Consider the following 56,353-nt stretch of genomic DNA (forward strand, 5'->3'; position numbering starts at 1 on the left):
GTCTCCCAGGTCGGCGTAGACGTAACCCAGATCGATGGTGATGCCGCGCTCGCGTTCAGCGGGCCGGCGGTCGCCTTCCACGCCGGTCAGGGCGCGCAGCAGCGAGGTCTTGCCGTGATCGATGTGCCCGGCAGTTCCGACTATCACGCGTCGCCCTCGGCCAGCAGCGGCAGTTGGGCGACGAAGCCGGGCTCGTCATCGAGCTGGCGCAGGTCAAGCCAGAGCGCGTCATCGTCGATGCGGCCGAGCACCGGGATCGGCAGGCAGCGCAGGCGTTCCTCCAGGTCCAGCAGGGCACGGCCGCGTTGGCGCTTGGGCTGGTTCGGGCGCAGGCACAGCGCGGCGCTGGGCAGGCGTGCGACCGGCTGGGCGCCGCTGCCGATCATGCCCAGGGCATCCTCGGCGCTGACGCTCCAGCCTTCGCCGAGCAGCGTGGCGAACGCTGGCGCAAGACGTTGCGCCTGAGTTCGGATATCGGCCTGCGGGCGACTGAGCAGGCGCAGGCTGGTCAGGCGCTCGGCCAGGCGGTCCGGGTCGCGGTAGAGATTGAGCACGGCCTCCAGCGCAGCAAGGGTCAGCTTGTCCACGCGCAGGGCGCGCTTGAGCGGGTTCTTCTTGATTCGCCCGATCAGCTCCTTGCTGCCGAGGATCAATCCGGCCTGGGGGCCGCCGAGCAGCTTGTCGCCGCTGAAGGTGACGATGTCGGCGCCGTCGCGCAGGGCTTCCTGCACAGTGGGCTCCTTGGGCAGGCCCCAGCGGGTGAGGTCGACCAGGGTACCGCTGCCCAGGTCCTCCAGCAGCGGCAGGCCGTGGGCATGGGCGATCTGCGCCAGTTGCGGCGTCGGCACGCTGGCAGTGAAACCCTGCACGCTGTAGTTGCTGGTGTGCACGCGCATCAGCAGGCCGGAACGTGGGCCGATCACGGCTTCGTAGTCCTTGGCGTGGGTGCGGTTGGTGGTGCCGACCTCGACCAGCTTCACGCCGGCGCGGGACATGATGTCGGGGATGCGGAAGGCGCCGCCAATCTCGATCAGCTCGCCGCGGGAGATGATTCCCTCCTTGCGCGCACCCAGGCTGTTGAGCGCCAGAAGGACGGCGGCGGCGTTGTTGTTGACCACGGTGACCGCTTCGGCGCCGGTCAGCTCACGGATCAGCCCGGTAATGAGGTCGTCGCGGTCGCCACGCTTGCCGGTGGCCAGATCGAATTCAAGGTTGAGCGGGTAGCGCGCAGCCAGCGTGATCGCTTCGATGGCTTCCTCGGGCAGCAAGGCGCGGCCAAGGTTGGTATGCAGCACGGTGCCGGTGAGGTTGAACACCCGGCGTACGCGGCTGGCGTGGTGCGCGGCGAGACGCTCGCCAGCGCGGCCGGCGAGCACGCTCTCTTCCAGTTCGACGGCGGCCAGCTGGCCGTGGCGCACGGGTTCGCGCAGCTCGTCGAGCAGGTCGCGCAGGGTCTTGAGCAGGGCTTCGCGGCCGTAACGCTGCTGCAGCGGCTGACAGGCCGGGCTGCGCAGCAGGCGGTCGATGGAGGGCAGGCGTACCGAGGTCATGGACGAACCTTGTGGGAGAGTCGATGGCTGGAGTCAGTGTAGGGCGTATAACCGTTCGCGGTTATACGCCGACGCACCTCGGCCCCTATCCGCGCCGAGGTTGAACCCGGAGCGCATGGATGCCGAGGCGAAGCGGCGAACAAGGCGGAGCCTTGTACGCTCTACGAAGAACCTCCGGGCGCCAGCAGCAGGTTCGGTGCGCTGCGCAGGTAGCCGTCCTCGGCTAGGCGGATGTCCAGCGCGAGGCTGGCCAGGTCGTCCGCCTGGGCCTCGGCGTGCTTGTCGTGCTGCAGGTAGAACTGCTTGAGGTAGGACTGGCAGCCGGGGCAGGTCTCGGCCTTGAGCGGCGCCTGGTCGCTGGCCACGCCTTCGCGCTGCAGCGAGTAGTAGGCCAGGCCCTTGCTCTCGGCGCAGTGGCTGCACTTCACACGCACGTAGTGCCATTCGCACGAACACAGCGAGCAGGACAGGTAGCGCAGCCCGGCGTGCTTGCCCTGGCTGCGGATCAGCCCCGCCACCGGCGGAGCGCCACAGGCTGGGCAGAGGGTCTGGCTGTCGGTCTCCACCAGGGTGTCGTCGGGCAGTTGCAGCAGCCATTGGCTGAAGGCGACCTGCAGTACGGCGCCAAGGAAAGGTACCAGCGCTGGCGGTAGCAGGTCGAACTGGCCGTTGAGCAGGCCCAGCGCCCACGCCTTGCGCTGGCCGGAATCGGCGTTGCGCAGAGTCTTCAGCGCTTCGACCACCGCCGGGTTGGCGGTCTGCTCGTAAGCGTCGAGGAAGGCGTCCAGCAGCGGCAGCCACGCGCCTTCACGTACCAGCACTTCGTAGGCCAGCGGCGGCATCCGGTGCTCGCGGCTGCGCGCCAGGGCGGCGGCGTCCGGCGAGGGCAGGAACAGTTTGCAGTCCAGCAGCGCCTGCTGGGCATCGCAGACGCCAGCGATCAGTTCGAGGTAGCCCTGCAGGGGATTGCCCGGTGCCAGTTCGCGCAGACGCGCAGCGCGGTGTGAGAACAGGTCATGGGGCGGCAGGTTGAACAGCGGCGGGATGTTTGCGGCAGCTTCGATCTGCCCGGGTTCGAGAATTCGGCCTGACACGCAGGACTCCTTGTTGGGTTCGGAGCGGTGCTGTGAAAGCCCCTCTCCCTGACCCTCTCCCTGAAGAGAGAGGGGATGATTCGTGCCGGCTGGTGCACTGGCGTCAGCCGGCGATTACGTTGAGCGTCAGTGGCCCTTGCCCTTGTCTACATCCTTGAGCCAACCCGCATGGTGCTTGCGCGCCCAGCCTCGGCTGACCCAGCCGTAGAGCATCGCGCCCATCGAACCCTTCACCCAGATGCCGGCGTAGATGTGCACCAGGATGCTGCAGATGAGCACGAAGGCGGCGAAGGCATGCAGCAGCGAGGCGATGCGGATGATGTCGATGCCGAACCAGTGGCTGAAGTAGGCCCGCCACATCACGATGCCCGTCAACAGCAGCACCAGCATGCACAGCAGCAGGGTCCAGAACAGCAGCTTCTGCCCGGCGTTGTAGCGGCCGACTTCCGGGAGGTTTTCCTCGCGGTTGGTGACCACGTCACGCCATTGCCTGAGCCACTGCACGTCACGCTTTTCCACCAGGTTGTGATGGGCGAAGCGGATCACAAGGCCAAGGAAGAACAGGAACATCGCCACCCCGAGGAAGGGGTGAAGAATGCGTGTCCACGGGCCGCCGCCGAACAGGTTGGTCAGCCAGAACATGGCTGGGTGGAACAGCGCCAGCCCCGAGAGGCCGGCGAGGAAGAACAGAATGGCCACCATCCAGTGGTTGCTCCGTTCGTTGGCGTTATAACGCTGGATATCTTTTTTCATGCTCGGCTCCTGGGAGAGCTTGCAAGCACCCTCTCCCCAGCCCTCTCCCTGAAGGGAGAGGAAGCAGTATGGCGAGGGCGATCAGCGTGGATCGCGCGGATCATAGTCATGCACCGAAGGGTCGACCTTGTGCACCGGCGCCTGCGGGTCGGGTCCGTCTTCCTCGTCCTCCTCGACCCGGTTGGGGCCGATGCGGGTGTAGTGGAAGAACCCGGCCAGCACCACGCCCGCCATGGCCAGCAGGCCCAGCGGTTTGGTGAGGCCTTTCCACAGGCTGACCATCGGGCTGATCGCCGGCTTGTCGGGCAGGCCGGCGTACAGCGAGGGCTGGTCGTTGTGGTGCAGCACGTACATGACATGCGTGCCGCCCACACCTTCGGGGTCATACAGCCCGGCGTGCTCGAATCCGCGGGATTTCAGGTCCTCGATGCGTTCGGCGGCGTGCTCCTTCATGTCCTCCTTGGTACCGAAGACGATGGCGCCGGTCGGGCAGGTCTTCACGCAGGCTGGCTCCATGCCCACCGCCACGCGGTCGGAACACAGGGTGCACTTGTACGCCTTGTGGTCCTTCTGCGAGATGCGCGGGATGTTGAACGGGCAACCGGTGATGCAGTAGCCGCAGCCGATGCAGTGGTCCTGGTTGAAGTCGACGATGCCGTTGGCGTACTTCACGATCGCCCCGGGGCTCGGGCAGGCCTTCAGGCAGCCGGGCTCCTCGCAGTGCATGCAACCGTCCTTGCGGATCAACCATTCGAGGTTGCCGTTGGGGTTCTCATGCTCGGTGAAGCGCATGACCGTCCAGGACTGGTCCGTGAGGTCGATCGGGTTGTCGTAGGTGCCGTGGTTGTGGCCCACCTCGTCGCGCAGCTCGTTCCATTCCGAACAGGCGACCTGGCAGGCCTTGCAACCGATGCACTTGGACACGTCGATCAGCTTGGCCACTTCCTGTTCGTGCCGCACAGAGGGTGACGGCAAGGTCGTGGCGGAGCGGGCGTAGATGTCTTGACTACTCATGGGTCACCTCACGCCTTTTCCACGTTGACGAGGAAGGACTTGAACTCCGGCGTCTGCGTGTTCCCATCGCCCACGAAGGGCGTCAGGGTGTTGGTCAGGTAGCCGTTGCGCGCAACCCCGGAGAAGCCCCAGTGCAGGGGGATGCCCACGTGGTGCACGGTCTGGCCGTTGACCTGCAGAGGACGGATGCGCTTGGTCACCACCGCCACCGCCTTGATGAAGCCGCGGTTGGAGGACACCTTCACCCGGTCGCCGGCCTTGATGCCGATTTCCTTGGCCAGCGCCTCGCCGATCTCGACGAACTGTTCGGGCTGGACGATGGCATTCAGACGGCAATGCTTGGTCCAGAAGTGGAAGTGCTCGGTGAGCCGGTAGGTCGTAGCGGCGTAGGGGAACTCCTTGGCGGTGCCGAACAGCTCCATGTCGTTCTTGAACACCCGCGCCGCCGGGCTGCTGATCGCCTGCGGGTTCTTGTGCAGCGGGTTGACGCCGATCGGCGTCTCGAACGGCTCGTAGTGCTCGGGGAACGGACCTTCGGCCATCTTGTCGACGGCGAAGAATCGCGCCACGCCCTCGGGGTTCATGATGAACGGGTTCATTCCCGCTTCCGGCGCCGAATCGGCCTTGAAGTCCGGGATGTCAGTGCCGCCCCAGGCCTTGCCATTCCACCACACCAGACGTTTCTTCACCGGGTCCCACGGCTTGCCGCTGACATCCGCCGAGGCGCGGTTGTAGAGGATCCGCCGGTTGGCCGGCCACGCCCAGGCCCACCCCAGGGTCTGGCCCATGGCGTAGGGGTCGCTGTTGTCGCGTCGGCCCATCTGGTTGCCTTGCTGCGTCCAGGAGCCGGCGAAGATCCAGCAACCGCTGGCGGTGCTGCCGTCGTCACGCAGCAACGCAAAGCCGGGCAACTGCTCGCCGGCCTTCGCCAGGACCATGCCGTTGGCAGGGTCGACCACATCGGCCAGCGCCTTGCCGTTGTACTCCTTGGCGATCTCTTCCGGGGTCGGTTCGTCCGGCGTCAGGTACGGCCAGTCCAGGCCCAGGATCGGGTCGGGGAAGGCGCCGCCATCCTTGCGATAGGCTGCCTGCAGGCGATGCAGCAGGCCACTCATGATGGCGATGTCGGTGCGCGCCTCGCCCGGCGGCTCGGCACCCTTCCAGTGCCATTGCAGCCAGCGGCCGGAGTTGACGATGGAGCCGTCTTCCTCGGCGAAGCAGCTGGTGGGCAGGCGGAACACCGTGGTCTGGATGGCCTTGGTGTCGACGTCGTTGTGCTCGCCGGCATTGCGCCAGAACTCGCTGGTCTCGGTGGCCAGCGGGTCCATCACCACCATCCACTTCAGCTTGGCCAGCGCAGCGCTGACCTTGGCCTTGTTGGGGAAGGAGGCAATGGGGTTGAAGCCCTGGCAGAAGTAACCGTTGACCTTGCCCTGGTACATCATGTCGAAGTAGCGCAGCACGTCGTAACCGGCGCCGGGCATGTCCAGCTTGGGCAACCAGTCGTAGCACCAGTTGTTTTCCTTGGTAGCGGACTTGCCGAACCAGGACTTCATCAGGCTGACGTGGAACTTGGGATAGTTCTGCCAGTACGACAACTGCCCCGGACGCAGCGGCTTGGACGTGCGCTTGGCGAGGTAGGCGGTGAAGTCCTGCTCGGCATCGCCGGCCAGGGTCATGTAGCCAGGCAGTGAGTTGGACAGCAACCCGAGGTCGGTCAGCCCCTGGATGTTGGAGTGGCCGCGCAGGGCGTTCATGCCGCCACCGGGCATGCCGATGTTGCCCAGCAACAGCTGGACCATCGCGCCGGTACGGATCATCTGCGCGCCCACCGAGTGCTGGGTCCAGCCCAGGGCGTACATGATGGTCATGACCTTGGTCGGCGCCGCGGTGGTGGAAATTTCTTCCCACACCTTGAGCATCATGTCCTTGGGCGTGCCGCAGATGTTGCTCACCACGTCCGGCGTATAGCGGCTGTAGTGCTGCTTCATCAGGTTGAACACGCAGCGCGGGTGCGTCAGGGTCGGGTCGACCTTGGCGAAACCGTCCTCGCCGATTTCGTACTGCCAGGACGACTTGTCCGGATAGGTGCGCTTCTCCGCGTCGTAGCCGTTGAACAGGCCGTCGTCGAAGCCGAAGCCTTCCTTCACGATGAAGGAGACGTCGGTGTAGTTGTGCACGTATTCCTTCTGGTACTTGTCGTTTTCCAGCAGGTAATTGATCAGACCGCCCAGGAAGGCGATGTCCGTGCCGGTGCGGATGGGCGCGTAGTAATCGGCCACCGATGCGGAACGGGTGAACCTGGGATCGACCACCAGCAGGCGCGCCTTGTTGTGCGCCTTGGCTTCGGTCACCCACTTGAAGCCGCACGGGTGCGCTTCAGCGGCGTTTCCGCCCATGATCAGAATCAGATCGGCATTCTTGATGTCGGTCCAATGGTTGGTCATGGCTCCACGGCCAAACGTCGGGGCAAGACTTGCCACCGTCGGGCCGTGTCAGACACGCGCTTGGTTGTCGAACGCCAGTACGCCGAGAGAACGAACCACCTTGTGGGTGATGTAGCCCGCTTCGTTGGAAGACGCCGACGCGGCCAGGAAGCCGGTGGTCAGCCAGCGGTTCACCGTCTGGCCCTGGGCATTCTTCTCGATGAAGTTGGCGTCGCGGTCTTCCTTCACCAGCTTGGCGATACGGTCCAGCGCCTCGTCCCAGCCGATGCGTTTCCACTCCGACGAACCCGCTTCGCGAATCTGCGGGTACTTCAGGCGGTTGGGGCTGTGGACGAAGTCGAGCAGGCCGGCGCCTTTGGGGCAGAGCGTGCCGCGGTTGACCGGGTGATCGGAATCACCCTCGATGTGGATGATGTTCTGCGCAACGTTCTTCGCCGCATCACCCTGGCTGTACATGAGGATGCCGCAGCCCACCGAGCAGTACGGACAGGTGTTGCGGGTCTCGACGGTGCGCGCAAGCTTGAAATGGCGGATCTGGTCGGCGAATGCATCCGGGGGTGCCATCCCGAGTGCCGCCAGGCTCGATCCTCCAAGGCCCACGGCGCAGACCTTGAAAAATTGCCGACGGTTCATATCCATCGTGCGTCTCCTGATCAGGCAGCGTACGTCCGGTGCATGGCCGGACCCTTGCTGCTTAAAAGATAGCCAAGCTGAGGCAATAAGCCAGTCTTCAGCCGGGCGCTGACCTTGCACGTGGAGACTTTGCGGCGCATTGACGCGCGTCAGTGCGTCACTCAGAACGCACTGCCGAGTACCCCCAAATGGGCAACAGGCGGGTAGGCGCAGGAGATATTGGCACCGTCAGATCGGCAGGCGGATTGCTGCCGATCCGGCTGGAGGGTTTCGTGCAGCCCGAGCAGGGCCACGCCGATGAGGGCAGCGAGCAGATAATGGCGCGCGTGTCTTGTTTTTATCGCTTTCATGACGACCTCCGTCACTTCAGCCAGCGATCGGGGCTTTGCAGCCCTGCCATAGGTTCAAGTCTGGAACCTGCCGCGAATCTGTCAACCGAAGCGCTTGACCGAAATGCCCGAACGGCACGGCAGCCGGGCCGTTAACCGACCCACCGTCGGCCCATTAGGGTGGCAGGACCTGATTGCCCAAGAGCGCCACCATGCCGTCCGCCGCCTCGCCCTACCCTCACCTGCTCGCCCCGCTCGACCTGGGCCCCCTCCAGCTACGCAACCGCGTGGTGATGGGCTCGATGCATACCGGTCTCGAAGACCGCCTGTGGGACTTCGGCAAGCTCGCCGCCTACTACCGCGAGCGCGCACGCGGCGGCGTCGGGCTGATCATCACCGGCGGCTTTGCGCCCAACCGCGAGGGCTGGCTGCTACCGCTGGGCAGCAGCCTGACCAGTGGCCTGCAGGTGCCTGCGCACCGGCGATTGACCCAGGCGGTGCATCGCGAGGGCGGGCGCATCCTGCTGCAGATTCTCCATGCCGGGCGCTACGGCTATCACCCGCTGGTGGTCTCGGCCTCACCGGTGAAATCGCCGATCAGTTGGTTCGCCCCGCGCGAGCTGTCCGAGCGCGGCATCCTGCGCACCATCGCGGCCTTCGTGCGCTGCGCGAAACTGGCCCATGCCGCCGGCTACGACGGTGTGGAGATCATGGGCAGCGAAGGCTACCTGCTGAACCAGTTCCTCTGCCCGCGCACCAACCAACGTGAAGACCGCTGGGGCGGCGACCTGGGCAATCGCATGCGCCTGCCGCTGGAGATCGTCCGGCGCACCCGCCGCGCGCTGGGCGAACGCTTCGTCATCAGCTACCGCCTATCGCTGCTCGATCTGGTGGAAGGCGGCAACACCTGGGACGAGGTGCGCACCGTGGCCCACGCCCTGGAAACCGCCGGCATCGACCTGCTCAACACCGGCGTCGGCTGGCACGAATCGCGGGTGCCGACCATCGTCACCTCAGTACCGCGCGCGGCCTTCGCCGACGTCACCGCCCGCCTGCGCCGCGAATTGCGCGTGCCGGTGATCGCCAGCAACCGCATCAACACTCCGGAAGTCGCCGAACGCCTGCTCGCCGAGGGCCACGCCGATCTGGTCTCCATGGCCCGACCACTGCTGGCCGATCCGCAGTTCGTGGAGAAGGCGGCCGCCGGCCGCGCCGAGTCCATCAACACCTGCATCGCCTGCAACCAGGCCTGCCTGGACCACGCCTTCGCCAACCGCCGCGCCAGTTGCCTGGTCAATCCACGCGCGGGGTTCGAGACCGAGCTGCGCTACCGCAAGGCACGCGTTCACAAGCGCATCGCTGTAATCGGCGCCGGGCCGGCCGGTCTGTCCGCCGCCTGCGTCGCCGCCGAGCGCGGCCACCGGGTGACGCTGTTCGAGGCCGCTGCGCAGATCGGCGGGCAGTTCAATCTGGCGAAGCGCGTGCCGGGCAAGGAGGAATTCCACGAAACCCTGCGCTACTTCGCCGTGCGCCTGCGCGAACTGGGCGTCGAGGTGCAGTTGGGCCGGCGCATCCGGCGCGGCGAACTGAGCGGCGAGTACGACGAGGTGATAGTCGCCACTGGCATCCAGCCGCGCACGCCGTCGATTCCGGGCATCGGCCACGCCAAGGTGCTCAGCTACCTCGATGTGCTGCGCGGCGCAACGGTGGGCGAGAGGGTCGCGCTGATCGGCGCCGGCGGCATCGGCTTCGACGTCGCCAGCTTCCTGCTGAGCGAGCGCGACGGCCCGCAACCGCTGGGCGAGTGGCTCGGCCAGTGGGGCATCGACCTGGACAACGCCACGGGGGGCGGGCTGATCCCGCCCGTCGCAACGGCTGCCCGCCGAAAACTCTGGCTGCTGCAACGCAAGGCCGGCCAACCTGGCGCCGGGCTGGGCAAGACCAGCGGCTGGGTGCACCGCGCGCACCTCAAGCATCACGGCGTGCGGATGCTCGGCGGCGTGGAGTACCTGCGCATCGACGATGACGGCCTGCACCTGCGCATCGACGGCCAGGAGCAATGCCTGACGGTGGATAACGTAGTGATCTGCGCCGGCCAGGAGCCACTGTTGGAACTGCAGCCGACGCTGGCAGCGCAGAACCTGCGCTACCACGTCATCGGCGGCGCCAGCGTGGCGCGGGAGCTGGATGCCAAGCGGGCGATCCGCGAGGGCGCCGAACTCGCCGCCCGGTTGTAAGGTTTTTTGTAGGAGCGAGCTTGCTCGCGAACGAGTCAGCCAGCGGCTTCGGTGTCCGTCGGTTCGCGAGCAAGCTCGCTCCTACAGGGTCGATTCTTCTATAAACCTGCAGGAGCGGGCATGGCCCGTTGTTCGTACAGGCAAGGCGCGATATCAAGACTCCAGCAACACCTTGATCGCCTGCAGGTCGCGCTCGACCCACTGCGCGTCACGCTCGAAGGTGGCGTCGTCCATCTGCGGCTGGCGCAGCAGGGTCAGCTGCAACTCGCAGCCATCGCCATTGGCAATCAGCCGCAGCGGGATGTGCACGGCCGGTGCCTGCTCGGGCAGCACGTCATGGTCGAGCACACCGAACGCATTGCGCGGCGAGAAACGCACGCGCATGGGGCCCTGTGGCGTCTGCGCCAGCCAGAGTTCGCCCTCCAGCGGTTCGATGGAGCTGCACAGCCCGGAGGCCCAGTAGGGAAAATTCTTCGGGTCGGCAAGGAAGTCGTAGGCAGCCTCCCGAGGCCGCTCGATACGAACGCTCAGGACGCGGGAAGCGCGGGTGGCCATGTTCAGGACCTCCATCGGGCGGGAGCGATGCTCCGGTCTGGTGCATACTACGCGGCTGACTATTCTCGATCGACCACGGGCCGGCACTTCGCTGCCCTGTCTCAAAAACCCTTTCCGGAGTTTTCCATGCCTACGCCGCCCTGGTGGATGTTCGTCCTGCCGCTGATCGCCGGCGCCTGCCTGCCGCTGCAAGCTGGCATCAACGGCCAACTCGCCAAGCAGGTGTCCAGCGTACTGGCCGCCGCGCTGATTTCCTTCTTCGTCGGCATGCTCGGCCTGCTCGCGCTGACCCTGGCCAACCGCGAATTCCCCAGCCTCGCGGCGATGCGCGGGATGCCCTGGTGGCAGTGGTGCGGCGGCTTCCTGGGGATGTTCTTCATCTTCATCGCCGCCTTCGCCGCGCCGCGCGTTGGTGCGCTGATGTTCATGGTGCTGGTGCTCGCCGGCCAGCTGGGCATGGCTCTGGCGCTGGATCACTTCGGCTGGGCCGGCTTCAAGGAAGCCCCGGTGAGCACGCTGAAGATCGCCGGCATGGCCGCCATCGCCGTCGGTATCTGGATGATCCGCAAGGGCTGATGTCCATCCGTCTACGCTGAGCATGGAAGGCACTCTCGCGGGAGCACTTGATGACCGAGATCCAGGTAATCCTGGTCGACGAACACGACACTCCGACCGGCACCATGGAGAAGCTCGAAGCCCATCGACGCGGGCTACGCCACCGCGCCATCTCGGTCTATGTCTTCAACCGCGCCGGCGAGCTGCTGCTGCAGCGCCGCGCGGCGGGCAAGTACCACTGCGGCGGCCTGTGGAGCAACACCTGCTGCGGCCATCCCTATCCTGACGAATCGGCGAAGCACGCCGCCGAGCGCAGGCTGCGCGAAGAGATGGGCGTAGAGGTCGAGCTGCACAAGCTTTTCGAGTTCAGCTACCGCCTGGAGTTGGCCAACGGCATGACCGAACACGAGTACGGCCACCTGTTCGGCGCCGTCGACGAACAACTGCCGCGCCCCGATCCGGCAGAAGCCGACGCCTTCCGCTACGTCGCCCTGCCCGAGCTGGAAGCCGAGATGGCTGCCCGCCCGGAGCATTTCACGCCCTGGTTCCTCATCTGCTACCCGACCTTCAAGGACTACCTGCGCGAGAACGGCGGAATCGCCGCTCTGTAGAGCGCCGTGCTGTTCTTCGCCGTTCTGTTCGTCGAAAGCCCGAGCAAATCTGCGCGCCGGCCACTATGATGCGCGCCTTCGCGCCACCGCACCGACTTGCCGCCATGAGAAAACCACCACTGATCGCCAACGCCGAACTGGACCGCCTGGAAACCTGGGCGAAGTACACCTCCGGCCTGTGCAAGGACTGCAACGCCACCTGCTGCACCATGCCGGCGGAAGTGAACGTCAACGACCTGATCCGTATTGGCGTCGTCGATGAATTCGAGCGCGACGAACCGGCGAAGAACATCGCCAAGCGCCTGCTGAAGGAAGGCGTCGTCGAGCGGTTCAACCAGAAGAGCGGCATCTTCACCCTGACCCGCACCAGCAACGGCGACTGCTACTTCCTCGACCGCAAGACCCGCCTCTGCACCGTCTACACCAAGCGCCCGGACACCTGCCGCAACCATCCGCAGGTCGGCCCGCGCCCCGGCTATTGCGCCTACCGCAAGAAGACCACCTGACGATCAGGGCTGCAGCGGCACCGGGATCGACTTGATCCAGCCGCGCAGGCTGAGGAACACCGGCGCCGACTCCGGGGCGCCGCTCCATAGCCGACCACGCTCCACGTAGCGATCCTCACCCACCTGGTAGCGCAGGGTTTTCTCGGCGCCCAGTTGACCGGCGAAATGCTCGGTGTCCCAGTCGAGCAGCAGGACCCGCACTGTTTCCCTGATGGCCGAATCCAGCGCTTCGCGATAGGCCCTGGCATCATTAGCCGCCCACTGGTCAAGGCAATTGGTGCTGCATTCCAGCGGCCGCCCCTGCACCTCGATGCGTCCTTGGTAGATCGCCTGACGGCCATGCATAAGTTGCACTTCGTTGACCAGTTTCAGGCTCCGCGAGTCCCGGCTAAGCACGGCCTGCGGCTCGACGCGCAGTTCGAAGGCGCCAGCCGTTGAAATCGGCCGGTTGGCCTGAGCGAACGCCCGAGTGAATCCATCGACGAACACGCCATCCAGTGGTTGGCCGTCCAATGCTGCGCGCAGGGAAGCGACGCGCTGCCGGGCTTCATCCTGCTGTGCCCGCTGAAGCTCACCCTGGCTGAGGTTGGCGACCAGTACCGTACCGATTGCCACGCCCAGCCCTACCCCAGCGCCAACGCCGGCGTTGTTCGAGCTGTTCATCGACACATGGATGTTCTGCGCCGCCGCGTTGCCACGCTCGATGATGCCCGAGCCGTCGTTGGAAACAGCTCCCTGCAGCAGACGCTCAGGGCCTGGCGCCACCGTCAGCGCGAAGGACTGCCCGGGCAGCAGGCTGCGCAGGTCACCCGCCATGCTTGGGCGTAGGGCCTTCTGCCCGGCGCAACCAGTCAGCAGCATGCAGGCCAGCGCGAGGCAGGCTCGGCTTTTCACGGTTTGGCGGCGGAGAGTTGCTGATCGCGGAACACGCCCAGTAGCTCCTGCTGGGTGGAATCCAGCGCCTGGTAGAAGGCGTTGGTCAGGTTGGGGAACTCCGGCGCCTCGTCCCACTCGCCATCGGCGGCGCGGCTGAAGACCCTGGGCTGGTAATACAGCATGCGGTTGTCATCCAGATCGATGACATAGGTGGTGACGACCACCTGAGCCACCGGCACGCTGGTGGGTGCCACGCTGTAGTAGCTGCGCGTCGTGCCGACCGAGGCGAAGGAGAACAGCACCAGCTTGTCGATCTGCTTCTGCGCCTTAAGCGGTTGGAAATCCTTGGCGGTGAAGCCGGTCTTCTCCGAGGAAACCTTCTTCATGGTCTCCACGTCCAGCGGCTCCTCGAGCTTGACGACGGTGTAGCCCTTTTCCTGAAGGATGGTGGAGACCTGTTGGGGAATCTCGCGCAGGGAACTGGCATCCCAAGTCTCGACCTTGGTACGCAAGCCGGAGGCCAGGCCACTGTTCACTGCATAGTCGAGCAGGCCTTGCTGGCCGGTCAGGGCCACCGTAGGAGCGGGAAGCTGGGTATAGGCAACGCCGATGCGTTCCTGTTTTTCGCTCCAGAAGGCCTGGTCCATCGGCACCGGCGGCTGGGGAGTGGCGCAACCGGTCAGCAGGGCGAGGCAAAGCAGCGGCAGCGCCAGCAAGGCGCGGCAGAATCCGTTCATGGACATTCCTTGATCGACATCTTCCGGCGAGCTGCCTGGAAGCCGGCGACGACCTTACAGTAGCCAAACGCCACCACGCAACAAGGCGTCAATGGAACGACGTCAAACAATCTGCGGCACGGCGTCACAGTGGAATGGCTCGCTATACTGCGGGCCTGCTCAGGAGTCCCGAATGAATTCCCTGCTCGAAGCCTGGCGGCATTCGCCGACCCACCGCCGTGTCTGGGCGCTTGCCGCGCCGATGATCCTCTCCAACGTTTCCGTGCCGCTGGTCACCCTGGTGGACAGCGCGGTGATCGGCCATCTGCCGCATGCCCACCAACTGGGCGCAGTGGCGGTCGGTGGCGGGCTCTATACGTTGCTGGTGGGTGTGCTGGGCTTCCTGCGGATGGGCACAACCGGCTTCGCCGCCCAGGCGGCTGGCCGGGAAGATGGCGGAGCGCTGCGGCGAATTCTCGGCCAGAGCCTGCTGCTGGCGCTGGGACTGGCGCTGTTGCTCAGCCTGCTGGCGGTGCCATTGACCGGCCCGGCGCTGGAGCTGATGCGACCGTCCGCGGAGCTGGATGCGCTGGCCCGCGAGTTCTTCCATATCCGCCTGTTCGGCCTGCCGGCAGCACTGGCCACCTATGCGCTGGTCGGCTGGTTCCTCGGCACGCAGAACGCCCGCGCGCCGCTGGCGATCCTGCTGACCACCAACCTCATCAACATCGTGCTCAGCCTGTGGTTCGTGCTGGGCCTGGGCTGGGGCGTAGGCGGCGCGGCGAAGGCCGCGGTGACTGCCGAATGGGGCGGCGCGCTGTTGGGCCTGGCGCTGACCCGGGTCGCGCTCAGGCGTTTCCCCGGCCAGCCGGACTGGTCGCGCCTGCGTGCCTGGGCCAGCTGGCGGCCGCTGCTGATGGTCAACCGCGACATCTTCATCCGCAGCCTGGCGCTGCAAGGCGTGTTCTTCCTGCTCACGGTGCAGGGCACGCGCCTGGGCGACGCCACGGTGGCAGCCAACGCGCTGCTGCTCAACGGCCTGATGGTCACCGCCTATGCCCTCGACGGCCTCGCCCATGCCGTCGAGGCGCTGTGCGGCCACGCCATCGGCGGCCGCGACCGCACTGCGCTGCGCCGATCCCTGGTGGTCGCCTGCGGCTGGTCGCTGATTGCCAGCCTGTTGTTCGTCGCCTTCTTCACGTTCTTCGGGCATCTGTTCATCGCGCTACAGAGCGATATCCCGGAAGTGCGCACCACCGCCGACCAGTACCTGCCCTACCTCGCCTGCCTGCCGCTGATCGGTATGTGGAGCTACCTGCTCGACGGCCTGTTCATCGGCGCCACCCGCGCCCGCGAGATGCGCAACGCCATGCTGCTGGCCTGCGCCGCCAGCCTGCCACTGGGGCTCGCGCTGCAGGGCTGGGGAAATCACGGATTGTGGCTAACCTTCCTATGTTTCATGTTGCTGCGCGCGCTGGTCCTCGCCGGCTACGCGTGGAAACTGACGCGCCAAGACGCCTGGCAGGCGCCTGCCAGCCCCTGACCTGTTGAGGAGATGCCATGCCGGCTTGTCCCATTCCCGTTGACGAATCCCGGCGTCAGCAGACCCTGGATGAGATGAACCTGCTCGACACCCCGGCCGAGCACTATCTGGATACGCTGGTCCAGCTGACCCAGGACCTGGTCAAGGTCGATACCGTGCTGATCAGCCTGATCGACCAGGACCGCCAGTGGTTCAAGGCCCGCGTTGGCCTGGACGCCAACGAGACCCATCGCGACGTCTCCTTCTGTGGCTACGCGATCCTCGGCGAGGACACCCTGCTGGTGCCCGACGCCACGCTCGACGAGCGCTTCGCCGACAATCCGCTGGTGCTCGGCCCACCCTATATCCGCTTCTACGCCGGGCGCCCGCTGCGCGCCGGCAATGGCCAGGCCATCGGCACGCTGTGCATGGTCGACCCGCGGCCGCGCAGCATGACCGCGGCGCAGCAGGCCAACTTCCGTGACCTCGCCACCCTCGCCGAGGGCTACCTGCAGTTGCGCAGCCTGATTCAGAGCAACCGCGACCTGCGCGTGGAGATGGACCGAGAACAGCGCAAGGCTCTGCTCGACCCGCTGACCCAGCTGTGGAACCGCGGCGGCCTGCTCACCTTCCAGGACCGCGAGTGCCGCCTGGCGCGGGAGAGCCACGTGCAATTGGGCGTGCTCTACGCCGACCTCGACCATTTCAAGGCGATCAACGACCAGCACGGCCACGCCGCCGGCGACCAGGTGCTCTGTGAGTGCGCCCGGCGTCTGCGTGCTGCGCTGCGACCGGACGACCTGCTGGTGCGCCAGGGCGGCGAGGAGTTCGTCGCCCTTCTCAGGGTGAAGGACGGCGACGAGCTGCAGCGCGTCGCCGAGCGCGTGCGCGAACTGATCAGTCATGAGCCCGTACAGCTTGCGTGCGGGCCGCTGCCGGTCAGCCTGAGTATCGGCTGCACCCTGCTGGGCAATGCGGAACATGTCGACCAGGCGCTGGAACGCGCAGACCTTGCGCTCTACAGTGCCAAGCAGGCCGGGCGCAACCGGGTGAGCTTCAGCGCGCCGCCGACCTGAATCTGACCGAAAAAGGCCCCAGCAGAGGACCCCACTCATGGCCCAAGCCATTGCCGCGTACCTGCACTACCTCTCCATCTTCATCCTGTTCGCCCTGCTGGTGCTCGAGCACCAACTGTTCCGCCTGCCACTGGACCTGTCGCGGGCGCGCAGCCTGGTGATCGTCGACCTTGCTTACGGAGTCTGCGCCAGCGTGGTGCTGCTGACTGGCGCTGCACGCGTCGTCTGGTTTGCCAAGGGGGCCAACTACTACCTGCACAACAGCCTGTTCCACGCCAAGATCGGCCTGTTCGTGCTGGTGGCGCTGCTGTCGATCCTGCCAACCATGACCTTCCTCAACTGGCGCAACGAGCTCAAGGCCGGGCGTGTGCCAGTGCCCAGCGAGCGCCGGGCGAAACTGGTGATCATGACCATCCGCGTGGAACTGCTGGCGCTGATGATCCTGCCGCTGCTGGCGACGCTGATGGCACGCGGTTTCGGGATGATCGGCTGAGGTCTCATCCGCCCAGCCGCTTTCCTACAGATCGAGCAGAGCAATCCGATTCAGGCGATCACCTGAACGGCGGATGCTCCTGCGCAGCTTCTACTTCCGCAGGACGCCCGCATGCCTTCCAGCCCCTCTCGCCGTAACCCCTGGAGGATTTTCCCCTTGCTCGCCGCACTCGCCCTGGGCGGCTGCGCCAGCGATGAGTTCACCCTGGAAGCCGACCTGCCGGGGGATTTCGCCCTGGCCGGCGACGCGCACTACTCCGTGCCGGAGGGCAGCCACTGCGGCCCAGCGACGGAAAGCACCATCACGCGGCGCCTATTCACCACTCCGGGGTACAACGATCGCCCGCACCGTGTGAGCTACCAGGTTCCCCTGAGCGTGCGCAGCGGCGGCTGCAATCGCGTGCTCAGCCATGTCCGCATCGAAATGGACGGTGAATCGGCGACCCATCCCCAGGATGTCATTGCCCCCGATATCAGCTTTGCCAACATCGCCATCCGCACCCAACTGGCCCGCGGCAGCACGGGGATGCCAGCGAGGGGCGCGCGCATCTTCGATGGCCGCTGCCGCTGGCTGCTGCCGAATTCGCCCGCAGCGGAGCGGCAGCTGGAGTGCCACGCCTCGGACATCGACGGCCACTGGCTCGCCGGCAGGCCCGGCGGCGAACTGCAGCGCGACCAGCTTGCCGGCCGCACCGTGCGCCTCGCCATCGGCCTGGCGCCGGATATCCCCGCCGCCGAACAGCACGACGCTCAGACCCTGACGGCGGTCGACTCGAGCAACTGAGCCAGGCGGCGGCGCAGAGCCGGCAAGTCGCGCTCGGCAGGTTGCAGGCGGAAGCGCGCGCGCAACACGCTCAGCAGTTCGTCGGCGTTATCGATGCTGCGCTGCTCGACGTCCCCATCGGCGCTGCGGCAGGTGAACTGCCCATTGAACAGCGACAGCCGCGCGCCGCCTTCGCTGAGCGCCGCCCGCAGGGAGTTGCGGAACACGCTCTGCGGGAAGGTCGAGGTGTACCAGTTGCGCATGCCGTAGTCGACCCAGTGCTGCGCCTCCAGGGTGAAGCGGTACAGCGTCTGCCAGCCGGACGCCGAACGTGCGGCCATCTCCAGTTCCCCGTCGAGCGAGCCGGTGATGCGCCAGCCGCCGGGCAACTCTTCGTTGGTCCGCAGCGGCAGGGCCCGGGGCGACGCCGGGCCGCCGAAGCCAATGTCCACCAGGTGCGGCCCCTCGGCCAGGTCGATGCGCAATAGCAGGTGCGTCTGCGGGGTCAGCGGCGCATCTGCCGGCAGGCCCCAGCGCACCCGCGCCACCAGCAGCGTCACCGGGTAATCCAGGCTGCTCAGCAGCCGCGCGAACAGGCTGTTGAGCTCGAAGCAATAGCCGCCGCGACGATGCTCGACAACCTTGGCGAACACCGCCTCCGGCTCGATCTGGATGGGCTGGTCGAGCAGCACGTCGAGGTTCTCGAAGGGCAGGTGGTGCAACGCCGCGACAATCAGCCGGTCGAGGTTCTCCAGCGTTGGCGCGAGGCGCTGCGACGGCAGGCCGAGGCGCGCCAGGACGGCGTCGAGTTGGGCAGCGCTGAAGGGGGTGAGCGGGGTCATGCGAATCTCCTTTCGCGAAGCATCAATGGCTGAAGTCGGCGGATGGCTCGGGGATCACCAGCGGGCCGCAATGCTCGTCGCTGACGATCACCGCCAGCAGGCGCGCGGGCTCGCTGACGCTGGGATTCTCGGCGAACAGGTGCAGCTCGCGGCTGGGCTCGAACCAGGTTTCACCCGGTCCGTAAGTCTGCGCCGGCAGGCCCTGCATCTGCGAGCGAACCTGACCGCTGAGCACGATGGCAGTGACCGCACCAGGATGGTGATGCGCCGGAGTATGCGCATTGGGCGGGAAGTCCACCTGCAGTGTGGTCACGACCTTGCCGGGCATGTCGGCCAGCGGCTCGCAGGACAGGCGCGTCACCTGGGTAGTCGGCCGCGCTTCGGTTGCGTGCCCGGAAAGGCTTTGTGCAAGGCTCGCCAGCGGCCGCGACCAGGGCTGCCAGAACTGCGCGGCGACCGCGACAGCGGCGGCAACAGAGGCGGCCAACGCTAACCCGGTGTGCGCCTGGCGCCGCAGGGCGAGGTTCATGCCGGTACCCCTGCCAGGCGAAATCCCGGCTGCCAGCCCAGACGATGACGCGCCTTCGCCGAGCTGACTTCGATGTCCTGCTCCGCCACGTTGTAGACCCCATGTGCGCCCCACTCCAGCGCCAGCAGCGCGGCACGGGCGGCATCATCGACATGCACGGCCAAGCGCGGGTCGGCACTCTCGGCGCCTGTTCCCGGACCATAGAGCCGCCCGTAGCGCAGCACGATGCCCTCCATCGGCCGGGCGCCGAGCACGGCGTCTTCCAGCGCCGCCACGCCACCCACGCTGACGGCGCGCGGGCCTTCGGCCCCCAGGTCCAGTGGCTGCTCCTCATGCAGGGGCAGTTCGCCGGGCGCATAGGCCCAGGCAATGCTCTGTGCCACCAGGCGCTCGACACCGGCGGCACGGGCCGCCGCCACCAGGTTGGCCGTGCCTTCGCGGCGCAGGCGCGCATTACGCGGCTGGGCGGCGGGCATCAAGGCGGGGGCGAGGCCAGCCGGCAGGTCGGTGAGCTGGTGGATCACCCAGCGCGGCTGAAACTCCAGCAGGGCGGCATGCAGCGCAGCGGCGTCATAGACGTCGAGCACCATGGCCCGTGCCCCGGCAGCCTCCAGCGCGGCCGCACGCTGCGTGGAACGGCTGACCGCCAGCACCTGGTAATCGCGCTCCAGCAGCATCGGCAGCAGGCGGCGACCGATGGCGCCGCTGGCGCCGGCGAAGAAGACTTTCATGCACATGGGGACCTCGACTCAGGTGTGGGGACAGGTGCCACTCTAGTGAGACCATGCCCTACCCCATAGAGCCAAGATCGAACGAAACGACTGGGACATGATTGCCGAACCTTGATCCATGTCCACGCAATGTCACGCTCATCGTCTATAACAAACGGCTCAATACCCCGATCCTGAGGAGTCGCCATGAGCCAAGTCTTCGATGTTGCCGTTGTCGTCGGCAGCCTGCGCAAGGAATCCCTGAACCGCAAGATCGCCAAGGCATTCGCCGCATTGGCGCCGGCCAACCTGAAGCTGGAAATCGTGGAGATCGGCGACCTGCCGCTGTACAACGAAGAGCTCGACGTGGGCACCCCGCCCGCCAGCTACAGCGCCTTCCGCGAGCGCATCGCCCGCGCTGACGCGGTGCTCTTCGTCACCCCCGAGTACAACCGCTCGGTGCCCGGCGTGCTGAAGAACGCCATCGACGTCGGCTCGCGCCCCTACGGCAAGAGCGCCTGGAACGCCAAGCCCTGCGCCGTGGTGAGTGCCTCTCCGGGCGCCATTGGCGGCTTCGGCGCCAACCACCACCTGCGCCAGTCGCTGGTGTTCCTCAACATGCCGGTGCTGCAGCAGCCCGAAGCCTACCTGGGTGGAGCCGGCAGCTTCTTCGACGAGTCCGGCAAGCTGTCGGAGAAGACCGAGCCCTTCCTGAAGAGCATCATCGATGCCTTCTCCGCCTGGGTCGTGCAGAACCAGCCGCGTTGATCGCCGCAAGCGCCGGCATCCGCCGGCGCTTTCCCTTCCCATCATTCTGAGTAACCGGTCGCAGGCTGCTGCGGCACCCGGTATTCGCGATCATTCCGGCTGGCCCCACGACTCCCCACACGCCAAGGTTCAGGCCCGTTTCCCGCGCCCGGACCGTCAATGCTGCGCCACCTTCTGTATTGCATCCTTGCCACCGCGCTGCTCACCGGCTGCACGTCGCCGCCGGTGAAAAAGCAGGTCGGCGGCGAGGACTTCAGCTCCGGACAGATGCTGCAGAACGACGCCAACCGCGCCGCCAACCTGGCGATGCGGGACAACCTCGACAGCCTGTCGCTGCTGCTCGACAAGCTCTACAAGCGCAATCCTCGGGAATGGAAGAAAACCGGCGCCGCTTCACGCGTGGCGGCTAATCAACTGGTGATGAACGCCATCCGCAACCAGCAGCCACTGCCCGGCCTGGGCGGCAGGACATCGGTAGCCGCCCTGCCCCTGGCGTTCGATGCAGAGTTCCAGGGCGACCGCGCCGGCACGCTGATCTACGGGCTCGGCAGCATGCTCTACGAACTCTACGGCGGCACCGATACCCAGCACCTGCTCAGCGGGCTGAACGCGCAGATGACCGCCAACGCGGCCTGGAATATCGAGGTGGCGGCCTGGTTGCTGGCCAGCCGCACCGACCAGCACGGCCGGCCGCTGCTGCTGTCCAACGAGATCGGCGCCAGTGGGCGCAACCTGTCCTTCGAACGCGAGTTCGGCCGCATGCTCGGCCGCCTGGAACTGCTGGCGCAGATGACCCATGAAAGCCTGCGGCGCAGCGGGATCAACTACGTACAGGGACTTCTCGCCGCGCCGCTGCTGGGCCTGATGCAGTTCATCCCGCTCGATGCAGCCAGCGCAGCGACCAGCGCCCAGTAAACCGTCAATCCTCCAGCAGGCGCGCCAGCCGCTGGCGCAGGTAGCGATTCTCCGCGCGCAGCTCGTCCACCTCGTCCAGCAGGCGCAACGCCAGGGCGATGCCCGGCCAGTCCAGCTCGAACTCGCGGCGCAGGCGCACCGCACGGCGTACCACGCTGACGGCCTGGTAATCGAAGAGCCAATGCCCGGCACGTTGCTCGCGGGGCTCCACGATACCCACCTCGACGATCTCGACGAGCACGTCGCGGGGGAGGTTCACCGACTGGCAGAGCTCGTCGAGGTCCACCACCATCACTGTCGTCGTCATGCGCGTTTACCCCAATCGGCACGGGGGTCGAAGGCCGCCTTGGCAGCCAGTTCTTCCCAGAGTTTTCGAGTCGCATCGTCCGCCGTCTTCGGCATCACCACCTTGAGCACGGCATACAGATCGCCGGCGGCGGCATCGCCCTTGTTCGGCAGGCCCTTGCCCTTGATACGCAGGCGCTGGCCGGCCTGGCTGTTGGCCGGGATGCCGAGGTTGATCCGCCCGCTCAGCGTGGGTACTTCCACCTTGGCGCCGAGCGCGGCTTCCCAGGGCGCCACCGGCACGGTGACGATCAGGTCGCGGCCATCGACATCGAAGACCGGGTGCGGCACCAGGCGGATCGCCAGGTACAGGTCGCCCGCCGGCCCGCCGTTGATACCCGGCGCGCCCTGGCCCTTGAGGCGAATGCGTTCACCGTCGGCGGTGCCCACGGGGATCTTCACGTTCAGCGTCTTGTTCTGCGGCGGCAGCTTGCGGCCGTACTCGTCGTAACTGGGCAGGCTGAAGCTGATCGGCCGGCTGTCGCCGGAGAGGGATTCCTCGAGGAACAGCGGGACTTCCATCTCCACGTCCTGACCACGGTGGGCCTGCGGCTGGCGCGCGCCACCAAAACCACCGTGAGCGCCACCCGCACGGCCGCCGAATATCTGCTCGAAGAAGTCGCTGAAGTCCTGCTCGTGCCCCGGCGGCGGGCCGTCGAAACCACCGCGCGGCTGCCAACCGGGCGGCGCCTCGAACTGCGGCCCTTGCGCGCCATACTGGCGCAGTTCGTCGTACTCGGCGCGCTTCTCCGGGCTCTTCAGCACCTCATAGGCTTCGGAGACGTCCTTGAACTTCGCCTCGGCGTCCGGCTCCTTGCTGACATCCGGGTGATACTTGCGCGCGAGCTTGCGGTAGGCGGTCTTGATCGCCTTCTCGTCGGCGCCGGGGTCGACCCCGAGCGCGGCGTAATAGTCCTTGAATTCCATCGGTAACGGTCACTCCTCACATGCGTTGGACCTGTCGGCGCCTGGGACACGGGGAATTCGCGCGGGCAGCCGGAGCCGCTGCGCGCACTGCGAGGCGAACAGGTGGAAAAAGCGGGTTCTGCGACATGAGATGGAGTCGCGGCACCTGCTTTTCAACACTGCCTGCAAGCCTAGACGCTGATCCTGCATCGCGGCCGCCGGGACGACTTGATACCGGTCATGGCATAGTCGTCTACCGGATTTATCCCCGCCCTGGACAGGCCATGACCGCGCCCTTCGATTCGTTCCGCCAGCCGCTGGACCCGAGCCATGAACTGCCGATCTATCGCCAGCTCTATGAGCGCATCCGTGACGCCATCACCCGTGGTGCGCTGCGGCCGGGCGAACGGGTGCCGCCGGTGCGTGGGCTGGCCGGCGAACTGGGTGTGGCGCGCGGCACCGTGGAACTGGCCTATCAACTGCTGACCAGCGAGGGCTACCTGCTGGCGCGCGGCCCGGCGGGCACCGTGGTTTCACCGCAGCTGGCGGGGCGAACCGCCGCTGCACCGCCCGTGGCAGTTGCGCCGGATACCGTCGAGCGCGCGCTGCCCGGCCTGATCGCCCACGGCCCGAGCCTGCGGCCGTTCCAGCTCGGCGTACCGGCGCTGGATGCTTTCCCCCGCGCACTTTGGGCGCGCCTGTGCGCGCGGCGCCTGCGCCAACAGAGCGCGTCCATGCTGGCCTACCCGGAGCCTTGCGGTTACGGGCCGTTGCGCGAGGCCGTCGCCGGTTACCTGGGAATATCCCGCGGCATCGTCTGCGACCCCGCGCAGGTGTTCATCTGCGCGGGATATCAGGGCGCGCTGGACTTGATCAGCCGCACCCTGCTCGAACCCGGCCAGCGCTTCTGGCACGAAGACCCCGGCTACCCGCGCGGCCGCGAACTGCTGCGCCGGGCCGGCGGCGTGCCGGTGCCGGTCGCGGTGGACGCCGATGGCCTGCGCGTGGATGACGGCATCGCCCGTGCGTCGGATGCCCGCTTTGCGCTGGTCACCCCGTCGCAGCAGAGCCCCACCGGCGTCGCCCTCAGCCTGCCGCGCCGCCTGGCACTGCTGGATTGGGCGGCAAGCAGCGGCGCCTGGATCGTCGAGGACGATTACGACAGCGAATACCGCTATGCCGGCTTTCCGCTGCCCGCATTGAAAAGCCTCGACCGCGCCGGCCGCGTTCTCTACACCGGCACCTTCAGCAAGGTGCTCTATCCGGCGCTACGCCTGGGCTACCTCGTCGTGCCGGCGGAGTTGGTCGAAGACTTCGTGCGCGCCCAACAAGTATTCACCTCGGGCTGCGCCGAATTGCTCCAGGCGACTCTCTGCGACTTCATGCAGGAAGGCCATTTCGCCCGCCACCTCAAGCGCACCCGCACGCTCTACGCCCAGCGCCGCCAGTGGCTGCGCAGCGCATTGGAGGAGCGCCTCGGCGAACGTCTGCGCTTTGCCGACACGCCTGGTGGCCTGCACCTGATCGGCACGCTGGACCAGGACGATCTCGCCGTCGCCCGCCGCGCCCACGCCGAGGGCCTCGGCCTGCAGGCGCTCAACGCCTGGTGCGTGGAGGCCCGACGCGAGCCGGCGCTGATCATGAGTTTCACCAATGTCAGCGACGAGCAGCTCGCCGGGCGCCTGGCAGAACGGCTGGCGCCGCTGCTGGGCTGAAGTCTCCGCACGTTCGCCGCGCAGTCCCGTTCGCGAGCAAGCTCGCTCCTACAGCCCGGGCCGACATGCTCCCGGTAGGAGCGAGCTTGCTCGCGAACCAAGGGCCGTGTCCGACGCGGCTCGCCCCCAGGATCAGCCGATGCCGTGGCGTGCAGCGGTCAATACCTCCGATGGCAAAAATTGACTGACAGGCGACGTTGACGGAGGTCAATTTTCCTTCAGGCGAAGCCGTTAGATTCCCACAACATCTTGTTGTCTTGAATAACTCGAGACACAGCATGTTGTGGAATAAAGCCAATGCCCCTGACACGGACCGCCCCCCTTCCCGCCAGCCTGCGCAAGCGTAACGGCAGCTCGGTGTCCTTCGACGCGAGCAAGATCGAACGCGCCATCGCCGCCGCCGGCGAGGCCAGCGGTGAGTTCGCCGCGCCGCATGCGCAGGAGCTGACCCGCCGCGTGCTGGCCAGCCTGCCGGCGCAGAACGATCTGGATGTGGAACAGGTGCAGGACGTGGTCGAGCGCGCCCTGATGGAAGCCGGCCACTACCCCACCGCGCGCGCCTACATCGTCTACCGCGAACGCCACGGCCGCCTGCGCCGCGAACGCAAGACGCTGGTGGACGTCGCCGCCTCGATGAACGAATACCTCTCGCGGGAAGACTGGCGGGTGCGCGCCAACGCCAACCAGGGCTATTCCCTCGGCGGCCTGATCCTCAACGTGTCCGGCAAGGTCACTGCCAACTACTGGCTGGACGAGGTGTACAGCGAGGGTATCGCCGTCGCCCACCGCGAGGCCGATCTGCACATCCACGATCTGGACATGCTCGCCGGCTATTGCGCCGGCTGGTCGCTGCGCACGCTGCTCAGCGAGGGCCTGAACGGCGTGCCGGGCCGGGTCGAGGCCGGGCCGCCGAAGCACCTGTCCAGCGCGCTGGGGCAGATGGTCAATTTCCTCGGCACCCTGCAGAACGAGTGGGCCGGCGCCCAGGCCTTCAGCTCCTTCGACACCTATCTCGCGCCCTACGTGCGCCAGGACGGGCTGAGTTATCAACAGGTACGCCAGGCACTGCAGGAGTTCATCTACAACCTCAACGTGCCGTCGCGCTGGGGCACCCAGACACCCTTCACCAACCTGACCTTCGACTGGGTCTGCCCGGAAGACCTGCGCGAACAGATCCCCTATATCGGCGGCGTGGAAATGCCCTTTGCCTACGGCGAGCTGCAGGCCGAGATGGACCTGATCAACCGCGCCTACATCGAGGTGATGCAGGCCGGCGATGCCCATGGCCGAGTGTTCACCTTCCCGATCCCGACCTACAACATCACCCATGATTTTCCCTGGGACAGCGATAACGCCACGCGCCTCTTCGAGATGACCGCGCGCTACGGCCTGCCGTACTTCCAGAACTTCCTCAATTCGGACATGCAACCCAACCAGGTACGCTCCATGTGCTGCCGCCTGCAGCTGGACGTGCGCGAGCTGCTCAAGCGCGGCAACGGTCTGTTCGGCTCGGCGGAGCAGACCGGTTCGCTGGGCGTGGTGACCCTCAACTGCGCGCGCCTGGGCTACCGCCATCGCGGCGACCTCGCCGGCCTCCAGCGCCAGCTCGACTACCTGCTGGAACTGGCCTTCGACAGCCTCGAGGTCAAGCGCAAGGTCATCCAGCAGCACATGGACGCGGGGCTCTATCCCTATATCAAGCGTTACCTGGGCACCCTGCGCAATCACTTCTCCACCATCGGCGTGAACGGCCTGCACGAGATGGTGCGCAACTTCACGGGGGACCGCGAAGGCCTGCACACCGAGGTCGGCCGGCAGTTGGCGGTGGATCTGCTGGACCATGTGCGTGCGCGGCTGGTGCGCTTCCAGGAAGACAGCGGCCACCTCTACAACCTGGAAGCCACGCCGGCCGAAGGCACCACCTACCGCTTCGCCCGCGAGGACCGGAAGCGCCACCCAGACATCCTCCAGGCTGGCACCCCGGACGCGCCCTACTACACCAACTCCTCGCAATTGCCGGTGGGACTCACCGACGATCCGTTCGAGGCGCTGGAGCTGCAGGACGCCCTGCAGTGCAAATACACCGGCGGCACCGTGCTGCACCTGTACATGGCCGAGCGCATCTCCAGCGCCGAGGCCTGCAAGACCCTGGTGCGCACCGCCCTCGGGCGCTTCCGTCTGCCCTACCTGACGGTGACGCCGACCTTCTCCATCTGCCCCATCCACGGCTACCTCGCCGGCGAACACGAGTTCTGCCCCAGGTGCGACGAAGCCGCCCTGCAGAAGGCCGCTTCCCAACGCTGCTGCGGCGGCTGATTTCCCATCCCTTCATCCACGCAAAAAGGAGCACCACCGATGACCGCCAACCAACTTCCCGAGAACCAGCGCCAGCGCTGCGAGGTGTGGACCCGGGTAATGGGCTATCACCGCCCGGTGTCGGCCTTCAACGCCGGCAAGCAATCCGAGCACCGCGAGCGCCGTCACTTCCGCGAGACGCGATGAGTGCCACGCTCAGGGTCGGGGGCCTGGTGCCCCTGACCACCCTCGACTACCCCGGCCTGCTCGCCTGCGTGCTGTTCTGCCAGGGCTGTGCCTGGCGCTGCCGCTACTGCCACAACCCGGAGCTGATTCCGCCACGCGGCGAGGGGGAAATCCGCTGGGACGACGTCCTCGCCTTCCTCCGTCGTCGCCAGGGACTGCTGCAAGGCGTGGTCTTCAGCGGGGGCGAAGTGACGCTGCAGAGCGCGCTGCCCGACGCCATGGCCGAAGTCCGCGAAATGGGTTTCCGCATTGGCCTGCATAGCACGGGCCTCCGCCCGGCGGCCTTCGCCCGTGCGCTGCCGCATGCCGATTGGGTCGGCTTCGATGTAAAGGGACTGGCCGAGGACATGGACGCGATCACCGGCGTGAAACGCAGCGGACTGGCCAATTGGCGCAGCCTGGAACTGTTGCTGGAGAGCGGCGTGGAGCACGAGTGCCGGACAACGGTGCACTGGCAGTTGTTCGACCTGGACCGCTTGCGTCGCCTCGCGTTGTACTTGCGCGAGCAGGGCGTCGAAAAGTTCGTGGTTCAGTTGGCCCGCAGCGGGCGGCAGCTCGATCCTGATTTGATCGCCACGCCGGCGCCCCACGGCGCTGAGGATTTCTGGCAAGAATTGGAAGCGCTTTTCCCCCACTTCGAATTACGCCAGGACAGCTAGGAACCACAGTCATCATTCGGGAGTTCCGGGCCTCCCCCTCGCCCAGCCCTCTCCCTCAGAGAGAGGGCTGGGCGAGGGCAACCACGAACGCCAATCAGTTTTCTGTAGGAGCGAGCTCGCTCGCGAACCGACGTCCACAGTGGGGTTCGTTCGCGAGCAAGCTCGCTCCTACAACGGACCTGCCGGCCTGTCGCGTTGGTGATTCGCAGGCAAAGAAAAGCCCCGCCGAAGCGGGGCTTTTCATTTACCCGAACTGCCAGCCCATCAGGACGACAGATAGGCCGAACGGGTCAGCCCCAGACGCAGCGCGTCGAGATACTGGGTGCGCTCGCGCACGGTGAGCTTGGCCCCGGCGACCTTGTCGCGGTAGTGGGTCATCAGCTCCTCGGGCGACAGGTGCACATAGCGCAGCATGTCCTCGATAGTGTCGTGGGTCTCGATGCCGGCGTGGTAGTAGCTGCCGTCGGCGTTCTGGTAGACGTTCACCGAATCGGTGTCGCCGAACAGGTTGTGCATGTCGCCGAGGATTTCCTGGTAGGCGCCGACCAGGAAGGTGCCGATCAGGTAGTCCTCGCCTTCCTTCACGTCGTGCACCGGCATGCTGGTCTCGATGCTCTGCTCGTCGACGTACTGGGTGATCTTGCCGTCGGAGTCGCAGGTCAGGTCCTGCAGCACCGCGCGGCGGGTCGGTTCCTCGCCCAGGCGGTGGATCGGCAGGATCGGCAGCACCTGGCCGATGGCCCAGGTGTCGGGCAGGCTCTGGAATACCGAGAAGTTGCAGATGTACTTGTCCGCCAGCTTGTCGTTCAGCTCGTCGAGCACCTGGCGGTGCGAGCGCTGGTGCGCCTTGAGCTGGTTGTGCAGGCGACGGCAGATGGCGAAGTAGCACTGCTCGGCCAGGGCCTTCTGCGCCAGGCTGATCTTGCCCTCGGCATACTGCGCGGCGGCGTCGCTCATATAGTGGGTGGCGCGCCAGTAAGTCTCGGTGACCATCTCGGCATCGGTCGGGCCGAGCAGGTCGGCCAGCCACTGGACGATCTCCGGCTGTTCGGCGAGGTCGGTGATCTTCGGCACTTCGTCGTTGTGCCGCTCGACGTCGGTGACCTGGGTGATCAGCACCGCGTGGTGCGCGGTCAGTGCGCGGCCGCTCTCGGAGAAGATATGCGGGTGCGGCAGGCCCTGCGCATCGCAGAACTCCTTGAGCATGCCCACCACCACACCGGCGTAGTCGTCGATGTCGTAGTTGATCGAGCTGGCGTTGCGCGAGTGGGTACCGTCGTAGTCCACGCCCAGGCCGCCGCCGACGTCCACGTGGTCCACCGGCAGGCCGAGGGCGCGCAGTTCGCCGTAGTAGCGGATGGCTTCCTTGAAACCGTGCTGGTAGTCGGCCAGGTTGGCGATCTGCGAACCCATGTGGAAGTGCAGCAGGCGCACGCCCTGGTCCAGGCCGGCGGCGCGGAAGCGCTCGACCACCGAGAGCAGCTGCGCGGCGGACAGGCCGAACTTGGCCTTCTCGCCACCGGTGTCGGCCCACTTGGAGGACGCCAGCGAGGACAGGCGCACGCGCAGGCCGACCTGGGGCAGCACACCGATCACGGCGGCCTCCTCGATCACCAGCTGCACCTCGGATTCCTTCTCGATCACGATGAACACGTTGTGGCCGAGCTTCTGCCCCATCAGCGCCAGCTTGATGAACTCGCGGTCCTTGTAGCCATTGCAGACAATGGTGCCGCCCTTGGGCGCCAGCGCCAGCACAGCCATCAGCTCAGGCTTGGAACCGGCTTCCAGGCCGATGGAAACGTTCTGCGTGGCGATGATGCTTTCCACCACCGCTTCCTGCTGGTTCACCTTGATCGGGTACAGCGCGGTGTAGCGGCTGGTGTACTCCAGACGTGCAATGTTGGCGTCGAAGGCGCCGGTAAGCTTGCGCACGCGGTCCTGCAGGATGTCCGGGAAACGCACCAGCAGCGGCAGCGACAGGCCGGCCTCGCGCAGCTGTTCGACCAGCCCGTTCAGATCGATCGGCTGGGCATCCGCGCCCTGCGGGCGAACTTCCACGTTACCGGCGTCGTTGATGGCGTAATAGCCCGCGCCCCAGTGGCGAATTCCGTAGATGCTGCGGCTGTCTGCCACGGTCCAGTTGCTGCCGTCGTCTTTGCGGGTCCGTCTAGCGGCCATGCGTGGTGGTCTCCTCAATTTGCGCGAATGTGTGCAGGCGCCACCCGGCGTGCGGGTGAGTCGTCATGGCCTGGTGGTGTAAACCTAGCCGGGCCTCGTGACGTTGCCGTGTTGACCGCCGGTATTGGCGGTAAGTTTAGGAAAATCCGACGACACGCCCAGGGCGCGCCGATAAATCTCCCATCTAGGGAAAGGGCTTGCCGGCGAAGCGCTCGGTGCGCATCGCCTGGAACCCCTTCTCTGCAGAGGAGAATCGTTCGGGAGAGACGGCTCAGCCGCCGGATTTCTTCGCCTTGAGGCCGCGCTTGGTCAGCTCTTCGAGCAGCAGGTCGACGTGGTCGCCCTGGATCTCGATGACGCCGTCCTTCAACGCGCCACCCGTACCGCAACGCTTCTTCAGCGCGGTGGCCAGGTCCTTGAGCGCATCGGCCGCCAACGGCACGCCGGTCACCGTGGTCACGGTCTTGCCGCCGCGGCCCTTGGTTTCCCGACGCACGCGAGCGATGCCATCGCCGGCCGGAATCTCGGCCTGCTTGCAGATGCACGCGCCAATGGGCTGATTGCAGTCCGGGCAGTGCCGGCCGGAATCAGTGGAATAGACGAGCCCGCCGAGGGCGGACAGGGAGGATGCTTTCTTGACCACCGGGCTTATCCCCAGGATTGGCCTCTTCGGGCCAGGTCAACGAATGGCCGGCTGGCGCCGACCGCGACGCCCCACTCAGGCAGGGGCTGCGCAATTCCCGGCGGAGGACCCTGCCGGAAAGGTCGCGCAATTTAGCAGCATTGGAGGCAAATGCTAAGACCGAAAATGCGTCATTGATCGGCGGTTTGGCGACATGGCCAATCCAGCCGGAGTCCTGGGGTGCCTGTAGGAGCGAGCTTGCTCGCGAACAAACCCCGCAGCGGGGCCCAGTTCGCGAGCAAGCTCGCTCCTACAAAAAGCAACCCGACGTCAGAAACTCACCAGGTACTTGCGCAACGCCGCCAGCGAATCCGGGCAGTAGGGCGTGCCCGACTTGGCCTCGGCCAGCGCCTGGTGCGGGTCGATGAACTTCGCTTCCAGCACCTCTTCGGGCTGCAAAATCAGCGGCGCATCGGAAACCGCGGAGAACACCGCGCACCACAAGCGGTTGTCCGGCTGGTCGAAGAAGAAGGTGCCATGGGCGCGCAGTTCCACCCCGGCGATGCCCAACTCTTCTTCCAGCTCGCGGGCGGCGGACTCGGCATAGCTTTCATCGGCCTGCACCATGCCGCCGGCTGCCGGGTCCCAGTAGCCGGGGTAGACCGCCTTGCTCAGCGTGCGCCGGTGCACGCACAGCTCACCGGCGGAGTTGAACAGCAGGATGAAGGTGCCCCGGCCAATCAGCCCGCGCGCGCGCAACTCGGCGCGCGGCAGGCTGCCCAGCAGTTGGTCGTCGTCGTCGACCCAGGCAATCTTCTCGGCGTCCGAAGCCGCCCGGTGGGCGGCTTCCTTGCGGCTGATGCCTTCCATGGATCAGCCCTGGGCCAGCAACTGACGCAAGTCGATGATCGCGGCGTTGGCGCGGGAGATGTAGTTGGCCATCACCAGCGAGTGGTTGGCCAGCACGCCGAAACCGCTGCCGTTGAGGACCATCGGGCTCCACAGCGGCGCCTCGGCGGCCTCCAGCTCGCGGATGATCTGGCGCACGCTGACGGTGGCGTTCTTCTTCGCCAGCACGTCGGCGAAGTCCACCTCGATGGCGCGCAGGATGTGCGACAGCGCCCAGGCCTGGCCACGGGCTTCATAGAACACGTTGTCGATCTGCATCCAGGGGGTTTCCTGGACCACTTCCTCGACTTCCGGCGCCTGGCCCGGCGCGACCGGCTGCATCGGCGTGATGTTGGTGTTCAGCTTGACCCGGCCGACGCTGGCCGAGAGACGCTGGGACAGCGAGCCCAGGCGGGTGGAAACGTCACCCAGCCAGTTGTTCAGGCTGTCGGCGCGGGCATAGAACTGCGCGCCGGCCGGATCGGCGGAGAGACGGGCGAGGTAGCGGTCCAGGGACTTGATCCCTTCGGCGTATTCCGACTCGGAGGACGGCAGGGCCCAACTCTTGTTGTCGAAGTTGAAACGCGGCTCGGCGCGCGCCAGGTCGGCGTCCTCGGTGGACTGCGACTGGGAGCGGGCGAAGTCCTTGCGCAGCGCGCGCGACAGGTCGCGCACCTGGACCAGGGCGCCGTATTCCCAGCTGGGCATGTTGTCCAGCCAGACGCCCGGCGGGAAGATGTCGTTGGACAGGTAGCCGCCCGGCTTGTTGAGGATAGTGGCGACCACTTCCTTGAGGGTTTCCACGGTGGTGTAGCCCACGACCATCTGGCGGCCGGCGCGCTCGGCGGCGGCCTGGGCGTTCTGCTGCACGGGGAAGAGGTCCGGCTCCTGGCTCCAGTACCAGCCGATCACCCCGCAGACCACCAGGTAGGCACCCAGCAGGCCGCCCAGTACGCGGCCCAGCCAGGGGCCGCCGAAGTAGGCGCGTGCATTGTCTACCGTGTCATCCACGCGATCACGCACGGAGCCGCGTTTCTTCCAGTTCCACATGGCAAGTTCCTTGATGTCCCGAATTCGAAGATAGCTTGGACCCACAACCGGCCCCAGGGTGCCGGGATTTTAGGCCCCACTGCGCAAGCATGCCGCATGCAGGCGGATCAGCGCAGCCTACCCTGCGCATGGTGCTAGGTAATGGTGCGAATTACAAAGCCTCGGATGTTTGACCGAAGGCACTGTTATTGCCACCAAGGATTGGTAGCATAGGGCCATCACTGTGTATCACGGCGGAAACATATTCGCCCCGCAGGCCGCCGGTACGGCTCTATAAAGAAGCGCGCGATGACCGAGCTCGACGATCCATCCCTCGACCGCCTCAAGCATCACTTCGCCCAGCGGGTGATCCACCAGGCCCGTCACCTGCTGGAAGTCTGGCAGCGCCTGTCGCGCTCGGAATGGAACAGCGCGGGAATGGCCGAACTGGCCGAAGCCTGCCTGCGCCTGCAGCGCTACGCCGAACGCTTCGAACAGGCCGAGCACGCCGATCTCGCCAAGGCCATCGACCAGTGCCTGCGCGCCGTACAGGGCAACCGCGGACGCCTCTCCAGCGAGCTGATCACCGAACTCAACCGCCTGATGCAGCGCCTGTCGCGAACCGGCCTGCGCCATGGCGACCAGTTCGAGCACACCCACCTGCCGCCGCTGCGCAAGCCGGTGTACCTGGCCCTGCAGGACCTGGAACGCGCCGAGCGACTGGCTCAGCAGCTGGAATTCTTCGGCATGGCCGCGCAGCCCTGCGAACACGCCAATGCCTTCCGCGCCGCCATGGCCGAGCGCCACCCGGCGGCGATCGTGATGGAGATCGATTTTGCCAACGGCCAGGGTCTCGCGCTGGCCGATGAAGTGCAGGCTGGCCTCAAGCAGAAGCTGCCGGTGCTGTTCTTCAGCCACGAGGAAACCGACACCCCGACCCGTCTGGCCGCTGCCCGTGCCGGCGGCCAGGACTTCTTCAGCGGCGCGCTGGACGCCTCCGGCCTGCTGGAGAAGATCGAGACGCTGACCCGCGTGGCCCATTACGAGCCGTTCCGCGTGCTGATCGTCGACGACTCCCGCGCCCAGGCAGCGCACACCGAGATGGTGCTCAACAGCGCGGGCATCGTCACCCGCGCGCTCACCGCGCCGCTGTCGGTGATGGCCGAGCTGGCCGAGTTCCAGCCGGATCTGATCATCCTCGACATGTACATGCCCGAATGCCTGGGCACCGAGCTGGCCAAGGTGATCCGCCAGCACGAGCGCTATGTCAGCGTGCCGATCATCTACCTGTCCGCCGAGGACGACCTGGACAAACAGCTCGACGCCATGAGCGAAGGCGGTGATGACTTCCTCACCAAGCCGATCAAGCCGCGCCACCTGATCGCCACCGTACGCAACCGCGCCGCCCGCGCGCGCAGCCTGAAGGCGCGGATGGTACGCGACAGCCTCACCGGCCTGTACAACCACACCCATACCCTGCAACTGCTCGACGACGCCCGCTTCCGCGCCCGCCGCGAAGAACGCCCGCTGACCTTCGCGATGCTCGACATCGACCACTTCAAGCGGGTCAACGACACCTATGGTCACCCCATGGGCGACCGGGTGATCAAGAGCCTGGCGCTGTTCCTCAAGCAGCGCCTGCGCAAGACCGATCACATCGGCCGTTATGGCGGCGAGGAGTTCGCCGTGGTGCTGCCGGACACCGACGCCGACTCCGCGCGCAAGGTGCTGGAGGAAATCCGCCAGCGTTTCGCCGAGATCCACTACCCGGCGCAGCCCCATGACCTGTCCTGCACCTTCAGCTGCGGCATCGCCGAGCTGGGCGCAGAGATGGACATCAAGACCCTCGCCAAGCAGGCCGACGAAGCGCTCTACACCGCCAAACACGGCGGCCGCAACCGCGTCGAGGTCTACAAGTAACACCCGCCACCGGTCTGGCGCGGGCTCTGCCGCGCCATTTTCCGACCGAATGCTGGCATCGTGTCATCAGCCAGTAACGAAACTGCAATAGGTTCAGGGCTCGCCGTTTTTTCGCTGTCGGTCGAGACCTGCCATGCGCCTCAAGCTGCTCACCAACCTCAATACCTTCCTGCTCCTGCTCGTCTGCCTCGCGCTGGGCACCACCCTGTGGTGGTCGCAACGCGCGCTGGAACGCCCCTTCACGCTGATGGACCGCTACCTGGAACTCTCCCAGGGCTTCGAGCGCAAGGTGGCGCAGAACATCCAGGCGTACCTCGCCAGCGGCGACGCGCTCAAGCAGAAGGCCGCCCAGCAGGGGCTGGATGAACTGACCCAAGAGCTGCCGCACCTGCCGGACAGCCTCAGCCAATTGCTTGGCCAGAGCCTCGACGAACTGCGCCAGTTCAGCGGCAACCAACTGCTCGCCGCCGGCAAGCTGGCCGGTGATCCGCAAGGCCTGCTGCTGCAGGCCGAGCGTGACCTGCTGGCGGCACTGGACCAGCTCGGCGCCTACGCCGACGCCGGCCAGAGCCCCGCCGCCGCCGAGTACCGCACCCCGCTGTTGCAGGCCGGCCTGCACCTGACGCGCCTGGCCCACGCCCGCGCCAAGCTGGTGGAAAGCGGCAACCCGGCGCTGGCCGACGATATCCACCGTGAGCTGGAAACCCTGCGCCAGTTGGCCGAGCGCATCGACGCCCTGCCGCTGCTCGGTGTACTGGAACAACAGGCCTCCGCCTCCGACGACTTCGCCGCGATGATGGGCCTGGCATCCCAGCCGGCCGCCGAGGCACAGAGCGAGGATCGCGGCGTCACCCTCAAGCGTGACCTCGCCAGCGTGTTGCGCCGCTATCCGGACGAACTCGACCGCACCCGCCAACTGATCGCGCAGCGCCAGCAACTGGCCAACGCCACTGCCCAGCGCCTGGGCGCCGTGCAGCAGGCCCTGGCGACCCTGGAGCCGCAGGTGCGCGAGGAGCGCTCGAAGATCCAGACGCAAGTACGCATCATCCAGGGCGCGCTGATCGCCCTGATCCTCGCCACCGCGCTGCTCATCGATACCCTGCAACGCCGCCTGGCGCGCGTGCTGGGCCTACTGGTCCCGGCGCTCTCCACCTGGGCGCGCGGTGACTTCAACCAGCCCATCGCGCTGAACACCCGCACCCGCGACCTGGTGGAACTGCAGGAATCGCTGAACCGACTGCGCGACTTCCTCGGCACCCTGGTCGGCACCATCCACCAGCGCGCCGAGGAAGTAGCCGGCAGCAGCCGCGCGCTGGCCGAATTGAGCGGCGGCCTGCATGCCGGCGCCGAGCGCCAGGCCAGCGATACCGGAGAAATCCGCGATGCGCTGGGCCACATGGAAGCGGCCATCCAGCAGGTGGCCGGCGACGCCAGTCAGGCTGCTTCGGCCAGCCACGCCGCCGGCATGGCCGTCGAGCAGGGTCAGCAGGTGATCGGCAACAGCCTGAACGGTATGCGCGCGCTGGTGGACGAGGTGCAGAGCAACGCACAGGCCATCGAGAACCTTGCCGAGGAATCGGCCACCATCGGCAATGTACTGGGAGTGATCCGCTCCATCGCCGAACAGACCAACCTGTTGGCACTCAACGCCGCCATCGAGGCTGCACGCGCCGGCGAGCAAGGTCGCGGTTTTGCGGTCGTCGCCGAAGAAGTGCGCTCGCTGGCCCTGCGCACCGCCGGCGCCACCGAGGAAATCCAGCAGCTCACCGCGCGCCTGCAGCAGGCCGCGCGGCAATCGGTGGAAGCGATGCGCAGCCAGGTCGAGCACGCGGAAGTCACCGCCACCCAGGCCGGCGCCGCCGAGGGCGCGCTGGACGAGGTGGTCGGCGCCATCCGCACCATCGCCAGCATGGCCGAGCGCATCGCCGAAAGCTCCGCCCAGCAGAGCGGTGCGGTCAGCGAGATCCGCTCGCACAGCGAACGCATCCACGAACTGGGCAGCCAGAACCTGCGCCTGATCGGCCAGGGCCGCAGCCAGGGCGAGCAGTTGCAGGAGCTGGGCGGCGCGTTGCATACCGCGGTGCGGGCCTTCCGCGTCTGATGCCGTGGCGCTTCAAGCGCTGACGAAACCCGCCATGCAAAGTGGCCGAGGATCGGCGCGAGGGAAGCGAGGCGTAATCCACCGCCGCGCCTGACTTACCCCTTGCGCGGCTTCGCCCGTGCCGTCGGCTCGGCGATCAGCGGGTCATCCGGCCAGTAGTGTTTCGGATAACGACCCTTGAGGTCCTTCTTCACCTCGGCATAGGTGCTGCGCCAGAAGTTGGCCAGGTCCTGGGTCACCTGCACCGGGCGCTGTGCCGGGGACAGCAGGTGCAGCTTCACCGCCACCCGGCTGCCGGCAATGCGCGGGGTATCGGCCAAGCCGAACAGCTCCTGCAGACGAACGGCAAGCACCGGCGGAAACTCGCTGTAGTCCAGGCGGATGCTGGAACCGGACGGCACCTGCAGCGTGCGCGGCGCCAGCTCGTCCAGACGTTGCGGCAATGGCCAGGGCAGCACTGCATGGAGAATCCCGCTCAGCTCCAGATTGGCGAAGTGCGACAGTCGCGAAACCTTGCCCAGGTACGGCAACAGCCAGTCCTCCAGCGAAGCCAGCAGCGCGGCGTCGCTGACGTCCGGCCACTCGCTCTCGCCCTTGCTCTCCAGGTCCAGCCTGCGCAGCAAGGCAATGCGCGCCTGCCATTGGCGCAGCTCCGGCGTCCACGGCAGCAGTTCGAGACCCTTGCGGCGCACCACCCCGAGCAGCGCACAGCTGCGGGCCTCGGCATCGAGGTTGGGCAACGCCTCGGTGGATAGCACCAGCTCGCCGACCTTGCGCTGACGCTCGGCGCGCAGCACGCCTTCGCGCTCGTCCCACTCCAGCTCATCGTGGACGCTGACCTGCTCGGCCAGGATCGTCTCGAACAGCGCCGGCTCCAGCGCCGCCGCCAGGTAGATGCGCTCCTCGCGCTGGCCCTGGCGGCTGCCGAGGTCGGCGATGACCAGCCAGGTCTCCTTCATCAGCGCATCCGGCTCGCCGAACAGAGCGGCGCGGCCGTTGGCCAGGCGGTACTCGCCACCGCCTGCACGGCGCTGTCGGGCGATGCGGTCCGGGTAGGCGAAGGCCAGCAGCCCGCCCAGCCAGCGCGGATGATCGGGATCGGCGACCGGCTCGCGAGCCGGGCCACGCAGGTAGCCCTTGAACTGCCGCGCCAGCTGGCGAACGCGCTGCACTGCACCACGGCTGGCGCGCGGACCGTTCTGCTCGCCAGCCAGCAAGGCGATGCGGTGATGCAGGTCGGCGTCGTTGCTGCGCAGGATGTCGCGCTCGCCCAGCAAAGCGGCCAGATCACAGGCCAGTTGCCCCAACCCCAGCGCATGGCCGCGCAGCAGCAGATGGGCGATCCGCGGGTGCGCCGGCACCTCGGCCATGGCCTGGCCGTGGGGCGTGAGGCTGCCGCCACCGGCGCGGAAGGCCAGCGCGCCGAGGCGTTCCAGCAGGTCCTGGGCCTGCGCATAGGCGGCGGCAGGCGGCAGGTCGAGCCAGACCAGTTCCTGTGGCGCGCCCCCCCAGCGCGCCAGTTGCAAGGCAAGGCCAGCCAGATCGGCCTGGAGAATTTCCGCCGCGCCATAGGCCGGCAACTGATCGTGCTGGGCCTCGGACCACAGGCGGTAACAGGCGCCCGGCTCCAGGCGCCCGGCACGGCCGGCGCGCTGGGTGGCGGAGGCGCGGGAAATGCGCTGGGTGTCGAGACGGGTCATGCCGCTGCCCGGATCGAAACGCGGCACCCGCGCCAGGCCGGCGTCCACCACGACGCGCACGCCGTCGATGGTCAGGCTGGTCTCGGCGATATTGGTCGCCAGCACCACCTTGCGCTTGCCCGCCGGCGCGGGCTCGATGGCGGCGCGCTGGGCGTCCAGTTCGAGTTCGCCATGCAGCGGGCAGATAAGGATGTCAGCGCGACCGGCCAGTGCCTCGCCCAGTTGTTCGGCGACGCGGCGAATCTCCGCCTGGCCGGGCAGGAACACCAGCAGGCTGCCGGACTCGTCGGCCAGTGCCTGCTGTACCGTCTGCAGCACGCGCGGCTCGATGAATTCGCCGGCCTGCCACGGCCGCCCCCAGCGGATGTCCACCGGGAACATGCGGCCCTCGCTGCGCACCACCGGTGCGTCGTCCAGCAGCGCGGACAGGCGCTCGCCCTCCAGCGTGGCGGACATCACCAGTACCTTCAGGGGCGGCTCGTCGCGCAGCAGCGCACGTCCGTTGAGAGTCAGCGCCAGCGCCAGGTCGGCATCCAGGGAGCGCTCGTGGAATTCGTCGAAGATCACCAGTCCCACGCCTTCCAAGGCCGGGTCGTCCTGCAGGCGGCGGGCGAGAATGCCCTCGGTGACCACTTCGATGCGCGCCTTCGGCCCCACCTTGCTGTCCAGGCGGATGCGGTAGCCGACGGTCTCGCCAACCTTTTCACCCAACTCCGCGGCCAGCCTTTCGGCGGCGGCGCGGGCAGCCAGCCGGCGCGGCTCCAGCATCAGGATCGACTGCCCGCCCAGCCACGTCTCGCCCAGCAGCGCCAGCGGCACGCGGGTGGTCTTGCCGGCGCCGGGCGGCGCTTCCAGCACCACCTCGTGGCGCGCGGCCAGTGCCTGGCGCAGGGCGGGTAGGACGCTGTCGATGGGAAGGGCGTTCATGCCGGCTCCTGGAACTCGAATTTCATAAGGCGGTAACCCGGAATACGCGGGGGGCGGCGATTATAGCGGGCGAACCGCGATGCCAACTCGGCAGTCATAGAAGCAACGAGAACGCTGGCTAGTGCGAAACTGCCAGCAGCCGTTCAGGACTCGTTGTTATAGTTGTCCGCATCATCCTCCCGGAGGTTTTTTCATGCGTCTTGCCACCCGAGTGTCCTGTGCCGTTCTGAGCGCCGCGCTGTTCAGCCAACTGACCGCCTGCGGCACCCTGTTCTACCCCGATCGTCGCGGTCAGATCGACGGCCGCATCGACCCGGCCGTCGCCGCCCTGGACGCCGTCGGACTGTTGTTCTACGTCATCCCGGGCCTGATTGCCTTCGGCGTAGACTTCGCCACCGGCGCGATCTACCTGCCCGACGAGAAGTACTCGGTCGCACCGGAGAAGCTCAAGGATGCCGTGAGTGAAGACGGCACCGTGGACAAGGCTAAACTCAAGGCGATCCTCGAGCGTGAAACCGGCCGCAGCCTGCCCCTGGACGACCCGCGTCTGCTCCAGCGCAGCGGCAGCCTTCAACAACTCGCCAGCCTGGGCCTGCGCCCGGAGGCCTGATATGCACGGCGCTCTCGCTTCACACCTGCAACAACTCCTGGCGTACCACCAGTGGGCCTACGAACGCATTCTGGAGGCTGTCGCGCCGCTGGATGAAGAGGCCTACCGCGCACCGCGCGGGCTGTTCTTCGGCAGCCTGCACGGCACCCTCAACCACCTCGCGGTGGTCGATCGCATCTGGTTCGCCCGTGTGCAGCGAGAGCCCTGGCAGTTCGAACGGCTCGACGCCGAGGCCGCGCCCGATCGCGCCGGCCTCGCCGATTTCCTCAATGACGGTGTCGGTGCCTGGCGCCTGTGGCTGAGCAAGCAGAGCGACGCCACCCTCGGCACCCAGCTGGACTACCGCAACATGGCCGGGCAGGAACACCGCCAGAGCCTGGCGAACATCGTCCAGCACCTGGTCAACCACGGCACTCACCACCGCGGGCAGATGAGCGCCGCGCTCACCGCGCTGGGCCAGAAGGCGCCGCTGCTGGACTACATCTACTTCCTGCCCAACCGCCTGGACACCTGATGCTCAAGCACGCCAGCCACGCCCACCTGATGCGGCTGGCGACCTTCGCGTCGCTCGGCGTCGCCACCACCCTGATCGTCGCCAAGGCCATCGCCTGGTGGCTCAGCGGCTCGGTCAGCCTGCTCGCCGGTCTCACCGACTCGCTGCTCGATGGCGCCGCGTCGTTCCTCAACCTGCTGGCAGTGCACTACGCCATCCGCCCGGCGGACGACGACCACCGCTACGGCCATGGCAAGGCGGAATCCCTCTCGGGGCTGGCGCAGGCGCTGTTCATCGCGGTCAGCGCCGTGCTGGTCGGGGCGCAGGCCATCGACCGCCTGCAACATCCCGAGCCGGTGGAAGCCGCAGGCTGGGGCATCGCGGTGATGATCCTGTCCCTGGCACTCACCGCCTGCCTGCTGATGGTGCAGGGCTATGTAGTGAAGATCACCGGCTCCAATGCCATCCGCGCCGATTCCCTGCACTACCGCTCGGACCTGCTGCTCAACAGCAGCATCCTGGTCGCCCTGGTGCTGGCGAACTTCGGCTGGCAGCAGATGGATGCGATCTTCGGCCTGGGCATCGCCTTCTACATCCTCTGGAGTTCGTTCCAGATTGCCAAGGAGTCGGTGGCGGTACTGATGGATGAAGAGCTGCCTCCGGATGTCAGCACGCGCATGCTCGAACTGGTGCAGGCAGTACCCGGCGTGCTTGGCGCCCACGACCTGCGCACGCGGATTTCCGGCACGCATTGGTTCGTCCAGTTGCACCTGGAGCTGCCCGGCTCACTGACGCTGCTCAAGGCGCATCAGCTGTGCGACGAGGCGGTGCTGGCGATCCACAAGGAATTCCCGCGGGCCGAGGTGCTGGTGCACGCCGACCCGCAGGAAGTGGTGGGTAAAGAGACGATCAGTTAGCGAGCATCAGTTGACGCTGTAGCCACGCCCGCTCAGGCAGGCCCCCAGGGCGCGGCGGTAGTTGTCGGCAACGTAGTCCGGTGGCGCGTAGCTCGCCAGGGCCGGGTCGAAACCGCTCTGGTCGGCAGCCCAACGGTGGCATTCGTAGCGATCGCGCGCCTGCTGGTCGGGGTTCTGGTTGTACATCGGATACGCCATCACGTCGTACGCCGACTGCGCCACGCTGGCGACCTGCTGCTGGGGCGGCGCCACCACTTCGTAATCCTGCGAACTGGCTTGCCAGAGGTAATACGTGCCGGCCGCGAGGAAGTAGCCGATGCTGCCAATCCACACCTGCTCGGCGTAGGACGGCAGGTAGCGAACGCGTACGCCGTAGGGTGGCGTCACCACCACATAGCGCGAACCGTAGGGGCGATACCAGTAGCCGTCGTTGAAGTAGTAATCGCTGCCGCGATAGGGCACGCGGTAACGCCCGCTCGGCATGCTGGTTACCACGTAGCCCGGACGCCAATAGGACGGGTGCGGGCCCCAGTTGCCATGGGAAGGCGGGCGAGCCTGCCAGCCCGCCGACGGCGGACGAGAGCCGCCCTGCCAGCCGGGCTTGCCGTGATCATTGCCCTGCCAATGCGAGCTGCTCATGCTGCCGGTGGGACGCCCTTGCCAGGAGTGGTCGTCGCTGCCGGACGGACGCCCTGCCCCCTGCCCAGCATTGTTGCCTGGCGGACGCCCCTGCCACTGGCCACCGTTGTTGCCCTGGCCATCGCCTTGCCACTGCCGGCCATTGCTACCCTGCGGCCGACCCTGCCACTGGCCACCGTTGTTGCCCTGCCCGTGGCCTTGCCACTGACCGCCATTGCCACCCTGCGGCCGCCCCTGCCACTGGCCACCGTTGTTGCCCTGGCCGTGGCCCTGCCACTGCCCGCCGTTGTTGCCCTGCGGACGCCCCTGGGACTGACCGCCGCCACCATTGGCGGACGGATGGCCCTGCATATCGGGCCCGTCGGCCGCCAGCACCTGAGTCGCGATGGCCAGCGAAAGGACAGCGAACGAGGCGAACTGCCCAATGCCCGACTTCATTGTTTCCTCACTTCGGCAATGGCCGAGGACAGTGATATGACATTGCCATAGACCACGGCGCGAAGCAGGCATTGCGGGGCGTTGAGTAAAGTCAGGGTAAAGATGGCGGAGGTAAATCACAGGCAAGAAAAAAGGGAGGCTCGTCAGCCTCCCTTTGTGGAATCTCGTCCTGCTCGTCGCTGTTGGCGCCGGCTCACCTCGCTCCGCCTTCTGGGCAGTGCGTAGCCCGGTGGCCGGCGCGATCCTGTGGGGTCGGCGGGCCGCGAAGCGCCTGATTGGGCGGATCGCAGGGGGACGTGATGTCCGGGCTGTGAATCTGGAAGAAATAGTACGGCGACAGAGCAAGGAAATGATTGCTAAGATTGCTCATACAGGCACCACCTGAGCAATAAATACCTAAAAATTACGCCAAAAGCGCAATTCAACAGATACACGAGGCTTTCATGGACAAGCTGGACCGCTACGACCTGCGAATTCTTGCCGAACTGCAACGCGACGCGCGCATCTCCAACCAGGAGCTGGCCGAACGCATCGGCCTGTCGCCCTCCCCCTGCTCGCGGCGAGTCAAGCAGCTCGAAGACGATGGCTATATCGTCCGCCAGGTCGCGCTGCTGGACAGCAAGAAACTGGGCCTGAGCCTCACCGCCTTCGTGCTGATCGGCATGGACCGTCACACACCGGAACGCTTCGAGCACTTCCAGCAGATCATCGGCAAGTGCCCCGAGGTGCTGGAATGCAGCCTGGTGACCGGGATGGATGCGGACTACCAGCTCAAGGTGATGGTGCCGGACATGGAACACTACCAGCACTTCCTGCTTGGCACCGTTACCCGCATCGAAGGGGTGACCAGCGTGCGGTCGAGCTTCGTGCTGCGCAACGTGTTGGCGAGTACCGAGCTGCCGCTGGATCACCTGCGCGCCTGAGCCGGGCGCCTTTTTGTAGGAGTGGAGCTTCTCCGCGAGGCTCTTGCTTGGGGTTAGTCCGTAGGGCGGATAACGCAGGCGCGTATTGCGCTCTACGAACTGTTCGCGAGCAAGCTCGCTCCTACAGCCCAGCCAAACTCCGGGGCGCTTTTCGTAGGAGCGCGCTTGCTCGCGAACCGCTTCACTCCGAACTCCCTCGCAGGAACGGGCCACGCCCACCGTCCGCCGGCCAAGGCGCCCCTGCGACACAGCACCGCACCCCGCCTCTCGCCGCACGAAATCAATGCCAGAGATTTCCCCGCCAGCCGCCCACCGGCGGGATATTCGAGGGCAATCCGCTCGTCCAGCAGCAGGAACTGATCATTTTATGAACGGCTCTGAACGACAAAGCGCCGCATGCGTATAATGCGCGCCTTCTCCACCACCACCCTCAGTCCCGGCGCCCCACGCGACACGTCCGTACCGGGCAGGAGCAGCAATGAACGAAAGTTTCGAAGACTGGATGATGTACGGCCTGGTGACCGGCCTGATCCTGTTCATGGCCTTCATCGTCTGGGACCTCGCCAAGAAGTCCAAGGCCGGCCGCATGGGCACCATGGTGCTGTTCTTCGCACTGGGCCTGGGCGTACTCGGCTTCCTGATCAAGTCCGTGGTCGTCGCCGGGCTCGAAGGCGGCTTCTGACCCGCGACCTTGCCCCGGGCTCAGAGCTCGGGGCTGACTTCCCGCCACTGCCCCGGTTGCAGCCCCTCCAGCTGCCATGGCCCGATGCGCACGCGCACCAGGCGCAGCGTGGGCAGGCCAACCGCCGCGGTCATCCGCCGTACCTGACGGTTGCGCCCCTCGCGGATCACCAGCTCCAGCCAGGCCGTGGGCACTGACTTGCGGAAGCGCACCGGCGGGTCGCGCTCCCAAAGCCGTGGCTCCCCCAGCCGCCGGGCCTCGGCTGGCAAAGTCGGGCCATCATTGAGCTGCACGCCCTTGCGCAGCTGTTCCAGCTGCTCGTCGCTCGGCTCACCTTCCACCTGCACCCAATAGGTCTTCGGCAGCTTGTGCTTCGGATCGGCGATGCGCGCCTGCAGGCGGCCGTCATTGGTCAGCAGCAGCAAGCCCTCGCTGTCACGATCCAGGCGGCCTGCGGGATAGACGCCCGGCACATCGACGAAATCCTTCAGCGTCGCGCGGCCGTCGCTGTCGTTGAACTGCGTCAGCACGTCGAACGGCTTGTTCAGCAGGATCAGCTTCGGTTGCGCCGGCGGCGCCTTGGCCACACGGCGAGGCGCGGGACGGCTGGCGGGACGACGATTGGCAGGGCGCGGCGGACGGGGCATGGCGAAAAGACTGGTAACCGAGGATAGGGGATGCGAGGAATGCCGGCATGCTAGGTTGTGCCTAGCCCTCATCGCAAGAGCACGCACGAGCATGCCCATGAGCCACCCCACCTGGCTGATCACCTTGCAGAACCTCAGCGGCCGCCTCGGCGCCCGCTATCGCGGCCCGCAAACGGCGCACTTCGACGGTGCCCGCTTTCACAATCTCGACCGCCAATCGCACAACGGCCTGCGCGCCTTCCTCAAATGGCAGCGCGAACGCGGCCGCCAACAGGAGTGGATCGCCCAGCCCGGCCCCGACGCCCGTCCGGAGACGCCAGCCCGCGTCGAAGGCGACGAACTGCGCGTCACTTACATCAACCACGCCACCCTGCTCATCCAACACCGCGGGCTGAATATCCTCACCGACCCGCTCTGGTGCGAACGCACCAGCCCGTTCAGCTTCGTCGGCCCCAAGCGCGTGCACCCGCCGGGACTGGCGCTGGACGAACTGCCGCCGATCAACCTGATCCTGGTCAGCCACAACCACTACGACCACCTGGATATCCACAGCCTGCGCGAGCTGGCCCGGCGCTTCCCGTCCGCCAAGGTCGTGACCGGACTGGGCAACGGCGAGCTGATCCGCGCCTGCGGATTCAATGACATCGTCGAGCTGGACTGGTGGCAGAGCCTGCCGATGCCCGAGGGCATGCTGCTCACCGGTGTGCCGGCGCAGCACTGGTCGGCGCGCTCGCGGCGCGACACCAACCGCACGTTGTGGATGGGCTTCGTGCTGGAATCGCCGGACGGCCCGCTGCTGTTCCCCGGCGATACCGGGCTGGGCGAAGAGTTCTGCCTGATGCACGAGCGCTTCGGCCCCATGCGCTTCGCCGCCCTGCCCATCGGCGCCTACGAGCCGCGCTGGTTCATGCGTCACCACCACATGAACCCGGACGACGCCGTGCAGGCGCACCAGCATCTCGATTCGCAGTGCAGCATGGCGATCCACTTCGGCACATTCCGCCTGAGCGACGAAGGGCAATTCACGCCGGTCAGCGACCTGGCGGCGGCGCTACAGCAACGTGGTGTGGCGGCGGAGCGTTTCCGCGCGCCGAAGCCGGGCGAACAATGGCTCGTCCCACCGATGCCGGACTCATCCCTGTAGGAGCGAGCTTGCTCGCGAACGTGCATTCCGGCAACTTGGATGCTGGGCGGTTCGCGAGCAAGCTCGCTCCTACAAAAAACGTCAGAACGGTAGAACGGTAGGGCGCATAACCCGGAACGGGTTATGCGCCGGCCCTTCTCGGCGGATAACGCTGGTGCGTAATTCGCCCTACGAAAAATCCCCTTGGGTCAGTTCTCGCGCACGCGCTTGCTGCAGCAGTTGCGGTAACGCTTGCCGCTGCTGCACGGGCACGGTTTGTCACCGCGGCCGCCCAGCTCCAGCCAGCTTTCCAGGCGCTGGCGCATGGATTCGCGGACTTCCCGGCGCTCGTCGTCCATCTGTGGTCTGCTCAGCTCGCGACTGAGCCAGAGGTAATCCTCCAGCAACTCGTCGCGCTCCAGCGCATGCAGCTGCTCGGCCAGCGGCACGCCTTCGTAGCGGCGCGACGGATCAGGCAGGAAAGCGATGGCTTCGCCGCCCGGCAGCACATTCCACAGGCGGCCCTGAACATCACGCCAGCAGGCGCTGAAGCGGGCACGCAGGGCCAGACCCGGCCATTCCTCCAGGCACCAGCCATCTACTCGTTCGCCACCCAGGCCTTCCACCGCCTTGCCCACGGAAAACCAGGGCTCGCCGGCAATGCTGTCAGGCAACGGCAGCGGTGCGGCGACTTCGGGCGTGCCGTTTTCCACCAGTCGGCGGGCGAAACGGCGCAGCGGGTTGGTGAGGTGCGAAGGGGCGCGGAACGGCATGGGATCACCAGCGAAAAAGGTCGGCGAAGGTCCGACCGGAGGGACGCGCCACGGTTCCCCGTGGCGCGGGAGGCGAGCATTCTAGGCTCGCCTCGGCCTGCGTCAACGCGGGCGGTTCAGTAGCTGCGCGTGGAGATGGGCTTGGCCTCGGTACCCAGCTCGCGCAGCAGCTCGTCGAGCAGCGACGAAGCCCCGAAACGCAGATGCTCCGGAGTGATCCAGCCGGCGCCGAAACGCTCCTCCACCAGCGCACGATATTGCAGCGCATCGGCCAAGGTGTGCAGGCCACCGGAGACTTTAAGCCCCACCTTGCCGCCCGCCTCCTCGATGCATTCGAGCATCACCCGCACGGCTTCGGGCGTGGCATGCACAGTCGCCTTGCCGGTACTGGTCTTGAGAAAATCGGCGCCGCCGGCGATGGCTTCGCGACAAGCCGTGCGGATCAGTTCCGCATCGTCCAGTTCGCCGGTTTCCAGGATCACCTTGAGCCGGTGGTAGGGCCCGCAGAGTGTCTTGCAGGTGCGGATCAGTTCCTCCGCTCCCGTAGCCTCGCCAGCCTTGAGCTTGCGCCAGGGGTAGACCAGATCGATTTCGTCGGCCCCCTCGGCGAGGGTCTTGCGCACCTCCTCCACCACGTCAGCCAGCGGCGCGTTGCCGGCGGGGAAGTTGCACACGCTGGCGACTCGGACGCCGCGTCCGCCCAGGGTATTGAGCGTGCGTCGGGCAACGTGCACCAGCTTCGGCCACACGCACACTGCGGCCACTTCGCCGTAGGGCGTCAGCGCGCGGCGGCAGAGGTCCACGGTGCTTTGCAGGTCATCGCCGGCATTCAGCGAAGTCAGGTCCAGCAGGGCGAGCACGCGGCCCGCCGGGGTCTTGCGAGGATCGGTCATCGGCAACTCTCTCCATCGACACTCTTCAGCACCGTAGGGCGCATAACCTGGAACAGGTTATGCGCCGCAACCGCCACGGCGGATAACGCTGGCGCGTTATGCGCCCTACGCTGCCTCCTTGATTCAGTTGAGGCAACCACCTTCGCCCTGGCAGGCGCTTCGCGCCCTGTCGCAGATCAGCGGAACGGCGGCTCGTCGAAGCTGCGCAGCTTGCGCGAGTGCAGCGAGTTGAGCTGGGTGCGCAGCAGGTCGACGGCGGCGACGCCGATGGACAGGTGCTGGCTCACCGCGCGCTGGTAGAACGCCGTGGCCGCGCCGGGCAGCTTGATCTCGCTGTGCAACGGCTTGTCCGAGACGCACAGCAGCGTGCCGTAGGGCACCCGCAGGCGATAACCCTGGGCGGCGATGGTGCCGCTTTCCATGTCTACCGCAATCGCTCGCGCGAGGTTGATCAGCGGGCGCTCCTGGGCCCAGTGCAGCTCCCAGTTGCGGTCGTCGTAGGTCAGTACGGTACCGGTGCGCAGGCGGCGCTTGAGCTGGTCGCCGCGCTCACCGGTCACCAGCGCCGCGGCTTCCTGCAGCGCCAGCTGCACTTCGGCCAGTGCCGGAATCGGGATGTGCGGCGGCAGCACGCGGTCGAGAATGCCGTCGCGGCGCATGTAGGCGTGGGCCAGCACGTAGTCGCCAATGGTCTGCGATTGGCGCAGGCCACCGCAGTGGCCAACCATCAGCCAGCAATGCGGGCGCAGCACGGCGAGGTGGTCGGTGATGTTCTTCGCGTTGGACGGGCCGACGCCGATGTTCACCAGCGTCACGCCGTCGCCGTCTTCGGCAATCAGGTGGTAGGCCGGCATCTGGAAGCGGTGCCACTCGACGCTGGCGACGATGGCATTGGCCTCGCCCTCGTCCGTGCCGCGCTCGATGATCACGTTGCCCGGCAGGACCATGCGCACGAAGCGCGGGTCGTCGCGCAGGCGCTCCAGGCCCAGGTGGATGAACTGGTCGACGTAGCGGTGGTAGTTGGTCAGCAGAATCCACGGCTGCACATGGCGCCAGTCGCTGCCGGTGTAGTGCACCATGCGGCGCAGGGAGAAATCGGTACGCGCGGCATCGAACAGCGCCAGCGGCATCGGGTCGGCGTTCTCCCATTCGTAGAGGCCATCCGCGACACCGTCAGATGTGGCCGACAGGTCGGTACTGGGAAACACCCGCGCCAGTTCGGCGGCCGTCACGCCCGACCCGCCCAGTTCGTCGCCACCTTCCACCACGTAAGGGTAAGGAATGTTCTGCTGACTGACGCCGACCTCCACCCGCACGGTGAAGTCTTCCATCAGCGGGCGCAGCTGCTCCAGCAGGTATTTGCGGAAGGCCTTGGGCTGGGTGATGGTCACCGCGTAGGTGCCCGGAACCTGAACCTTGGCGTAGGCACGGGTGGTCGAGGGCACTTCGCCCTGGCACAGATAGGTCACCCGCAGCAGCGGGTAGCGGAATTGTTCGCGCTGTTGCGCGTCGGGGACTTCGCGGTCCTTCAGGTACCGCTTGAGCGCCTGGTTCAGGGCGCCGGTGGCGCGCTCGTGGAGCACGGCCAGTTGATCGACGGCCTCTTCGGCAGTCTGCGCGACGAAGAACTCGTCGCCAGTCGTAAGACTCATGGTGGGCATCCTGTCTGAACGATCAGCTCCATCTTGCCTGCTTCTGTCGCGGAAGGGGATGACAGATTCAACACAGACGATCAGTGACAGGACCGGGCCAGCTGCCCATGGCGGGCAGCTGGCAAAGTTGCATTACGCCAGGTGCGGCGTCGAGCGCGCTACCAACGCTTCCACATCCACCCCGCGCGGCAGGGTGCCGTAGACACGGCCACCATCATCCAGGCGGCTGGCGATGAAGGCATCGGAGACCACGGAGTTGCCCGCCTCCAGCAGCAGCTTGGCCTGCAGGGCGACGGCGACGTTTTCGGTGAGCTGGCGGGCGCGGTACTGGATGTCCTGGGTATCGGCGAAGGATGCCTTGAGGTTGCCGATGAACGACGCCAGGCGTGCATCGCCGTGGCCGTCGCCCAGTTCGGCGAACAGTGCGTCAAGCACGCCGGGCTCCTTGGACAGGGCGCGCAGCACGTCCAGGCACTGCACGTTGCCCGAGCCTTCCCAGGTGGAGTTGACCGGCGCTTCGCGGTACAGGCGCGGGAGGATGGTGTCCTCGACATAACCGGCGCCGCCCAGGCATTCGGCGGCTTCGTTGATCATCGCGGGGGCGCGTTTGCAGATCCAGTATTTGCCCACGGCGGTGACCAGGCGGGCGAACTTGTCTTCCTGTTCGTCGTGCAGGTGGTCCAGGGCGCGCCCCATGCGCATCGTCAGCGCCAGCGCGGCTTCGCTTTCCAGGGCGAGGTCGGCCAGCACGTTCTGCATCAGGGGTTGTTCGGCCAGCACGCGACCGCCGACCTGGCGGTAGGCGCAGTGATGCGCGGCCTGGGTCAGCGCCTGGCGCATCAGGGAGCTGGAGCCGATCATGCAGTCAAAGCGGGTCATGGCGACCATCTCGATGATGGTCGGCACGCCGCGGCCTTCCTCGCCGACCATCCAGGCCAGCGCGCCGCGGTACTCGACCTCGCTGGAGGCGTTGGACCAGTTACCCAGCTTGTTCTTCAGGCGCTGGATGTAGAACTCGTTACGGCTGCCGTCCGGGCGGTGGCGCGGCAGCAGGAAGCAGGTCAGGCCCTTGTCGGTATAGGCCAGGGTAAGGAAGGCATCGCACATCGGCGCCGAGCAGAACCACTTGTGGCCGACCAGCTCGTAGGCCTGGCCCGGACCGGGAATGCCCACCGGGTAGGCACGGGTGGTGTTGGCGCGCACGTCGGTGCCGCCCTGCTTCTCGGTCATGGCCATGCCGATGGTGGCGCCAGCCTTCTGCTCGATAGGCAGGTTGCGCGGGTCGTATTCGGTGGAGAGGATTTTCGGCAGCCACTTCTCGGCGATATCCGGCTGCAAGCGGATGGCCGGCACGCTGGCGAAGGTCATGGTCAACGGGCAGCCGGTGCCGGCTTCGGCCTGGCTGTGCAGGTAGCTGAGGCCCGCACGCGCGACCTGGGCGCCAACGCGCGGATCGGTCCAGGGCATGGAGGGAATGCCGGCCTCGATGGAGGCGCGCATCAGCTCGTGGTACGCCGGGTGGAATTCGATGAGGTCGACGCGGTGGCCGTAACGGTCATGGGACTTGAACACCGGCTTGTTCTCGTTGGCGAGGAAGCCCGCCGCCATCAGCGGCCCGCCAGCCAGCGCACCATAAGCATCGAGTTTCTGCTCGGCGAAGCCGCCGCCAAAGCGGCGCACCCACTCCTGCAACGGCAGGTCGATTCGATAAAGGTTGGCACCGTCCAGCGGCGGCACCTGGTTGGTCACTTCGTGGGTTTCGGCGTACTGGTGCAGGCTCATGGCTGGTCCTCCGTGGCGGTTGTGGGCGAGGCAGGCGTTGGCAGAACAGATGGGCGCGCACCGACGGCGCGCAGGCAGAAATTCACGAGGGCGTCACTGACGTCCTCCAGGGAAATACTGGATTGGCCGGCATCCCGTGCAGCTCGGGCCGGCGGCGAAAGCGGGCCGATCAATGCCTCGGCGATGGCGCCGACCAGGCAGGCAGCAGTCAGCTGCACCGGTTGCGGTTGGAACTCACCGGCGGCGATGCCCTGCTCCAGCAGGGTGACGAACAGGGCGGCGTAGGCTTCGCGGTAGATCAGGCGCTGCTCGTCCACTTCCGGGTCGACCGGCTCGGCGATCAGCGCAAAGGCCAGTCGGCGGCTGCCCCAGGCGCGGGCGGCGAACTGGTGCAGGCCACGGTCCAGGCGCTCGGACGCGCTGTCGGAAGTTTTCAGCAGGGCACCCAGCGTATCGACCTCTCGCTGGCTGGCACGGGCGAATACCTCGGCGGCCAGTTCACCCTTGCCGCTGAAATGTCGGTAGAGACTGCCGGTGGCAATGCCGGCGTCGTCCGCCAGGCTCTGCATGGTCAGGGCGGCAAACCCGCCATCAGCAACCCGCACCAGCGCCAGCTCGAGGATGCGTTCACGCAGCTCGCCATCCTTTTGCAGCCGCGCTGGGGAGTGTCGATAGGCCATGATCTGAATCCGGATTCACTGCATGAAAATCAGTGAATCACGGTTCAGACTTTCGCTGAAAGGGACATTCCCGCCACGGGCAGGGCGATTCTGGCCAAACCGCCACCGCCCGTAGCGACTATTACCAGAGTGGCATCTGGTAGCTGACGATCACCCGCGTTTCGTCGATATCGTTGCCGAAATCGCTGCGGAAGGCGCCGTTGCGCACCTTGAAGCCAAGATTTTTCAGTGGACCGTTCTGGATGACGTAGCCGATATCGGTGTCGCGCTCCCATTCCTTGCCGCGCCCCTGGCCGTTGAGCAGGTCGATGTGATCGCCCTGCAGGTAGCGCGTCATGAAGGTCAGGCCGGGCAGGCCGAGGCCGGCGAAGTCGTAGTCGTAGCGGGCCTGCCAGGAGCGTTCGTCCTTGTTGGCGAAATCACCGATCTGCACGAAGTTGGTCAGGTACGGGTCGGTGCCGGACAGGTAGGCGAAGCCGGTATCGCCGGACATGCGCTGGTAGCCCACACCGAAACCGCTACCACCGATGCGGTAGGTGAACAGTGCGTTGAGCGCACGGTTGTCGACGTTGCTGCCGCCGTCATCGGTGGAGCGCGCCCAGCGGATGTCGGACTTGAGCGACTGGCCCTCGGCGATCGGCAGGGTGTGCACCACGCTCAGGTAGTGCTGCCGGTAGAAGTTCTCCAGGCCGCCGTAGTGGTAGCTGGTGCTGAGGTTGTCGGTCCAGCGGTAAGTGCCGCCGGCGAGGTTGAAGCGGTCGCTGCTGGTGTGGCTGCCGAGTACGATGTTGCGCTTGTTGCCACGGGTCATCGACAGGTCTTCGTCGTTGGTCGAGTCGCGCTGCTTCACCTGGCGCAGTTGGCCGAGTTGCGCGGAGAGGCCGTCGATCTCATTGATCTCGGCGAGGCCGCCCTGGAAGGTCTGCGGGTGCAGACGCGTGTCGTTGTACTGCACCACCGGCATTTTCGGCAGCAGCGTGCCGACCTTCAGGGTGCTTTTCGAGGCGCGCAGCTTGGCGGTCACGCCCAGGTCGCTGTAGTCGTCGGCGGCGCGCTTGTCGCTGGCCGAATACGGCAGCAGGCCGGAGCCGGTGCGGTCCGGGCTGGAGTCCAGCTTGATCCCCAGTAGGCCGAGCGCATCGACGCCCACGCCGACCGTGCCCTCGGTGTAGCCCGACTCGAAGCGCAGCAGGAATCCCTGCGCCCACTCCTCGGATTTCGACTGCGCGGCACCGCTCTGGCGGTAGTCGCGGTTGAAGTAGAAATTGCGCAGTTCCAGGCTGGCCTTGCTGTCCGCGATGAAGTCCGCGTGGGCGAACAGGGGCAGGCAGGCGAAGCCCGAAACGAGCGCCCGTACGGGAAGATTTTTCATTGTTGTTGTCTCTTCGTCAGGTGAGGTGAAGGCGGCGTCGCTGCTTCATGAAAGTCCGTGCAGGCCCATTCCCTCTCCCTAACCCTCTCTCTGAAGGGAGAGGGGACCGTTCGGTGCAGGTTGAAACCTTGGCGTCAGCCGGCACGGACAGCTCCCTCCCCCTTCAGGGAGAGGGCGGGGGGAGAGGGCAAGCCCAGGCACAGGCATCCAGAAAAAGCGCTTGCTCCCACGCCGCCAAATTGAAAATCACTGGATGAGCAGCCCCTCCAGTCGCTGGCGGATCAGCTGGCGCGCCTGCTCGACGATGTCGCGCAGCAGTTCCTCGCAGCTGGGCTCGTCATCGATCAGGCCCTGGACCATGCCCGCCGACCAGATACCCAGGTCGGTGTCGCCCTGCTCGTAGACCGTGCGACCGCGCAGCCCACTGACCAGTGCCGCGATGTCGGCATAGGTGGCGTTGCCGCGCGCCTCGATGGCCAGGATTTCCTGGCTGATGGCGTTGCGGGCGACCCGTGCGCTGTTGCGCAACGAACGCATGATCACGTCGGTGGAGCGCTCGTCGGCGGAACGGATCGCCGCCTTGACCTGCGGGTGGATCGGGCATTCGCGGGTGCTGAGAAAGCGCGTCCCCATGTTGATCGCGTCGGCCCCCAGCGCCAGCGCCGCCACCAGCCCGCGCCCGTCGGCGAAACCACCGGAGGCGATGATCGGCACGCTCAGCCGGTTGGCCGCCGCCGGCAGCAGGACCAGGCCGGGAATGTCGTCCTCCCCCGGATGCCCGGCGCACTCGAAGCCGTCGATGGAAACGGCGTCCACGCCCAGTTGCTCGGCCTTCAGCGCATGGCGCACGGCGGTGCATTTGTGGATCACCTTGATCCCGTGCTGGCGGAACTCGGCGATGTGTTCGCCGGGGTTATTGCCGGCGGTTTCGACCACGCGGATGCCGCCCTCGATGATCGCCGCGCGGTACTCGGCGTAGGGAATCGGCTTCTGCGTCGGCAACAGTGTGAGGTTGACGCCAAAGGGCTTGTCGGTGAGTTCGCGGCAGCGCGCGATCTCGTCGGCCAGCGCCTGCGGAGTCGGCTGGGTCAGCGCCGACAGAGTGGCCAGGCCGCCGGCGTTGGCGACGGCCGCCGCCATCTCGGCACGGCCCACCCACTGCATGCCGCCCTGCATGATCGGGTGCTCGACGCCGAAGGCTTCAGTGAATCGGGTCTTGAACATGCGCCTGCCTCCAAAAGGTCAGATCGGGTCCCAGGAGAACACGTCCGGGCTGCGCGCCAGGTCCATGAAGCTGCCGCGCAGCGCCGGCATGCCGTGCTCGGCGATGCTCTGCGGGGTCCAGCCGTTGTCGCTGTGCACGCTGCGCAGCGGGCGGCTCTGGCTCATCAGGAAGATCTCGTGGTTGCGCGCGGCGAACACCTGGCCGTTGACCGCACTGGCGGCGTCGGAAGCGAGGTACACGGCCAGCGGCGCGTTCTTGTCGGGCGTCATGCGCTGCAGGTTTTCCACCCGCGCCTTCTGCTCTGGCGTCTCGGCCGGGATGGAGTCGGTCATGCGGCTCCAGGCAAAGGGCGCGATGCAGTTGGAGCGCACGTTGTAGCGCTGCATGTCGAGGGCGATGGACTTGCTCAGGGCGACGATGCCGAGCTTGGCCGCCGAGTAATTGGCCTGGCCGAAGTTGCCGATCAGCCCCGAGGTGCTGGTCATGTGCACGAAGGCGCCGCTGTTCTGCGCGCGGAAGTGCTCGGCGGCGGCGCGGCTGACGAAGAAGCTGCCGTTCAGGTGCACGTTGATCACCGACAGCCAGTCCTCGGCGCTCATCTTGTGGAAGATGGTGTCGCGCAGGATGCCGGCGTTGTTCACCACGATGTCGACGCGGCCGAAGGTGTCGATGGCGCTGGAGACGATGCGCCGGGCGCTGTCCCAGTCCGACACGCTGTCGGTGTTGATGGCGCCGTCGCCGCCGCGTTGGCGGATCAGCCCGAGGGTTTCCTCGGCCGGCGAGGCCGAGCCGCCCTCGCCTTGCAGGGACACGCCGATATCGTTGATCAGTACCCGCGCGCCGCTGTCGGCCAGAGCCAGGGCGATCTCGCGGCCGATGCCACCACCGGCGCCGGTGACGATCGCTACCTTGCCTTCGTTGAGTCGTTGGGTCATCGCTAATTCCTTACTGTTCGTTCAATCAGGGAGTTCGTTGCGCACACGCTCAGCTCGGCAGGCCGAGCACGGCCTTGGCCAGGATGTTGCGCTGGATTTCGTTGGTGCCGCCGTAGATGGTGGTGGGTCGCGACTGGATGAAGATGCCCGCCGGGTGCAGCTCGGGATCGTCGCTGAAGGGGTTGAGCAGCGCCGAATCGGCACCGGCGATCTCCAGCCCCAGCTCGCTGATGCGCTGGTAAAGCTCGGACTGGTGGATCTTCAGCAGGGAAACGTCCGGGCCCAGTTCCTCGCCCCGCCGCAGACGTTCGGCGAAGCGCTCGTAGAGCGCCTTGTGGCAGTCCAGGTCCATGCTCAGTGCGGCGAAGCGCTGGGCGAACACCGGGTCGTCCCACAGCCCCTGGTGACGCGCCAGGCGCACCAGGCGTTCGAGGGCGAAGGTGGCCTGCTTGGGGGAACCTAAGAAGATGCGCTCGAAGCCCAGCAGCGCCTTGGCCATGCCCCAGCCGTGGTTGACCGCGCCGACGAGGTTCTCTTGCGGCACCCGCACGTCGTTGAAGAACACCTCGCAGAACTCGCCCTGCAGTTCGAGGTTGAGGATCGGCCGCACCTCGACGCCAGGGCTGTCCATCGGCACCAGCAGGAAGCTGATGCCCTGCTGCGCCTTGGCGCTGCGCTCGGTGCGCGCCAGCACGAAGATCCAGTTGGCTTCGGTGCCCATGGTGGTCCAGGTCTTCTGGCCGTTGATTACCCATTCGCCGTCACGCAGCACCGCCTCGGTGCGCAGGCTGGCCAGGTCGGAGCCGGCGTTGGGTTCGCTGTAACCCTGGCACCAGATGTCTTCGCCACTGAGGATGCGCGGCAGGAAGCGCTCGCGCTGGGCGTCGCTGCCATAGCGGATCAGCAGCGGGCCGAGCATGGTGATGCCGCTGTCGGGCAGGCGCGCGCAGCCGTAGTTTTCCATCTCCTCGATCATGATCAGCTGCTTGCCGGCAGACAGCCCCATGCCGCCGTGCTGCACTGGCCAGCCGGGGCACAGCCAGCCTTGTTTGGACAGCGCCTGGTACCACTCCCAGGTGTCGTCGCGGCCCAGGCGGTGGGCCGGGTTGCGGATGCGTTGCGGGTAGTTGGCGGCGACCCACTCGCGCACCAGCCGGCGGAATTCGTCATCGCCCAGGGCGTTGTAATCGGTCATGTCACTGCTCTCTTGATTACTGGCCCCGGAAATTCGGGGAACGTTTTTCGAGGAACGCCGCCTTGCCTTCGGCATGGTCGGCGCTGAGGAACAGCTGGCTCTGGAAATCGCCCTCGCGTTCGAGCAGCAGTTCCAGGCCGTCGGCCAGCAATGCCTTGGTCAGCGCGAGCGACAGCGGTGCCTGCTGCTCCACCTTCGCGGCCAGCGCAAGGGCTGCATCCAGCGCAGCACCCGGCGCGCAGAGCTGGTCCACCAGGCCAATGCGCAGCGCTTCCTCGGCTTCGATCACCTGGCCGAACATCAGCACCTGCCGGGCGCGACCGATGCCGACACGCGCGGGCAAGGTGTGC

The 56,353-nt window shown here is 66.6% G+C and carries 51 protein-coding genes and 2 pseudogenes (2 of these 53 only partly in view); 21 read left to right on the plus strand and 32 right to left on the minus strand.

Going from position 1 to position 56,353, the window contains the following annotated elements; genetic code table 11:
- The 7 genes from selB to AC2T4A_RS00590 form a co-directional block, all read right to left on the minus strand.
- Positions 1–147, minus strand: the 5' portion of a protein-coding gene (selB, locus tag AC2T4A_RS00560) for a selenocysteine-specific translation elongation factor (protein ID WP_486742526.1). 1,776 nt of this gene lie to the left of the window's left edge; the window shows 147 of its 1,923 coding nt (coding positions 1–147); it begins with the start codon at positions 145–147; the stop codon falls past the left edge of the window.
- Positions 144–1,550: an L-seryl-tRNA(Sec) selenium transferase gene (gene selA / locus AC2T4A_RS00565; protein WP_478378542.1), complete on the minus strand. Its 1,407-nt coding sequence runs from the start codon at positions 1,548–1,550 to the stop codon at positions 144–146. The genes selB and selA overlap by 4 nt, the downstream gene beginning before the upstream one ends.
- 161 nt (positions 1,551–1,711) lie before the next feature.
- Complete coding sequence (gene fdhE / locus AC2T4A_RS00570) at positions 1,712–2,644, minus strand: formate dehydrogenase accessory protein FdhE (protein ID WP_478378541.1); 933 nt, start codon at positions 2,642–2,644, stop codon at positions 1,712–1,714.
- A gap of 126 nt (positions 2,645–2,770) precedes the next feature.
- Positions 2,771–3,397 (minus strand): formate dehydrogenase subunit gamma, encoded by a 627-nt coding sequence (locus AC2T4A_RS00575; RefSeq protein WP_486742527.1) that lies wholly within the window; start codon positions 3,395–3,397, stop codon positions 2,771–2,773.
- A gap of 81 nt (positions 3,398–3,478) precedes the next feature.
- Positions 3,479–4,411 carry a formate dehydrogenase subunit beta gene (gene fdxH / locus AC2T4A_RS00580; RefSeq protein WP_478378539.1) on the minus strand — a complete coding sequence of 311 codons (933 nt, stop codon included), beginning with the start codon at positions 4,409–4,411 and terminating at the stop codon, positions 3,479–3,481.
- 8 nt (positions 4,412–4,419) lie between these two features.
- Positions 4,420–7,497 carry a formate dehydrogenase-N subunit alpha gene (gene fdnG / locus AC2T4A_RS00585; protein WP_478378538.1) on the minus strand — a complete coding sequence of 1,026 codons (3,078 nt, stop codon included), beginning with the start codon at positions 7,495–7,497 and terminating at the stop codon, positions 4,420–4,422.
- Between the two features lie 155 nt (positions 7,498–7,652).
- Positions 7,653–7,841 (minus strand): hypothetical protein, encoded by a 189-nt coding sequence (locus AC2T4A_RS00590; RefSeq protein WP_486742528.1) that lies wholly within the window; start codon positions 7,839–7,841, stop codon positions 7,653–7,655.
- 191 nt (positions 7,842–8,032) lie between these two features.
- Here AC2T4A_RS00590 and AC2T4A_RS00595 point away from each other — a divergent pair, with 191 nt between their 5' ends.
- Entirely contained in the window at positions 8,033–10,057 is a 2,025-nt protein-coding gene (locus AC2T4A_RS00595; protein WP_486742530.1) for an FAD-dependent oxidoreductase, read from the plus strand.
- 153 nt (positions 10,058–10,210) lie between these two features.
- Here AC2T4A_RS00595 and AC2T4A_RS00600 read toward each other — a convergent pair whose 3' ends face one another.
- Positions 10,211–10,612: an SRPBCC family protein gene (locus AC2T4A_RS00600; RefSeq protein WP_416746031.1), complete on the minus strand. Its 402-nt coding sequence runs from the start codon at positions 10,610–10,612 to the stop codon at positions 10,211–10,213.
- 126 nt (positions 10,613–10,738) lie between these two features.
- Between AC2T4A_RS00600 and AC2T4A_RS00605 the strand changes: the two genes are divergently transcribed.
- The 3 genes from AC2T4A_RS00605 to AC2T4A_RS00615 all read left to right on the plus strand — a co-directional run bounded on the left by AC2T4A_RS00605 (position 10,739) and on the right by AC2T4A_RS00615 (position 12,284).
- Complete coding sequence (locus AC2T4A_RS00605; RefSeq protein ID WP_416746033.1) at positions 10,739–11,188, plus strand: DMT family transporter; 450 nt, start codon at positions 10,739–10,741, stop codon at positions 11,186–11,188.
- Between the two features lie 50 nt (positions 11,189–11,238).
- Positions 11,239–11,778: an isopentenyl-diphosphate Delta-isomerase gene (gene idi / locus AC2T4A_RS00610; RefSeq protein ID WP_478378535.1), complete on the plus strand. Its 540-nt coding sequence runs from the start codon at positions 11,239–11,241 to the stop codon at positions 11,776–11,778.
- A gap of 104 nt (positions 11,779–11,882) precedes the next feature.
- A complete protein-coding gene (locus AC2T4A_RS00615) occupies positions 11,883–12,284 on the plus strand; it encodes a YkgJ family cysteine cluster protein (protein WP_486742531.1) in 402 nt (133 codons plus the stop codon).
- A 3-nt stretch (positions 12,285–12,287) separates the two neighbouring features.
- On the opposite strand, the gene AC2T4A_RS00620 is transcribed toward AC2T4A_RS00615, so the two are convergent.
- Positions 12,288–13,145, minus strand: coding sequence for a hypothetical protein (locus tag AC2T4A_RS00620; RefSeq protein WP_486742532.1), 858 nt, complete (start codon positions 13,143–13,145; stop codon positions 12,288–12,290).
- 29 nt (positions 13,146–13,174) lie between these two features.
- Positions 13,175–13,897, minus strand: coding sequence for a hypothetical protein (locus AC2T4A_RS00625; protein WP_486742533.1), 723 nt, complete (start codon positions 13,895–13,897; stop codon positions 13,175–13,177).
- 172 nt (positions 13,898–14,069) lie between these two features.
- On the opposite strand from AC2T4A_RS00625, the gene AC2T4A_RS00630 reads away from it, so the two are divergent.
- From AC2T4A_RS00630 to AC2T4A_RS00645, 4 genes are all read left to right on the plus strand, one after another.
- Positions 14,070–15,419, plus strand: coding sequence for an MATE family efflux transporter (locus AC2T4A_RS00630; RefSeq protein ID WP_486742534.1), 1,350 nt, complete (start codon positions 14,070–14,072; stop codon positions 15,417–15,419).
- Positions 15,420–15,436: 17 nt separating this feature from the next.
- A complete protein-coding gene (locus AC2T4A_RS00635; RefSeq protein ID WP_486742535.1) occupies positions 15,437–16,474 on the plus strand; it encodes a sensor domain-containing diguanylate cyclase in 1,038 nt (345 codons plus the stop codon).
- A gap of 37 nt (positions 16,475–16,511) precedes the next feature.
- Positions 16,512–16,967: a DUF2214 family protein gene (locus AC2T4A_RS00640; RefSeq protein ID WP_478378532.1), complete on the plus strand. Its 456-nt coding sequence runs from the start codon at positions 16,512–16,514 to the stop codon at positions 16,965–16,967.
- Positions 16,968–17,123: 156 nt separating this feature from the next.
- The gene (locus tag AC2T4A_RS00645; protein ID WP_478378531.1) at positions 17,124–17,750 is read left to right on the plus strand and encodes a hypothetical protein; all 627 of its coding nucleotides are present in this window, start codon (positions 17,124–17,126) and stop codon (positions 17,748–17,750) included.
- Here AC2T4A_RS00645 and AC2T4A_RS00650 read toward each other — a convergent pair.
- From AC2T4A_RS00650 to AC2T4A_RS00660, 3 genes are read right to left on the minus strand one after another with little or no spacing between them, the layout of a single operon-like run.
- A complete protein-coding gene (locus AC2T4A_RS00650) occupies positions 17,717–18,571 on the minus strand; it encodes an arylamine N-acetyltransferase family protein (protein WP_486742536.1) in 855 nt (284 codons plus the stop codon). The genes AC2T4A_RS00645 and AC2T4A_RS00650 overlap by 34 nt on opposite strands.
- Before the next feature lie 22 nt (positions 18,572–18,593).
- Positions 18,594–19,100, minus strand: a complete 507-nt coding sequence (locus AC2T4A_RS00655; RefSeq protein ID WP_486742537.1) for a cupin domain-containing protein — start codon at positions 19,098–19,100, stop codon at positions 18,594–18,596.
- Entirely contained in the window at positions 19,097–19,837 is a 741-nt protein-coding gene (locus AC2T4A_RS00660) for an NAD-dependent epimerase/dehydratase family protein (RefSeq protein ID WP_486742538.1), read from the minus strand. The genes AC2T4A_RS00655 and AC2T4A_RS00660 overlap by 4 nt, the downstream gene beginning before the upstream one ends.
- 180 nt (positions 19,838–20,017) lie before the next feature.
- Here AC2T4A_RS00660 and AC2T4A_RS00665 point away from each other — a divergent pair, with 180 nt between their 5' ends.
- Both AC2T4A_RS00665 and AC2T4A_RS00670 read left to right on the plus strand, forming a co-directional pair.
- Positions 20,018–20,578 (plus strand): NADPH-dependent FMN reductase, encoded by a 561-nt coding sequence (locus AC2T4A_RS00665; protein WP_416746053.1) that lies wholly within the window; start codon positions 20,018–20,020, stop codon positions 20,576–20,578.
- 159 nt (positions 20,579–20,737) lie between these two features.
- On the plus strand, positions 20,738–21,493 hold the full coding sequence (locus AC2T4A_RS00670) for a hypothetical protein (protein ID WP_486742539.1): 756 nt from the start codon (positions 20,738–20,740) through the stop codon (positions 21,491–21,493).
- Between the two features lie 4 nt (positions 21,494–21,497).
- Here the strand turns inward: AC2T4A_RS00670 and AC2T4A_RS00675 are convergent, their stop codons facing one another.
- A complete protein-coding gene (locus tag AC2T4A_RS00675; RefSeq protein WP_045216441.1) occupies positions 21,498–21,800 on the minus strand; it encodes a chaperone modulator CbpM in 303 nt (100 codons plus the stop codon).
- On the minus strand, positions 21,797–22,765 hold the full coding sequence (gene cbpA, locus AC2T4A_RS00680) for a curved DNA-binding protein (RefSeq protein WP_416746057.1): 969 nt from the start codon (positions 22,763–22,765) through the stop codon (positions 21,797–21,799). Before cbpA ends, AC2T4A_RS00675 begins: the two co-directional genes overlap by 4 nt.
- A gap of 263 nt (positions 22,766–23,028) precedes the next feature.
- On the opposite strand from cbpA, the gene pdxR reads away from it, so the two are divergent.
- The 3 genes and pseudogenes from pdxR (at position 23,029) to AC2T4A_RS00695 (ending at position 27,659) form a co-directional block, all read left to right on the plus strand.
- The gene (gene pdxR / locus AC2T4A_RS00685; RefSeq protein ID WP_486742540.1) at positions 23,029–24,459 is read left to right on the plus strand and encodes a MocR-like pyridoxine biosynthesis transcription factor PdxR; all 1,431 of its coding nucleotides are present in this window, start codon (positions 23,029–23,031) and stop codon (positions 24,457–24,459) included.
- Between the two features lie 297 nt (positions 24,460–24,756).
- Positions 24,757–26,952 (plus strand): annotated as a pseudogene (locus AC2T4A_RS00690) (ribonucleoside triphosphate reductase); the annotation flags it as partial.
- Positions 26,953–26,957: 5 nt separating this feature from the next.
- Entirely contained in the window at positions 26,958–27,659 is a 702-nt protein-coding gene (locus AC2T4A_RS00695) for an anaerobic ribonucleoside-triphosphate reductase activating protein (RefSeq protein ID WP_478378524.1), read from the plus strand.
- Between the two features lie 264 nt (positions 27,660–27,923).
- Here the strand turns inward: AC2T4A_RS00695 and speA are convergent, their stop codons facing one another.
- From speA to AC2T4A_RS00715, 4 genes are all read right to left on the minus strand, one after another.
- Positions 27,924–29,837 (minus strand): arginine decarboxylase, encoded by a 1,914-nt coding sequence (gene speA, locus AC2T4A_RS00700; RefSeq protein WP_416746067.1) that lies wholly within the window; start codon positions 29,835–29,837, stop codon positions 27,924–27,926.
- Between the two features lie 271 nt (positions 29,838–30,108).
- Positions 30,109–30,480 carry a translation initiation factor Sui1 gene (locus AC2T4A_RS00705; RefSeq protein ID WP_416746069.1) on the minus strand — a complete coding sequence of 124 codons (372 nt, stop codon included), beginning with the start codon at positions 30,478–30,480 and terminating at the stop codon, positions 30,109–30,111.
- Positions 30,481–30,789: 309 nt separating this feature from the next.
- Complete coding sequence (locus tag AC2T4A_RS00710; RefSeq protein ID WP_478378523.1) at positions 30,790–31,329, minus strand: NUDIX hydrolase; 540 nt, start codon at positions 31,327–31,329, stop codon at positions 30,790–30,792.
- A gap of 3 nt (positions 31,330–31,332) precedes the next feature.
- Positions 31,333–32,397 (minus strand): DUF2333 family protein, encoded by a 1,065-nt coding sequence (locus tag AC2T4A_RS00715; RefSeq protein ID WP_416746073.1) that lies wholly within the window; start codon positions 32,395–32,397, stop codon positions 31,333–31,335.
- A gap of 288 nt (positions 32,398–32,685) precedes the next feature.
- Here AC2T4A_RS00715 and AC2T4A_RS00720 point away from each other — a divergent pair, with 288 nt between their 5' ends.
- Both AC2T4A_RS00720 and AC2T4A_RS00725 read left to right on the plus strand, forming a co-directional pair.
- Complete coding sequence (locus AC2T4A_RS00720; RefSeq protein WP_416746075.1) at positions 32,686–34,296, plus strand: GGDEF domain-containing response regulator; 1,611 nt, start codon at positions 32,686–32,688, stop codon at positions 34,294–34,296.
- Between the two features lie 1,585 nt (positions 34,297–35,881).
- A pseudogene (locus AC2T4A_RS00725) lies at positions 35,882–36,397 on the plus strand (methyl-accepting chemotaxis protein); the annotation flags it as partial.
- 95 nt (positions 36,398–36,492) lie between these two features.
- Here AC2T4A_RS00725 and hrpB read toward each other — a convergent pair.
- Positions 36,493–39,024: an ATP-dependent helicase HrpB gene (hrpB, locus tag AC2T4A_RS00730; RefSeq protein ID WP_486742541.1), complete on the minus strand. Its 2,532-nt coding sequence runs from the start codon at positions 39,022–39,024 to the stop codon at positions 36,493–36,495.
- A 193-nt stretch (positions 39,025–39,217) separates the two neighbouring features.
- Here hrpB and AC2T4A_RS00735 point away from each other — a divergent pair, with 193 nt between their 5' ends.
- The 3 genes from AC2T4A_RS00735 to AC2T4A_RS00745 are packed head-to-tail and all read left to right on the plus strand — an operon-like array spanning position 39,218 to position 41,044.
- Positions 39,218–39,634, plus strand: a complete 417-nt coding sequence (locus tag AC2T4A_RS00735; RefSeq protein WP_138520148.1) for a polyribonucleotide nucleotidyltransferase — start codon at positions 39,218–39,220, stop codon at positions 39,632–39,634.
- A gap of 1 nt (position 39,635) precedes the next feature.
- The gene (locus AC2T4A_RS00740; protein ID WP_045215008.1) at positions 39,636–40,148 is read left to right on the plus strand and encodes a DinB family protein; all 513 of its coding nucleotides are present in this window, start codon (positions 39,636–39,638) and stop codon (positions 40,146–40,148) included.
- Positions 40,148–41,044, plus strand: coding sequence for a cation diffusion facilitator family transporter (locus AC2T4A_RS00745; protein ID WP_416746080.1), 897 nt, complete (start codon positions 40,148–40,150; stop codon positions 41,042–41,044). The genes AC2T4A_RS00740 and AC2T4A_RS00745 overlap by 1 nt, the downstream gene beginning before the upstream one ends.
- A 6-nt stretch (positions 41,045–41,050) precedes the next feature.
- Here the strand turns inward: AC2T4A_RS00745 and AC2T4A_RS00750 are convergent, their stop codons facing one another.
- Entirely contained in the window at positions 41,051–42,121 is a 1,071-nt protein-coding gene (locus AC2T4A_RS00750) for a DUF6515 family protein (RefSeq protein ID WP_486742542.1), read from the minus strand.
- A 443-nt stretch (positions 42,122–42,564) separates the two neighbouring features.
- Here AC2T4A_RS00750 and AC2T4A_RS00755 point away from each other — a divergent pair, with 443 nt between their 5' ends.
- Both AC2T4A_RS00755 and AC2T4A_RS00760 read left to right on the plus strand, forming a co-directional pair.
- Positions 42,565–43,044, plus strand: a complete 480-nt coding sequence (locus tag AC2T4A_RS00755; RefSeq protein ID WP_138520145.1) for an Lrp/AsnC family transcriptional regulator — start codon at positions 42,565–42,567, stop codon at positions 43,042–43,044.
- A gap of 478 nt (positions 43,045–43,522) precedes the next feature.
- Complete coding sequence (locus tag AC2T4A_RS00760; protein ID WP_015475469.1) at positions 43,523–43,726, plus strand: DUF2788 domain-containing protein; 204 nt, start codon at positions 43,523–43,525, stop codon at positions 43,724–43,726.
- A 20-nt stretch (positions 43,727–43,746) separates the two neighbouring features.
- Here AC2T4A_RS00760 and AC2T4A_RS00765 read toward each other — a convergent pair whose 3' ends face one another.
- Complete coding sequence (locus tag AC2T4A_RS00765) at positions 43,747–44,313, minus strand: pseudouridine synthase (RefSeq protein WP_486743744.1); 567 nt, start codon at positions 44,311–44,313, stop codon at positions 43,747–43,749.
- Positions 44,314–44,464: 151 nt separating this feature from the next.
- On the opposite strand from AC2T4A_RS00765, the gene AC2T4A_RS00770 reads away from it, so the two are divergent.
- Entirely contained in the window at positions 44,465–45,517 is a 1,053-nt protein-coding gene (locus AC2T4A_RS00770; protein ID WP_486742543.1) for an MBL fold metallo-hydrolase, read from the plus strand.
- A gap of 188 nt (positions 45,518–45,705) precedes the next feature.
- Here the strand turns inward: AC2T4A_RS00770 and AC2T4A_RS00775 are convergent, their stop codons facing one another.
- The 10 genes from AC2T4A_RS00775 to AC2T4A_RS00820 form a co-directional block, all read right to left on the minus strand.
- Complete coding sequence (locus tag AC2T4A_RS00775; protein WP_416746086.1) at positions 45,706–46,269, minus strand: hypothetical protein; 564 nt, start codon at positions 46,267–46,269, stop codon at positions 45,706–45,708.
- Positions 46,270–46,385: 116 nt separating this feature from the next.
- Complete coding sequence (gene deoC / locus AC2T4A_RS00780) at positions 46,386–47,162, minus strand: deoxyribose-phosphate aldolase (protein ID WP_478378519.1); 777 nt, start codon at positions 47,160–47,162, stop codon at positions 46,386–46,388.
- Positions 47,163–47,338: 176 nt separating this feature from the next.
- The gene (amn, locus tag AC2T4A_RS00785; RefSeq protein WP_416746090.1) at positions 47,339–48,814 is read right to left on the minus strand and encodes an AMP nucleosidase; all 1,476 of its coding nucleotides are present in this window, start codon (positions 48,812–48,814) and stop codon (positions 47,339–47,341) included.
- A 132-nt stretch (positions 48,815–48,946) separates the two neighbouring features.
- Entirely contained in the window at positions 48,947–50,596 is a 1,650-nt protein-coding gene (locus AC2T4A_RS00790; protein WP_486742544.1) for an acyl-CoA dehydrogenase family protein, read from the minus strand.
- Positions 50,593–51,276 carry a TetR family transcriptional regulator gene (locus AC2T4A_RS00795; protein ID WP_486742545.1) on the minus strand — a complete coding sequence of 228 codons (684 nt, stop codon included), beginning with the start codon at positions 51,274–51,276 and terminating at the stop codon, positions 50,593–50,595. The genes AC2T4A_RS00790 and AC2T4A_RS00795 overlap by 4 nt, the downstream gene beginning before the upstream one ends.
- A 121-nt stretch (positions 51,277–51,397) precedes the next feature.
- Complete coding sequence (locus tag AC2T4A_RS00800; RefSeq protein ID WP_416746206.1) at positions 51,398–52,648, minus strand: OprD family porin; 1,251 nt, start codon at positions 52,646–52,648, stop codon at positions 51,398–51,400.
- Positions 52,649–52,894: 246 nt separating this feature from the next.
- On the minus strand, positions 52,895–53,872 hold the full coding sequence (locus AC2T4A_RS00805) for an NADH:ubiquinone reductase (RefSeq protein ID WP_486742547.1): 978 nt from the start codon (positions 53,870–53,872) through the stop codon (positions 52,895–52,897).
- A gap of 18 nt (positions 53,873–53,890) precedes the next feature.
- Positions 53,891–54,808, minus strand: a complete 918-nt coding sequence (locus AC2T4A_RS00810) for an SDR family NAD(P)-dependent oxidoreductase (protein ID WP_486742548.1) — start codon at positions 54,806–54,808, stop codon at positions 53,891–53,893.
- Positions 54,809–54,857: 49 nt separating this feature from the next.
- A complete protein-coding gene (locus AC2T4A_RS00815; RefSeq protein ID WP_486742549.1) occupies positions 54,858–56,003 on the minus strand; it encodes an acyl-CoA dehydrogenase family protein in 1,146 nt (381 codons plus the stop codon).
- A gap of 16 nt (positions 56,004–56,019) precedes the next feature.
- On the minus strand, positions 56,020–56,353 hold the 3' portion of the coding sequence (locus tag AC2T4A_RS00820) for an enoyl-CoA hydratase/isomerase family protein (protein WP_416746463.1). It continues 422 nt past the right edge of the window; 334 of the gene's 756 nt are visible here — the last part of the coding sequence; the start codon falls outside the window, past its right edge — the gene reads right to left on this strand; the stop codon is at positions 56,020–56,022.

It is taken from the genome of Pseudomonas sp. PVC-3-1 (assembly GCF_057444315.1).

Coding starts and splice junctions, on each gene's coding strand:
- selA (WP_478378542.1), bottom strand. CDS start 1,550: ATGACCTCGGTACGCCTGCCCTCCATCGACCGCCTGCTGCGCAGCCCG.
- AC2T4A_RS00575 (WP_486742527.1), bottom strand. CDS start 3,397: ATGAAAAAAGATATCCAGCGTTATAACGCCAACGAACGGAGCAACCAC.
- fdxH (WP_478378539.1), bottom strand. CDS start 4,411: ATGAGTAGTCAAGACATCTACGCCCGCTCCGCCACGACCTTGCCGTCA.
- AC2T4A_RS00590 (WP_486742528.1), bottom strand. CDS start 7,841: ATGAAAGCGATAAAAACAAGACACGCGCGCCATTATCTGCTCGCTGCC.
- AC2T4A_RS00595 (WP_486742530.1), top strand. CDS start 8,033: ATGCCGTCCGCCGCCTCGCCCTACCCTCACCTGCTCGCCCCGCTCGAC.
- AC2T4A_RS00600 (WP_416746031.1), bottom strand. CDS start 10,612: ATGGCCACCCGCGCTTCCCGCGTCCTGAGCGTTCGTATCGAGCGGCCT.
- AC2T4A_RS00605 (WP_416746033.1), top strand. CDS start 10,739: ATGCCTACGCCGCCCTGGTGGATGTTCGTCCTGCCGCTGATCGCCGGC.
- idi (WP_478378535.1), top strand. CDS start 11,239: ATGACCGAGATCCAGGTAATCCTGGTCGACGAACACGACACTCCGACC.
- AC2T4A_RS00615 (WP_486742531.1), top strand. CDS start 11,883: ATGAGAAAACCACCACTGATCGCCAACGCCGAACTGGACCGCCTGGAA.
- AC2T4A_RS00620 (WP_486742532.1), bottom strand. CDS start 13,145: ATGCTGCTGACTGGTTGCGCCGGGCAGAAGGCCCTACGCCCAAGCATG.
- AC2T4A_RS00625 (WP_486742533.1), bottom strand. CDS start 13,897: ATGAACGGATTCTGCCGCGCCTTGCTGGCGCTGCCGCTGCTTTGCCTC.
- AC2T4A_RS00630 (WP_486742534.1), top strand. CDS start 14,070: ATGAATTCCCTGCTCGAAGCCTGGCGGCATTCGCCGACCCACCGCCGT.
- AC2T4A_RS00635 (WP_486742535.1), top strand. CDS start 15,437: ATGCCGGCTTGTCCCATTCCCGTTGACGAATCCCGGCGTCAGCAGACC.
- AC2T4A_RS00640 (WP_478378532.1), top strand. CDS start 16,512: ATGGCCCAAGCCATTGCCGCGTACCTGCACTACCTCTCCATCTTCATC.
- AC2T4A_RS00650 (WP_486742536.1), bottom strand. CDS start 18,571: ATGACCCCGCTCACCCCCTTCAGCGCTGCCCAACTCGACGCCGTCCTG.
- AC2T4A_RS00655 (WP_486742537.1), bottom strand. CDS start 19,100: ATGAACCTCGCCCTGCGGCGCCAGGCGCACACCGGGTTAGCGTTGGCC.
- AC2T4A_RS00660 (WP_486742538.1), bottom strand. CDS start 19,837: ATGTGCATGAAAGTCTTCTTCGCCGGCGCCAGCGGCGCCATCGGTCGC.
- AC2T4A_RS00665 (WP_416746053.1), top strand. CDS start 20,018: ATGAGCCAAGTCTTCGATGTTGCCGTTGTCGTCGGCAGCCTGCGCAAG.
- AC2T4A_RS00670 (WP_486742539.1), top strand. CDS start 20,738: ATGCTGCGCCACCTTCTGTATTGCATCCTTGCCACCGCGCTGCTCACC.
- AC2T4A_RS00675 (WP_045216441.1), bottom strand. CDS start 21,800: ATGACGACGACAGTGATGGTGGTGGACCTCGACGAGCTCTGCCAGTCG.
- cbpA (WP_416746057.1), bottom strand. CDS start 22,765: ATGGAATTCAAGGACTATTACGCCGCGCTCGGGGTCGACCCCGGCGCC.
- pdxR (WP_486742540.1), top strand. CDS start 23,029: ATGACCGCGCCCTTCGATTCGTTCCGCCAGCCGCTGGACCCGAGCCAT.
- AC2T4A_RS00695 (WP_478378524.1), top strand. CDS start 26,958: ATGAGTGCCACGCTCAGGGTCGGGGGCCTGGTGCCCCTGACCACCCTC.
- speA (WP_416746067.1), bottom strand. CDS start 29,837: ATGGCCGCTAGACGGACCCGCAAAGACGACGGCAGCAACTGGACCGTG.
- AC2T4A_RS00710 (WP_478378523.1), bottom strand. CDS start 31,329: ATGGAAGGCATCAGCCGCAAGGAAGCCGCCCACCGGGCGGCTTCGGAC.
- AC2T4A_RS00715 (WP_416746073.1), bottom strand. CDS start 32,397: ATGTGGAACTGGAAGAAACGCGGCTCCGTGCGTGATCGCGTGGATGAC.
- AC2T4A_RS00720 (WP_416746075.1), top strand. CDS start 32,686: ATGACCGAGCTCGACGATCCATCCCTCGACCGCCTCAAGCATCACTTC.
- hrpB (WP_486742541.1), bottom strand. CDS start 39,024: ATGAACGCCCTTCCCATCGACAGCGTCCTACCCGCCCTGCGCCAGGCA.
- AC2T4A_RS00735 (WP_138520148.1), top strand. CDS start 39,218: ATGCGTCTTGCCACCCGAGTGTCCTGTGCCGTTCTGAGCGCCGCGCTG.
- AC2T4A_RS00740 (WP_045215008.1), top strand. CDS start 39,636: ATGCACGGCGCTCTCGCTTCACACCTGCAACAACTCCTGGCGTACCAC.
- AC2T4A_RS00745 (WP_416746080.1), top strand. CDS start 40,148: ATGCTCAAGCACGCCAGCCACGCCCACCTGATGCGGCTGGCGACCTTC.
- AC2T4A_RS00750 (WP_486742542.1), bottom strand. CDS start 42,121: ATGAAGTCGGGCATTGGGCAGTTCGCCTCGTTCGCTGTCCTTTCGCTG.
- AC2T4A_RS00755 (WP_138520145.1), top strand. CDS start 42,565: ATGGACAAGCTGGACCGCTACGACCTGCGAATTCTTGCCGAACTGCAA.
- AC2T4A_RS00760 (WP_015475469.1), top strand. CDS start 43,523: ATGAACGAAAGTTTCGAAGACTGGATGATGTACGGCCTGGTGACCGGC.
- AC2T4A_RS00770 (WP_486742543.1), top strand. CDS start 44,465: ATGCCCATGAGCCACCCCACCTGGCTGATCACCTTGCAGAACCTCAGC.
- AC2T4A_RS00775 (WP_416746086.1), bottom strand. CDS start 46,269: ATGCCGTTCCGCGCCCCTTCGCACCTCACCAACCCGCTGCGCCGTTTC.
- deoC (WP_478378519.1), bottom strand. CDS start 47,162: ATGACCGATCCTCGCAAGACCCCGGCGGGCCGCGTGCTCGCCCTGCTG.
- amn (WP_416746090.1), bottom strand. CDS start 48,814: ATGAGTCTTACGACTGGCGACGAGTTCTTCGTCGCGCAGACTGCCGAA.
- AC2T4A_RS00790 (WP_486742544.1), bottom strand. CDS start 50,596: ATGAGCCTGCACCAGTACGCCGAAACCCACGAAGTGACCAACCAGGTG.
- AC2T4A_RS00795 (WP_486742545.1), bottom strand. CDS start 51,276: ATGGCCTATCGACACTCCCCAGCGCGGCTGCAAAAGGATGGCGAGCTG.
- AC2T4A_RS00800 (WP_416746206.1), bottom strand. CDS start 52,648: ATGAAAAATCTTCCCGTACGGGCGCTCGTTTCGGGCTTCGCCTGCCTG.
- AC2T4A_RS00805 (WP_486742547.1), bottom strand. CDS start 53,872: ATGTTCAAGACCCGATTCACTGAAGCCTTCGGCGTCGAGCACCCGATC.
- AC2T4A_RS00810 (WP_486742548.1), bottom strand. CDS start 54,808: ATGACCCAACGACTCAACGAAGGCAAGGTAGCGATCGTCACCGGCGCC.
- AC2T4A_RS00815 (WP_486742549.1), bottom strand. CDS start 56,003: ATGACCGATTACAACGCCCTGGGCGATGACGAATTCCGCCGGCTGGTG.